Below are 41423 nucleotides of genomic sequence, written 5' to 3' on the forward strand. Positions count from 1 at the left end.
CCCGGTCTCCTCCACCAGGCGGACGGTCTCGTCGAGATCGCCGGGAGTCGCGGCGTCGTAGGGAACCGCGGGCGGCAGCGGACCACACAGGTCCACCGCGATGATATCGGCGCCCTCGGCCGCCAGCCGGACGGCGTGGGCCCGGCCCTGACCGCGCGCCGCGCCGGTGACGAAAGCTACTCTGCCGGACAGTCGACCGCTCACTTGCCGCTCTCCTGTCGTCGCGAACACATCCGACTATTGTGTGCCGCCCGGGCCGCGTCGTGCACGCACCGGGATGTGAGCGGGGTGGGTCGGTGTGGGCGTGCGCGGCGCCCGCGGGCTACTCCGACAGCGCTTTGAGGGCCAGTTCGGCCAGCTCCGGCCGACAGATGAGCAGATCGGGGAGATAGGGATCGGGGCGGTTGTAGATCAGCGGGCTTCCGTCCAGGCGGGAGACGTGCAACCCGGCCGCGGCCGCCACCGCGACCGGTGCGCAGGAATCCCATTCGTACTGGCCGCCCGAATGGGCGTAGATATCGGCGATGCCCCGGACCACCGCCATCGCCTTGGCGCCGGCCGAGCCCATCGGGACCTCGGTCGCCTCCAGGCGGGCCACCATTCGCCGGACCTCGAAGGACGGCCGGTTGCGTGACAGCGCCACCCGCACGGTCCCGGGCGGCGGGGGCGGCGGGAGGATCGGCGGCCGGCCGGTATGCAGTAGCAGGCCCTCGGCCGGGAGCGCGACCGCTCCCGCGGCGGGCTTTCCGTCCACCGCGAGCGCCACGTGCACCGCCCAGTCCGCACGTGCGGGTTCACCGTACTCCCGGGTCCCGTCGAGGGGGTCGACGATCCACACCCGGGACCGCCGAACGCGGTCGCCGTCGTCGGGCGATTCCTCCGAGAGCACCGCGTCCGCCGGGCGTTCGGCGGCCAGCCGCCCGAGCAGGAAGTTATCGGACCGCCGGTCGCCGACAGCGCCCCCGAGGTCCCGGATGCCGAGCAGTAGTTCCCCGGCTTCGCCGGCCAATGTCGCGGCGAGTGTGTGGTCGTCCATGCGGATCCTTCCCGGCGAGCGGTGCCGCCCAGATCCATATACCACGACGCGACCGGTGCATTCGTCCCGCGGTTCCGCGGACCGGACCGGCGGAACACCGACCCGGACGGGCCGGCGCGGCAGGTCAGTAGGCGATGAACAGGATCTCGTCGCGCGAGTAATCGTGGCCGGGATGGTTCTCGGTGAGATGCTTACGCACCACATCGACCAGTTCGTCCTCGGTGGCGCCGGTCAGATGCTCGCCACAGGGGCAGTTGAGCCGTGTCTTCACAGAAATTCCTTTCTTCGCGTTCAACGAACGGGAACAGCGTACGTCTCCGGTGGCCGGGACGACGGCTTTCGGAGGCTGCCGCGACCGTAGCCGGGACCCCGGCGCGCGGGACACCGGACCGGGTCCGCCGCCAGGGATTCCGTGCTGTTCGGCTCGGGCGGCCGCCCACCGTGTCATGCCGGCAAGGCGGCCCGGGCCACGGCGCACCCCACTGCCCGGTCGGCAAAGGTGGAAAGCATGGCGACGCCGGTGATCATCGGCGCCGCACGGACCAGCGATCGGACGATCCTTCGATGGCGTCCTCCGCGCCGGTGGTGGCCGGGGTGGCGCGGTGATTCTCGAGCTCTGATCAGGCGCGCCGCACCGGCATCCGTCTGATGCCGTGGACGAAATCGCTGTGGACGTATTCCGGTTCGCCGAGCACCACGTCGGGGATCCGGGAGAGCAGCTCATGGAAGAGCAGTCGCAGTTGCATCCTGGCCAGCCACGCACCCAGGCAGAAGTGGGCTCCGCCGCCGCCGAAACCGGAATGCGGATTGGGATCGCGGGTGAGGTCGAAGATATGGGGCGCGTCGAGTGCGGCCTCGTCGCGATTCGCCGAACAGTAGAAGAGCACCAGTTTCTCGCCCGCCCGCACCCGGGTGCCCGCGACCTCGGTATCGGTCACCGCGTGGCGGGCGAAATGAACGACCGGGGTCGCCCAGCGGATGAACTCCTCGACCGCGCCGCCGAGCCGGGACGCCGGATCTTCGAGCAGCCATTCGCGCTGCGCCGGATGGTCGATCAACGCCTTGAAGCCGTGGGAGGTGGTCTGTTTCAGGGTGTCGTTTCCCGCGGAAGCGAGCAGGACCATGAACGCACCGATCTCTTCGTCGGTGAGACGGTGACCGTCCACCTCCGCGGTCACGATCGCGGACATCAGGTCGTCGCGGGGTGCGCGGCGGCGGCGTGCGGCGAGTTCTGTTGCGGTGCCATGCAGAACGGTGAACTGGGACATGAAGAAACCGGCCCGTTCCTCGAGGCTCGCGTATTCCTCGTCGCTGGAGCCGAACATCGCCTCGGCCGCGTACGCGACGGTTTCCCGGTCGGCACGGTCGATGCCGATCATGTCCGACACAGTACGCATGGGCAGTTTGCGCGAGAGGCTGTCCACGAGGTCCACCGGTTCCTCGCCGCGCAGGTCGGCGAGGAACTCGTCGACGATCTCGGCGGCGTTGGCGCGGATCTGGATTTCGATGCGGCGCACCTGTTTCGGGGTGAACGCGGCGCTGATGAGGCGCCGGTACCGCGTGTGCCGGGGCGGGTCCATGGTGAGGAAGAAACTGGTCGGCCGCTGCAACTCCACCGGCATCGGGTCCATGCTGATACCCAGGCTCGAGGTGAACAGGTCCGGGTGCCGGCTGATGTAGGCGATATCGTGCTGCCGGGTCACCGCCCAGAAGCCGGGTTCGGAATGCGGGAATACCGCGGGTGCCGGTGCGTGCCAGGTGAGTCCGGGTTCGGTGCGCAACTGGGCGAAGACCTCGTCGCGGGCGGCGAAGTCACGAGCCCAGAACGCCGGTCCGGAGATATCGAGCCGGTGGAAGCGGCGGGTTGTGGCCGGGGCGCTGTCGGCAGGTTTCATGAGCGGCTCCGGGCTCGGCAGACCATGGGTACCGCACGCGGTGCAGGCCGGGGACGAGCGCGCGCCGGTAGGAATACTGTAGTGCGCGGCCTGGTTCCCGGCGGCTGCTTCCGGTGAATCGGGTGGCGCTCGGCGTGCTCGCTGCCGGAAGTCGCGGAGCGGCGTCGGCACGTCCCGATACGTCGAACACTTCCGTGCCGGTCTCCCGAGATCTGCCCTGCCGCACGGAGACGGTGTCCGAGTCTCCGACAGGACCGGACAAGACCGAGAATTTCTGCGTACGGAAGCGAAAACTTATCGATTCGAGACATTCGTCGAGGAATCTGTTCTCCGAACGATGAATCCGCCGCACCGTGGTCGTCACGAGCGTCGAGCCCTTCGTGCCCATATCGTGCCGCACCACAACCGGACAGAGAGAAACCGATGACAGACACGCCCTTCCGTGCACCGGTCGGAGCCCGCCCGCCCGTCGGGGTCGACACCTCTCGGGCCAGTATCGCCCGGGTGCACGACGCCAGTCTCGGTGGTAAGGACAACTTCGAAGTCGATCGCCGAGCACTCGACTCGGTGCTGGAGGTCGCGCCGGGGATAGCGGAGGTGTCCCGGCGGAACCGGGCCTGGATGCGCCGGGTGGTTCGGTATCTCGCGGGAATCGTGGGGGTGGATCAGTTCCTGGACGCGGGTGCCGGGCTGCCGACCGTGGGAAATACCCATGAGATCGCCCAGTTGGTGACTCCGCGGGCTCGGGTCGTGTACCTGGACAATGACCCGATGTGTGTCGTGCACGGCCGGGTGCTGCTGGAGACCAACGAGGACACGGTATACCTCCACGGCGACCTGACCGATCCCGATGTCCTGGGGCATAATTCGGCGGTGTGGCGCTATCTCGACCGCGCGCGGCCGGTGGCCGTCCTCTTCGGTTCGGTGCTACATCACATCGAGGACGCGGCGAATCCGGCGGGGATCGTCGCGGGGTGTGTGGAGGCGCTGAGCCCGGGCTCTTTCGTGGCGATCACGCACTACTGGGATCCGGCCGACGGTTCGCCCGCGCACGAATTGGCCCGGGCGGTGGAGCGGCGCTTCCTGGAGCGCGGGCTGGGGACCGGCTGGTACCGGAGCCGGGAGGAGATCGTTTCCTATTTCGACGGACTCGAACTCGTCGATCCCGGGGTGGTTCCGGTCGACCAGTGGTGGCCCGCGGGGCCGGTGCGGGCGCCGCAGACCGTCGAGGAACGGCTGCTGCTGGGCGGTGTCGGGCGTAAGAGCGAGCGTCCGGTGGCTCCGCCCGGCGACAGGTGAGACGTGGACCCGGTTGATTACGGATGCCGTGAGCTCTTCGAACGAACCGTGGACAGTGGCCGACGCACCCCGGTCAGCGGGAGGTGCGGGGTCGGATCAACCCCTCCTGCATCGTGGTCGCGCACAGCCGACCCGCCCGGTCCAGGATCTCACCGTGCGCGAGCCCACGACCACCACCCGCCCAGCGTCCGTACTGATCGTGCAGGAACCAGTCGTCGACCCGCAGGGGTGCGTGGAACCAGATCGAATGGTTGATCGTGGCCACCTGGAGTTCTCGGTCGCGCAGGGCCTCGCCGTGCGGTCCGGTCGTCGCCGAGAGCAACAGCAGATCACTCAGATACATCAGGCACGCGGCCTGCTCCAGACCTGTATCGGGCACCGGCGCCCGGGTGCGCAGCCATACCCGCTGCCGCGGTCCGGAGGCGGCGCCGCGCATGGCGTGCGCGCGGGCGGGTGGATCGGGGAACCGGGCGTCCACCCCGAGCGCGTCGAGGAAAGTGGTGGTCCAGCGCATGGCGTCGCGGTCCTCGGCGAAGATCTCCGCCGGATCGGGCACCTCGTCGGGGCCGGGAGTGTCGAGTGCGGCGACCTGATGGGCCAAACCGTCCTCGGGGCGATGGAACGAGGCGAGCATCGTGAAGATCACGCGACCGTTCTGGGTCGCCTCGACCCGCCGGGTGGAGAAGGAGCCGCCGTCCCGCACCGGCTCCACCACGAACTCGGTGGGCACGGTGGTGTCGCCCGGAAGCAGGAAATAGGTCTGCGCGGAATGGATGGGCCGGTCCACCGGGGCGGTAAACCCTGCCGCCAGCACCGCCTGACCGGCGACTTCGCCGCCGTAGCTGCGGCGTGCGGGCCCGTCGTGGGTGCGGCCACGGAAGCGGTGGTCCCCGACGCGTTCGAGAGCGAGCCGGTCGGCCACCGATTCCGCGGGCCGCACGCTCTCCAGGGTCATGGCCACCTCCGTGGGGAACGATACGGCCGTGTGCCGCGATTTCGGACAAGGTCGGATCCCATTATGGTGCCGGTGTCCGGCGCGGCGGGGCGCCGGACACCGGCACGGTTCCGGAGCGCGGGCCGGCCGTGCCCCGGTTCGTGGCGATTCACTTGGGCGCGAAGCGCATTCCGGCGTCCAGCCGCAGGCATTGGCCGTTGAGCATGCCGTTCTCGACAATGGCTGCGGCCAGCTTCGCGTACTCCTCCGGGCGGCCCATCCGCTTGGGGAAAGCATTGCCGGCGACCAGCGGGGTGACCATCTCCTCCGGCACTCCGGCGAGGATGCCGGTATCGAAGAGCGACGGCGCGATGGCCAGCACCCGGACACCGACCGAGCCGAGGTCGCGTGCCATGGTCAACGCCATTCCGGCGATACCGGCCTTGGCGGCGGTGTAGGCGACCTGCCCGATCTGGCCCTCGAAGGCGGCGATGGAGGCGGTATTGATGATGACGCCGCGTTCGCCGTCGGCATCGGGTTCGCCCTGGCTCATATGCCAGGCCTGCAACCGGTTGAGATTGAAGGTGGCGATCAGGTTCAGATTGATGATCTGGGTGAACGATTCCAGATCGTGCGGCCCTGTCTTGGACAGAGTGCGTTTGGCGATCCCGCCGCCGGCGGTGTTGACGGCGATATCGAGGCCGCCCAGCTCGGCCACCGCGTCGGCCAGTACGGTTTCGATTCCCGCATGGTCGGTGACATCGGCCTCGAAGAAGGAACCACCGAGATCGGCCGCGACCTTGTTGCCCTCACTCGCGGTCCGGTCGATGATCACGACCTCGGCCCCGCGCGCGGCCAGGAGTTCGGCGCTGGCCCGTCCCATCCCGGAGGCGCCGCCGACGACGACTGCACGTGTTCCCTGAATCTCCATGGTCCCTGTCTTTCTCGGTGTGATGCCCGGTCGTCGCACGCCGAACGTATACCGGCCTACGTTATAGCGGCGGGGCGCGGCCGGGCCACGGTTTTCGTAGAAGTGTCGGTGATAGTGCCGGTCGGGCGCTCGGGGCAGACCGAGCCGGTCCACCGCGACGGATCCCGCATCAGTCCGACAGTCATTCGGGCCGGCCGGATCCGCGCGGCACCAGGACTGTGCGGTAGAGCCCCGGGGTCTGCGACATCCAGACCTGCTCGTCACGCCCTGATAGTGGCCCATCGGGATATCGGCGGCGAAGGTATCGGCACCACCGGATCGGCGCTGCGGAAGGTGATCGTGCCGCGGTCTCGCTGCTGTGTACCGATACCGGCGAGCAGTTCGCCGAGCTCGGCGTGCGAATCGAAGGTGTCGTCGGTGGCGGATGCGGCCAGCGCCACGGTCAGGCGGTCGGTGAATGTCATCGGTATGCCCCAGCGAGTCGAGCAGTGGCGGCGAGAGGGTATCGGTTTTCGCGCGCAGGTACTCACGGTCTTGACAACCTGGTCGACGCGGTTGTTGGCCGAGCCGCCGGTGCGTCGGGGAAATTGGCCAGGCGAATCGGCTGCTCGGCGTAGTGGTCAGCCGTCCTCGACGACACAACGAGCCAGCCGTAACCGGCCCCACTCCGACGATGGGGGCATTACGGTGGACCACGAAGACCTCCGATGGATGGGTGCGTTCCTGGACAGCTCGCACTTCACTCGGAGGTCTTCGCCTTTGTCAGCTCGACACGCCGTCACCAACGTCCATGGTCAGTACATCTAGCCCGCCGGGTGAGGGCGGATGTCGTCAGATCGGGGTGGTGTTGTTCAGTCGGTGGCGGGGTCGAGAAGTTCGAAGACGGGGTGCCGCTCGGCCTCGGCGACGAAGTGTTCGACGGGATCATCGCGGGTAGCCGCGAAGTACTTTCGTGTCGCGGACGCGATCTGGATGTAGCGCTGCAGCACGGGCCCGGCTTCGACGTCGGAGACCTCGCGGAGGAGGTAGTCGCTGCCGGTTCGGCGCCGGACAAGCCGCACCCGCCCGGCGGCTCGGGCATTGTGGACCCAGCCGACCGCGCCGTACGGAGCGACAAGCCATCGCCGGTCGTCGTGCTCGACGATCAGCACCGGATTGTGTCGCAGCAGGCCGGTGCGTCGACCGCGGGTGGTGAGTACGTAGGAGTGCGGCACCACACCGGCCCGGGTCAGGGCGGTCATCACGGTGTTCTCGATCCGGTGCAGCCGACCCGGAGTGTACTGCCGGGCGGGACTCGATTCAGCAGAATTGGACATGGACATCTTCACTGCGCACGACTCCCAGCCTAGCCGAACCGGCCACAATGCGTGCGTGGCGATCTCGCCGATCCTAGGTGCCGACCTGGAGGTTCTGCGCGGCGAGTCCGACGGTCGCCGGTCCGGAGGCGACCAGCATCCGCTGAAACGCCTTCTGCTCCCGTATACCCCGCGCTTCGGCACGTGCCCGCGCGCCCGGGCTGATCCGGGCGGCCGCGCTGCGGAAGAGATTGACCGGCAACCGCAGCATCGGATACCACGGGGGCATATACGGCCACAGTCCGAGCTTGCGCATGGCGGCGGGGCCCAGGTACATGGTGGCGATCGAAAGGTGCTGTGCGCGGGCGATTCTGCCGCGCAGCCACGGCAGGTTGGGGTAGTTCCAGGTGAGCGGGTCGTTCGCCATCGGCAGCGCGAGCCGGCGGGTGGTCTCGTCCGGGTTGGTGATGGCGGTCATGCAGTGGTAGAGGATCCGCACACTGTCGCGGAATCCGGTGGGTAGCCATTCGTCGGCGACGCCCATGAGCCACCCCACGTAGCGCGCGAGATGAGCGGCCGCTTCCCGGTCCGCCCGCGACGGCAGGATGCCCATCGCCATCCCGCCGATGAACGGTGCGATAAGGGCGCCGACCAGCGTGGCCGCCATATCCGTCTGATTGATCGGTAGTCCCCAGGCGTCGCCGTCCCAGTCCGGCATGGCGCCCACGTGCCGGCGGACCAGTGAATGGACGAAGCGGACGTGCAGGGTCGAACGGTAGCCGGGACCGAACGTCTCCATTCCGTTCTGGACGTCCAGCGCCCACTGCATGGTTTCGGCGAACCGCTGCGCGGGACCCTTCTCCAGGGCTCCGGTGCGCAGCAGGGTCTTGTTGAAGCCCGAGGCGAGATAGCCGCCGAGGAAGGAGACATCCCGTGCCAGGTACAGCCCGTCGAATCCGCCGCGGCGCAGGACCTGTTCGCCGCGGCGCAGCGCCTGCTCGTCCAACCAGGGTGGGGGTGTCTCCACGGCGGTGAAGAATTCGCGCAGCGGGGCGGGGGCGTCCGGCACCGAATCGATACCGGCGCGCAGGGCCTGTTCGAACAGCGGCCGGGTGGCGCCCATCCCCGTTGTGATCATCCAGTCGACCAGCGAATCCATCGGTTCGTCCCCGACCAGCAGGGAGGTGCCCATGGCGTCCCACTGCTCGGCGTCGGGCGCGCCGATACCCATCAGCAGGGCGAACGGTCGCAGTCCTGGGACCCGGACCGGAGCGGCGGGGTGTCGGGTGGGAATCGCGGCACCCGTGTTGTCGGAACCCATGAAACGAATGTATGGACTGTGTTACATTGTGTCAATCATGGGATTCGCAAGGCCCGGGAGAAGCAGATGAACGATGCCCGTCGATAGTCGTGATCGGAGGCGGGCTCGCCGGCCTGGCCGCCGCGGTATGGCTGGCCGAGGCTGGGAAACAGGTGACTCTGCTCGATCGGCTATCCGACCATCGATCTGGACATGCTGTACATCACCGGCGCCGAGCGGGCCTTCGCTCGATACGGTGTCGATGTCTGGTTCCGGGCGGTGGCCCGCCGGATCCTGGTCGCCGACGGTCTGGTGTGCCGCCGCGGCCGATCGTCACCGCTGAGTACGGGGAATCCGGTCGCGCGGCGATCCGCACGGCGGTCGCGCCGCCGGTCGGGAACCGGTTCGGGGCCGGTACGGACGCGCCGGTACGCCCGGCCGGGCCGGCATTGCGCCGACCTCGGAGCCGGGGCCGCGGTGCCTAGGATCGACGAGTAATACGGGGCCGACAAGGAGCTACGACCGTGGTGAAGATTTCCCGGACCACTCAGGTGTCCGACAGTATCGTGGTGGACATCGATCCGGCGACTGCCTACGACGCGGTGACCGATGTGACGCAGATGGGCAGGTGGAGTCCGGAGAACACCGGGGCCGTGGTCCCGGAGCCGGGCCGGCCCGTCTACCCCGGAATGGAGTTCATCGGCGCGAATCGGCGCGGCGCCATGCGCTGGCACACCGGATGCACGGTGGTGGTCGCCGAGCGGCCGGGCCGCTTCGTCTTCGAGGTCCGTCGGTGGGGAGTGTGGAAGCCGTTGCTGCCGGTGGCTGTGGCCACCTGGGAGTACCGGTTCGAAGAAGTGGCCGGCGGCACCCGGATCACCGAGACCTGGTACGACGACCGCGCCGGCTGGCCGGATACGCCCGCCCTGTGGTTCGACCGGATCGCCACCGGGAAGCGAGGCTTCGCCGAATTCCAGAAGGGCAATATCCGGCGGACCCTGGAACGGATGAAGGCCGAACTCGAGACCGGCCGCGAATTCTGAACCCGCCTCACCTGCGAGGAACGGGGCCACAGGGTTGCCGTAATCCAGCTCCGATCAGTGCGTTGATAAGCCCGATCGTTATCAGGACGCAGGGTTCGGCCGAGCATCCGATTGGTTATTGACGCTGGTCCGGACAGATGTCTACTTTTGCCCTTGTCCGCGGAGGATCTCACGGGCGCTCTGCTTGTCGGCTGTCCCGGCCGTCGCGTTCCGGGACGGGGCACGGCGCGGTGGTCTGCCGCGCCGGGACGCCGCGGCCGCCGGTTTGCCGGTGTCCGAGATCCCGATGCCCATCGATTGGGATTTCGCCCTCGCCGAGACCCGCGGGGAGATGAAGGCCGCATCCAGTTCGGCCCGGTCCACCCGGATCGGGTTGTGCGGATCGCTCCGCGGCGAGTAGAACGGGTTCTAGTCCAGAGCTCCCGTAGAGACCGTGCCCCTCGACCGGAATGAGAACCGTGCCTGTAGCGCTGACCGCCGACCAGGCGGCACTGGCCGAAACCGTGACCGGATTCGCCGACCGCCGCGCCGGTCGCGGATACCTCCGCGAGAACACCGAACGCCTGAAAGCGGGTGTCCGGCCAGATTTCTGGCCCGACCTGGTGGCACTCGGCCTGGCCGGCGTTCATCTGCCGGAATCGATCGGCGGCCAGGGCGGCACCCTCGACGATCTGGCGGTGGTGCTCGCCGAGTCCGGGCGGGCGCTGCTGCCGGGTCCGCTGCTGCCCACCGTGGTCGCGAGCGCGGTCCTCGCCGCCGCGGCGGGGGAGGACCGCGTCGAGGTCCTGCTGCGGAAGTTCGCCGCCGGGGCGACCGGCGCGGTAGTCGCGCCCGAGCACGCGATTACGATGGCGGGCGGCTCCGGCGATGCCGTACTGCTGAACGGCGCGACCGGGCCGGTGCTGGGTGCCGCCTCGGCCGAACTGTTCGTGGTGGCCGCGGCGTCCGGGACGGAGATCCGATGGTTCGTCGTCGACCGGACGGCCGTGGGACTCGAGGTCGAGGTGCAAGACGGAGCCGACCTGGGCCGCGATATCGGGAGTATCCGGTTCACCTCGGTCGCCGTCGAGGCGCCGGTCGCACTCGATACCGAGCGGGCCGTCGCGGTCGCCGTGGCACTATCGGCCGTGGAGGCCGCGGGGGTGATCCGCTGGTGTTCGGACACCGCCACCGCCTATGTCACCTCGCGTACCCAGTTCGGCCGGCCGATCGGCGCCTTCCAGGCGGTACAGCACCGCACCGCGCAACTACGGATCACCAGCGAACTCGCCACCGCGGCGGCCTGGGACGCGATTCGCGGCCTGGACGACGACGCAGGACAGCGGACGCACGCGGTCGCCGGGGCGGCGCTCAGCACTCTCGGCAACGCGGTACACGCGGCCGTGGAATGTCTCGGCCTACACGGCGCGATCGGGTTCACCTGGGAGCACGATCTGCATCTCTACTGGCGGCGGGCCATCGCGCTGGCCGCGCTGGCCGGACCGGTGGAATCGTGGGAGCGGCGGCTGGGCGAGGCGGCCCTGCACGGTCCGCGTACCTTCACCGTGCCCCTGCCCGAGACGGATTCGTCTTTTCGGGAACAGGTTTCGGAGATCCTGGACCGGGCAGCGGAACTGGACAACCCGGGTCCGTCGAAAATCGGCGACAGCGATGCGGTGAACCCCGGCCCGCGCCGGACGCTGCTGGCCGACAAAGGCCTGGTTTCGCCGCCGATGCCGCGGCCCTACGGGATCGAGGCCGGGCCCCTCGAACAGCTGATCCTGCAGGACGAGTACGACCGCCACGGGATCGCCCAGCCCTCCATGGGAATCGGGCAGTGGGTGGTACCAATCGTGCTGCACCGAGGCACACCCGAACAACTGGACCGGTTGGCGGCTCCCGCGCTGCGCGGCGAAGAGATCTGGTGCCAGCTGTTCAGCGAACCGGAGGCCGGATCCGACGTCGCCTCCCTGAGCCTACGGGCCACCCGGGTCGAGGGCGGATGGGAGCTGAACGGGCAGAAGATCTGGACCACGCTGGCCCATCGTGCCGACTGGGGGTTGCTGCTGGGCCGCACCGACCCGGACGCCGAACGGCACCGCGGGCTCACCATGTTCCTGGTCGATATGCACGGCACCGGGGTGACGGTCCGCCCGATCACCCAGTCCAGCGGCGATGCCGAGTTCAACGAGGTCTTCTTCGACAACGCCTTCGTGCCCGATTCGATGGTCCTGGGCGAGCCGGGGCAGGGCTGGACGCTGACCCTGGAGACGCTGGCGCAGGAACGGCTTTTCATCGGCGGTGTCCGCGATCCCGGCCACAACAAGCGGATCAGGGAGATCATCGAGCGCGAGGAGTACGCCGGCAGCCGGGACGACGCGCTGCGCACGCTCGGTCGTATCAGTGCGCGGGGCGCGGCAGTCTCGGCGTTGAATCTGCGCGAGACGATCCGGCGGCTGGACGGTCAGCCGATCGGCCCCGCGACGAGTGTCGCCAAAGCGGCGGCTTCCATGCTGCACACCGACGCCGCGGCGGCTGCCCTCAACCTGATCGGCCCGGCCGGAGCCCTCGGTGAAGCGGTCTCCGAACCGGTGCATCACGAACTGGATATTCCCACCTGGATCATCGGCGGCGGGACGCTGGAGATCCAGCTCAACACCATCGCGACGCTGGTGCTCGGGTTACCTCGCAAATAACGCGCGGACCGCCCGGCCCGGTGTGCCCGGGACCCCGGATCGACCCATAACCGAGGGCGGGCACCCCTGTTACCCCGTCGGTAGCGTGACCGAGCGACTACCCGCGATCCTGCGCGCCGGCCTGCGCCTACCCGTTATCGCCGCTCCCATGTTCATCGTGTCCGGTTCCGAACTGGTCCTCGCCCAGTCGAAGGCGGGGACCGTCGGCTCTTTCCCGGCGCTCATAACGCGTAGTACCGACAAGCTGCGGAAATGGCTCACCCGGATCGCGGGTGAGTTGGCCCCGACGCCGGGGGCGGCACCGCCCTGGGGTTCCTGAACTCCGGTGCGGCCAAGGCGTGGCGCGATATCTGGGGCGCGGGGCACGGTATCGGCGCAGTGACCGAGATCGGTCCCACCGCGGCCGTGGTCGACCGGCTCGCCGCGGAGTACGACCGGGCGCGGGCGCCGCGCTGGGCTGATCGACCTCAGCTCAGCGGGTGCGCGCGGAAGAAGTCCCAGATGAGCGCGGTGGCGCTGATGGACTCGGTGTCGGTGTCGGTGCCGGCCAGGGCCGCTGGGAAGATGTCCGATGGGGTGCCGAACCAGAGGTGACCGCCTCCGATCACCGACCACAGCTGGACCTCGGCCCCCGCCGGGCACGGATAAGCCGATAGGACCACATTGCCGGTGACCTGCTGCTCGACCGGCTCGGCCGCACATCCGTTGCGCCGGGCCCAGGCGGCGGCACTCTCCGGAATCGAATGCGGGCCAGGGCCTTCCACTTCCGGTCCCCGATGCGCGGGATCGGCCGAACCGGATCCGTCCGGCGACGGGAGCAGTCGCGCGTTGGGGCCGGTGCCGCCCTCGTAGGCGACGATGGGGTCCGCGGTGCCGTGCAGGTGATCACCGGGACCGGCCGGGCGGGTGTGCACCAGTCGAAATCGGTCAGCTCCGCCACCGGGGTGATGGCGGCGAGCCGATCGGCCAGCTGGCAGCCCAGTGACGAGGTGGTGAAACCGCCCATGGACAGCCCGGTGGCGTAGATCCGCCGGGTGTCCACGCACAGTGTGGATTCCACCTCGGTGAGCAGATCCGCCAGATAGCCGATATCGGCCGACCCGGGTCCGAAGTCCCAGCGGGGCACGCCGGGCCGCAGTAGTTGCGGGGTGAGGGTGACGAAGCCGTGGGTGCGTCCATAGGCGCCGAACTCGGTGCTTGCCGTGATTCTGGATTCACACAGTTCGGGCCCTGGACGTGCCCGCGGCGCGCCCTCCGGCCGGCGCGGGCGCGACGCGCATCGCGCCTCGTGTTTCAGCTGTTCGCGCGGGCCAGCAGCGCGTCGAGTTCCTCGGCCGTCATCAGCCCGCCGAGGTTCAGGGCGATCCGCCCGATCGGGATGGAACCGATCATTCGCGCCATATCCACCCCCGGATCGGTACCCGCCGAACTCCCGGGTTCACCGATGAGTGGCCGGAGTTTCGCGTCGAGTTCCGGTCCGGCCACTGGGTTCGCCATGACCTCGGCGAGGGTCGATTCCCGGGTGAGTGGTACCCGGATCTCGTCGCCGTCGACCCGGACGGTCGCGCGCACCGGCAGATCCCGGCTGGAACGACCGATGGACAGCAGGTATTCGCCACCTTCCACGGTCCAGCGACCGGCGGGCTCGTGCCAGCGGGCGAGTTCCCGCCGGGGTATCCGGACAGTGACCTTCTGCGCCGCAGCGGGTTCCAGCTCCACCGTCGCGAAACCGGCGAGTTCCCGCGGCGGGCGCAGTATCGACGAGGTCACCGGGCTCGTATAGACCTGGACGACTTCCCGGCCCGCGCGGGCGCCGGTGTTGGTCACTCGCACCGTCACCGTGACTCCATCCGCATCGGCTATCGCATGCGGTTCGGCGTAGGCGAAAGTGGTGTAGGTCAGTCCGTGTCCGAACGGGAAACTCACCTCGAGTTCGCGGCGGTCGTACCAGCGGTAACCGACGAAGATCCCTTCTCCGTAGCGGACATGGCCCTGTTCGCCCGGGAAATTGTCGTAGGCGGGCACATCGGCGAGCCGCAGTGGGATCGTCTCGGTCAACCGGCCCGTCGGTGCGGTGATGCCGAACAGCAGGTCGGCGACCGCGCCACCGGCCGCCTGGCCCAGTAGTGCCGCGTCCAGGATCGCGTCCGCGTCCGCGACGACGGGCGCCAGCCGCAGGACACCGCCGTGCGCCAGGACCACGACGACTCGGTCCTGCACCGCGCGGACGGCGTGCAGTAGCTCGAGCTGGTCCGCGGGCAGTTCGATATGCTCGCGATCGAAACCCTCGGATTCCTGTGCGGCCGTGAGCCCCAGGAAAAGTACGGCGACATCGCCCCGGGCAGCCGCCTCGACGGCCTCCGCGCGCAGATCCGTGGCCGCGGAATCGGACCCGGTATCGAAGCCGCGTGCGTAGGTGACCAGCGCCGATCCGGCGTGGGCGCGGATCTCGTCCAGCGCGATATCGACCCGGGTGGCGGTGACATGAGACGACCCGCCGCCCTGGTAGCGCGGTACGGTCGCGAATTCGCCCAGCACCGCGATATGCCCGCCGGGGGACAGGGGTAGCAGGTCGTGCTCGTTCTTCAACAGCACCGCGCAGCGGCTCGCGACGGTACGGGCGAGAGCATGGTGCTCGTCGGCATTCCACTCGGTCGCCGGATCGGCATGGCCGGCAGCACGGACGGCCAGGGCCGCAATACGACGCGCGGACGCTTCCAGGACCCGGGGGTCCAGCGAGCCGTCGGCGACCGCGGCGGCCACGCGCCGGTCACCGGCCGCGTCGGCGCCGGGCATTGTCAGATCCAGTCCGGCGGCGACCGCGGCGACCCGGTCGTCGACCGCGCCCCAGTCGCTCACCACCGCCCCCGTGAACCCCCACTCCTCGCGCAGGACTTCGGTGAGCAGCCAGTGGTTCTGCGCCGCGTACACGCCGTTGATCTTGTTGTAGGAGCACATCACCGTCCAGGGGGCGGCCTCCCGCACCACGTGCCCGAACGCGTGCAGATAGATCTCGCGCAGCGGGCGCGGATCGACATCCGAACTCGAGGTCATCCGTTCGTGTTCGGTATTGTTCGCCGCGAAGTGCTTCAGTGATGCGCCCACACCCTGCCGCTGGAGTCCGCGGACCCAGCCGCCGGCCAGCGCGGCGGTCAGCCGGGGATCCTCGGAGTAGTACTCGAAGTTGCGGCCGCAGCGCGGATCCCGCTTGATGTTGATCCCGGGCCCCAGCACGATGTGCACACCCGCGGCCCGGGCCTCCTGGCCGATCGCCGCCCCCACCAGGGCCGCCAGCTCCGGATCCCAGCTCTGCCCCAGCCCCACCGCGGGCGGAAAACAGGTGGCCGGAATGCTCGGGCCGATTCCGAGCGCGTCACCGGCGTGGTCCGGCTTCTGGTAGCGCAGGCCGTGCGGGCCGTCGGAGAGAGTGATCGACGGGATATCGCCGATCGGCTCGGTCGACCAGAAGTCGCGGCCACTGCCCAGCCGGGCACGCTGCTCGACCGACAGCGGGGTGACGAGGTCGTCCGGGGTGGACGCGATCGGGTCCGGCATACGACTCCTCCTGGCGGTTCGGCACTGCTGTCGAACCTAGCCGCTGGGAGTGGTGCGGTGGTGGATACGACCAGAGCGTTGCGGGGCAGGCGTCGCCGGTACCGGTGGCCGGGTCAGGAACCGACCGGGCCGTAGTCCAGGTGCAGCACGCCGTTGGCGTACACGTCGTGGCCTTTCAGCGCGAACTTCGTGGCATCGACCCCGTCGGTGAACAGTTTCTCTCCTTTGCCCAAGGCGATCGGATACACGAACAGATGCAGATCGTCGACCAGGCCGTCGGCGAGCAACGCCCGGACCAGGGTGCCGCTACCACTGATGTAGATGATTCCGTCGATCTCGTCCTTCAGCGTGCGGATCCGGTCGGGATCGTAGGCGCCCAGGGGGACGCTGTTGGCCCATTCGACCTGCGGCTCTTGTGCGCCCACGACGTACTTGACGGTGTCGTTGAAGAACGGGGCGCCCGGATCGTCGTCCACGGTGCGGGTGGACCACGCCGGTGCGAACATCTCGAAAGTGTTGCGACCGAGCAGGATCGCCTTCGCCGCGTCGGTGATCGCGGCGAGGGTTTCGCCCATCTGCGGATCGAACCCGAACTCGAAGGTGAACGACGGGTCCTCGTACGATCCGTCGAGGGAGACGAACTCGTGCACGGCGATGGTTCCCATGATGATGTCCTTCCTGACAGCGGCTCGGTGTGTGCCAGCGCTCTGCGGTGAGCCGCCGGGGTTGTCGGTCTCGTTCGGGTAGACGGGACAGCACAGGCTTTCTCATCGGCACCCGCCGATCTCGCTCCGGTGCGCATTCTCGGCAGCGGGAGGATGATGCCGGGTCGCGGGACGGATTCCTGTTCGGTGAAGATAATGCTGGGGACTTCTCACCAGCGGGGATGTTCGGCGGCGCGCCGATGGAACTCTGTTGAGAAAGTGGTGGTGTACTGGGCGCGGGACGGAGGGCGATGGTCGTCGCAAAGAGCTGGACACTCCGTCGTCCGTGGAACGCTCCGCTCCTGAATCCCTATATCGACTACGCCGAGAAGGTTCTCAAGAAACTACAGAACGCCCTGGGTGACCGTACCGCGACGAGCCTCACCGCCCAGCAGTTCGCCCGACTGGCCGGCGAGCGTCCCGGCGACAGCGAGCTCGGGGACAAATACGAGCTGTTGGATAAGCAGGTCGCGGCCTACATAGAGGACTGGAACACCCTCGACAACCAGATCGCCGAACTCGCCGCCCTGGCCGCCGACGATGCCAACGGCGTCACCGGCTACTTCGAGGACCTGCGCACCGCGATCGTCGAGATCACCGACAGCGTCCCGGACAACCCCACCACCCGGCAGCAGTTCGACGCGGTGGTCGCGATCGACAACGCCATCGGCGCCACCGTCCGCAAGGTGCAGTCCGCCCACAACGAACTGGAGAACAAATCCCTGCAGGTGCCGCAGGACCGGTCGGGAGGTACCACCGCGTCGCCGGGACGTAGTGGCTCCCCGATGAGCCCGCTGATGGGCGGCGGGTCCTCGGGTGGTGGTGCCTCCGGCCCGGGCGACGATTCCGGCTCCGGCGGCGAGATCACCGGTACCTCCGGCAGACCGACCAAGATGCCGACCGGTGATCTGGCGCAGTGGATCGATCAGGCCATCGAGATACTCCAGCAGAACGGATACAACGTCACGGACTCCGACGCTGCCATCATCGCGACGATGATCGAGAAGGAGTCCAGCGGCAATCCGAACGCGATCAACCTCTGGGACAGCAATGCGGAAGCGGGCACACCGTCCAAGGGGCTGATGCAGACCATCGATCCGACTTTCAATGCTCATGCCCTGCCCGGCCACACCGATATCTGGAATCCGGTCGACAACATCTGCGCGGGCACCGCCTACGCTATCGACCGGTACGGTTCGCTCGAGAATGTCCCCGGGATCGTCAATATGTCCCACGGCGCCGGTTACGTCGGATACTGACCGTAATTCACCGGGGGTGAGGGGATCCCGATCACCGGTGTCATTCGGAAGTCGACGACCACGCTGAAGAGCGTCGATATCCCCGCGGGTAGCGATAAGGGCACATTCACCATGGAGATGTCCGGAGGTGATGGGCACCTCGACCACGACCGACATGGCCCACGGCCTGGCCGAGGGGACGGTGGCTGGAAGGTCTGCGGCATTCTCGATCCGGGTATCGACATGGACGATTCGGGCTTCGGTCTGGGCGGCCGTTAGGATCCCGGCTCGCTACTCTCGGCGGCGCGGGGCGGTTCCACGCCGCCGAGTTACGCGGTGGCCCGTCTTCGTGGACCTGCCGTCTACCGGGGCGGCGACGGTCGCACCGCACCACGGGACGGCGTATATGAATGAAAGGCTGCGGCGCACCCCGCAGCGCCGCAGCCATGCATTCCCACACGCTGGGTCGGTCCCGAGCGGCTGTTGTGCGGTTCGTTGCCGTCGGCGGGAGATCCGGGCCGACGGTGACCGGCGATATCCGCGGTGAGGCGGCGACGCTCTCGCTCGGTGCCGAGTTCGTCGTCCACGGACCGGGATCGCGGCCCGGTGGATCCGCGGTCACCTGTGTTCGACGGCGACACAACAACGGTGCCGGCCGCGCGAAGGCGACCGGCACCGTTCTGTGTCTTCGACCCTACGGCCTCCGGCAGCCGCGATAAGAGGGGCGGATGCGACAGGAAACGCTCTGTTTGCGACACCGCGCAGGTGATCGGAGTGCGCGCCCGCTCAAAATTTCTCCGGTGATAGGGACCGTCCGGTTTTCGATCGAGCTGTCCAAACCGTATCCTCCGGGCGTGGACGTCGGAATTCTCGTGGTGGACGGTGTGGCCGATCTCGGTCTGGGCGCACTGCTCGGTACGTTCGGTACGGCCAACGCACTGCGCAAGGAGTTGCGGAATCCGCCGCCTCCTTGGAATATTCGCACGGTGTCGCAGGGCTCCTCGGTGCGTTCGGGGAGCGGAAATCTGGTGCCGACCACCCCGCTGGGGGAGATCCCGGCGCGGCTGGACACGCTGGCGGTGGCGGCGGTGGACATTCTCGAACCCGAGCCCTTGGTGGAGCTGGTCACCGATGCGGAACACACACGGGTCCTGGAGCACATCCGGGGGGCGCGGGCGGAGGGAGTGCATCTGGCCGCCGCCTGCACCGCGACCTTCTTCCTGGCCGAATCCGGGGTGCTCGACGACTCCCCGGCGACGACCAGCTGGTGGCTGGGCGCCTGTTTCCGCGGGCGCTATCCCCGGGTTCAGCTGGACGAGAGCTGCATCGTCTGTCACGGGGACGGGATCACCACCGCGGGTGCCTCGCTCTCACATATGGATATGGCGCTGTCGCTGATCTACCGGACCAGTCCGGAGCTCGCGGAACGCGCCATGCGATACCTCGCCGTGGGGCCGCGGGCCAGTCAGACGCCCTACGCGATACCCGAAGTGATGGCCCGCGGTAGTTCGCTGATCGCCGGCTACGAACGCTGGGTGCGCGACCATCTCTCGGAACAGTTCCTGATCGCCACCGCCGCGCGTGAACTCGGTGTCACCGAACGCAGCCTGCAACGCGCGACCCGCGCCGCGCTCGGGATGTCACCGAAGGATTTCGCCGACGATATCCGGCTCGACCGGGCGACTCACCTGCTACGCTCCGGCGGTCTCACCGTGGGCGCGGTCGCGCGCGAGGTCGGATACGTCAATGCCAGCGCGTTGCGTGCCCTCGCCCGCCGCCGGCGCGGCCAGTCCCTGGCCGAGATCCGCGCCCACCGCCTCCCCTGGTAGGTGCGGTCTGTCCGGTTCCGGTGGCGGCGAACGAGGTGATCCCTACACTGTCCGCATGTCTGTTCGACGGCTGACCGCCGCCTTCCTGCTCGGTGCTGCCGCGTCGCTGGGGATTTCGGCCTGCACCGCGACGGGACCGGGAGCGCGGAGCGAATGCGACGTCAGCGGCTGCACCGTGAGGTTCGAGCGGGGGGTACAGGCGAAGATCAGCGTGCTCGGTGTGGATACCGAACTCACCTCCGTACAGGGCGATCTCGTCACCCTGTCGGTGGCGGGCCGGCCGGTCACCGTGCCCATGGGAGAGTCCGGTTCGGTGCAGGGCCTGAACCTGGCGGTGCAGGAGATCACCCAGGACACGGTCGTGGTGCGGCTCGCCACCGGCCTGTGAGCTCTCCCCCGTCGTGTGAGATCAGCGGGGCTCGGGCGCCCGCCGCTCCGCCCAGTGGGGTTCGGCGCGACCGTACCCCGGCGCCGGGAACGGGTAGTCCGGGTATTCGGCCAGGGCCGGCGCCGCACTGACGACCTGTCCATGGGTGACGGTGCTCCCTGGACCGGGTACCGCCGGCGCCGCATGGTCGGGTGTGCGGCCTCGTTCCGAGAGCAACCAGGTCGCGGTGCGGGCCAGCGACACCCGCACATCCCGGCCGCGGCCGTCGCTCGCACGGGCGGCGAGCGCGTCGACGATACCGGCCGCGAGCAGGTAGCCGGAGGCGTGGTCGAGTGCCTGCGCGGGGAGCGCCCCGGGCACTGCGGACGCCCCCTCGATCACGGCGATTCCGGTGGCGGCCTGCACGATGCTGTCGAACCCACGCCGGCCCGCCCACGGCCCGGTGAACCCCCAGGCACTCACCCGGGCGTGTACGAGCCCCGGCCGTCCGGCGAGACCGAGCCTTTCCAGCGCGCCCGGGCGGTACCCGGTCACCAGAACGTCGGCCGAGTCCAGCAGCGACTCCCAGGCCGCGGAGCCCGACCGCAGGTCCAGCAGGGTCGAGTGTTTGCCCTGGCAGGTGTCGGTGTACTGCCAGGAGATCTCCGGCAGGCCCGGCGGGTCGGCCCGCAAGACTTCGGCCCCCAGCAGCGCCAGCGCCCGGGTGGCCACCGGCCCGGCGATCACCCGGGTCAGATCCAGTACTCGTACGCCTTGTAGTGGCTGATACGGAGTCCCCGGTAGCGGCGGCGTATACCGGCGCCGGTCACCGCGTTCCACCAGCGCGACCAGCGGACCGGCCCCGGCGGCAGCGGCCTGCGGTCCGGCCCGCCACTGTGCTTCGTCGCGTACCCGGACCACGATGGCGCCCCGAGCCGCGGCCAGCTCTTCCAGATCGGCGGCACGGATCATGGCCATCTGGGCCTCGGCGAGTTCCCGCGGCGCGTCGGTGGGGAGTTCGAGGGCCGACAGCAGCCGGGCGCGGTGATGCGGATAGTTGGCGTGGGTGCGTACCCAGCCGTCGAATGTGGGAAAGAAACCGGACAGGTCGGCGAACCCCTCGACGGGGGCACCGGCGATCCGCAGCAGCCGGTCACTGGCGAAGGACGCCGCGATACGTTCGGGATTCAGTCGGTGCCGGATCGGCGTGGTCGCGGTGGCCTGCCGGTACCGATCGGCGGCCGCGACGAACGCCTGGACCGATCCCGCGGCCAGCCCCCACACCGGCAGGGTGGCAGCGAGATACTGCCCGGGGTCGGGCCAGTTCACCGGGTCCGACTCACCGACATCTGCCCCGTCTTCGTAATCACGGACCAGCCGTGCGCCCACGTCCACCGCACCGAGGGTAGTGGGCCGTGGGCACGGTGAAGGCCCGGTCATCCGATGGCACAGCGATTTTCATCACACCGTCACCGGCGGGCACGGATCAGCCGGCTACCCGCGCGTTCGGACCGTGCGGATGATGGGCGCGCCACCACAGCCCGGCCCACGACACCAGGACACAGGCCGCCACCAGCAGTTGCACCTCGGCGAGCATGCTCTCCGGGTAGATCACCCCGGTCAGGTAGTGGTCGATGAACCCCTCCGGCGGCAATCCCGAGACCCCGGCGCGGTGCCGGGCCCAATTCTCCGCGTAGGTGAGCGGGCAGTCGTAGCCGACCAGCACCGTGCCGAAACCCCAGGCCGCGGCGGCCCCGTGCAACCAGATCGTGCGCGGGAACCGCCACGCCAGGAAGCCACCCGCCACCACGTAGCCGATGAACAGCAGATGCAAGGCGGCGACCATATCCGCGATCAGCCGATACCACACCCTTCCAGGGTATGTCCTCGGATGGGTTACGGCATCGGGTTCACCACGGGGAAGGCCGGTAGTCCTTCAGGAAACAGCCGTAGAGGTCCTCACCGGCTTCGCCGCGCACGATCGGGTCGTAGACCCGGGCCGCGCCGTCCACCAGGTCGAGCGGGGCGTGGAAACCCTCGTCGGCCAGCCTGATCTTCGTGTAGTGCGGTCGTTCGTCGGTGATCCAGCCGGTGTCCACCGCGGTCATCAGGATACCGTCGGTTTCGAGCATCTCTTTCGCGCTGGTCCGGGTCAGCATGTTCAGCGCCGCCTTGGCCATATTGGTGTGCGGATGCCCCGGCCCCTTGTAGCCGCGGGAGAACTGACCCTCCATCGCCGAGACGTTCACCACGTACTTCCGGCGGGCGGACGCCGCGGCCAGCGCGGGCCGCAACCGGGAGACCAGGATGAATGGGGCGACCGAATTGCACAGCTGGACCTCCAGCAGTTCGGTGGGGTCCACTTCGCCCACTGTGTGCACCCAGCTGTTGCTGTGGGCGAGGTCGGGTACCAGGCCGCCGGCATCGATCGCCACCCCGCGGGCGATGCGGTCAGGGGTGGCCGACCCCGCCACCAGCGCGAGTTCGGCCACATCGGCGCCGGACAGGGTGGGGGCCAGCGAGGCGGTCAGCGCGGTCGGATGGGCGCGGGTGGTCTGTCCGAAGGTCACCTTCTCGGGCAAACGGCCGGCGGGCAGCGGCCCGTCTTCGGCGGCGGCCAGGGCACTGTAGGCACCGGGGGAGCGGCGTACGGTCTGCGCGGCATTGTTGATCAGGACATCGAGCGGTCCCTGAGCCGCGACATCGTCGGCGAGGGCCACCACCTGGGCGGGATCCCGCAGGTCGATACCGACGATGCGCAGCCGGTGCAGCCAGTCGGCGCTGTCGGCCTGGGCGGCGAAGCGGCGGATCGCGTCGTTGGGAAAGCGGGTGGTGATGGTCGTGTGCGCGCCGTCGCGCAGCAGCCGCAGCGCGATGTACATGCCGATCTTGGCGCGTCCGCCGGTGAGTAGCGCGCGACGGCCGGTCAGATCGGTGCGGGCCTCGCGGCGGTCGTGGCTCATGGCCGCGCAGTCCGGGCACAGCTGGTGGTAGAACGCGTCGACGCGGGTGTACTTCTCCTTGCAGATGTAGCAGCCGCGGGGGCGCAGGAGGGTGCCGGCCGACGCACCGGTGGTACTGGAGCTGATCGGGATACCGGCGGTCTCGTCATCGATGCGGTTCGGTGAACCGGTGGCGGTGGCGGCGACCACCGCGCGGTCCGCCGCGAGTTTCGCCTGCCGGGCGGCGAGGCGGCGCTGTCGTTTGAGCTCCTTGAACATCCGGCCGACCGCGCGCTGCACGGTGGCCGAATCCGGATGGCCGGGATCCAGCTGTCCTGCCTGGTCGAGAACGCGCAAACAGGTGGCGAGGTCTTTCGGGTCGATACTGGGCGCGGCCATCGGTGCGGAAGAAGTCCTTCGTGAGCTGGGAAAGCGTGCGCACCATTGTGGCAAAACGGTCGTGGTGAGACCGGAGCCGGGCCGCCGCGACCGTCCGGGCACCTGCTCCGGAGGCGTCGTCAGCCATGGGAACGCGCCTCGTTGACATCGCGCCAATAGTGCGGAAAAGTCGTTGACGATCCGGTGCGTCGGCGCCGGGCCGGTTGATCACGAACAGAGGACGCGGATATGGCACGCCCCGCATGGAGCGACGACGAAGTCGAGGCGGTACGAGAACTCGCGCGTAACTACTTCGAGAAGGAAGTGGTCCCGCACGAGGAGAAGTTCATCGAGCAGGGCCATCCGGACAAGGCGCTCTACCGGCGCGCCGGGGAACTCGGCCTGCTGTGCCCGGCGGTCCCGGAGGAGTTCGGTGGTGGGGGCGGCAGCTTCGCCCACGAGGCGGCGATCATCGAGGAACAGGTGCGCGCCGGTGACGGAGCCCTCGGTATCCCGGTGCACAGCTCGATCATCGCGCCCTATCTGGCCGAATTCGGTTCCGAGGAGTTGAAGAAGCGGATACTGCCCAAGGCGAGCAGTGGCGAGATGGTGCTGTCCATCGGGATGACCGAGCCGGGCACCGGATCGGACCTGCAAGCGATCAAGACCCGGGCCGTCCGCGAAGGCGACGAGTACGTGATCACCGGGTCGAAAATCTTCATCTCCAACGGCTGGCTCTGCGACGGCATCATCATCGCCGCGAAAACCGATCCGGAGAAGGGCGCCGCCGGAGTCTCGCTGCTCTTCGCCGAGGTCGGCGACGACACCCCCGGCTTCACCCGCGGTCGCATCCTGTCCAAGATCGGTGGCAAGGGCCAGGACACCGCCGAGCTCTTCTTCGACGGACTGCGGGTGCCCGCAGTCAACCTGCTCGGCGGTGCCGAGGGGCAGGGTTTCTACCAGATGATGCAGCTGCTGGCCCAGGAACGGCTGGTCACCGCCATCATGGCGGTGACGATGATGGAACGCGCCGTCGAACTGACCGTCGAATACACCAAGGGCCGCGAGGCCTTCGGCAAACCGCTGTTCGCCATGCAGAACACCAAGTTCGAACTGGCCGAATGCGCGACCATCGCCCGGACCAACCGGGTCTTCCTCGATGACTGCATCACCCGGCACCTGCGCGGGGAACTCGATATCCAGTCGGCCGCCATGTCGAAGTACTGGTCCACCGATCAGCTCGGTGTCGTCGTGGACCGTTGCCTGCAACTCTTCGGCGGCTACGGCTATATGACCGAATACCCGATCTCCCAGCTGTACACGGGCGCCCGGGTGCTGCGTATCCTCGCCGGCAGCAACGAAGTGATGAAGGATCTCATCGCGCGTGGGCTCTGACCTCGAACCTCCATTCGCCCCCGTCGCCGACCTGCCCGCCGGCCCCGGCTCGTCCGCGGCCGGCGGGCACGGCACCGACGACCAGCCGCGGCGCCGCCGGCTCGAACCGGATGAACGCCGCGCCCAGATCCTCGCCCAAGCCATCGAGATGTTCGGCGAACGTCCGTACGCGGCGGTGTCCACGGCCGAACTGGCGCAGCGTGCCGGGGTGGCCCGCGGCCTGATCAACCACTACTTCGGCAACAAACGTGACCTCTACCTCGCGGTGGTCCGCCGGATGGTGACCTTGCCCCGCGCCGACGAGTTGGCCGTACCCACGGGCACCACCCGGGAACGGGTCGAGGCCAGCGTGCACTGGTTGCTCGACACGATCTCCGAGCACGGCAGCACCTGGGTCAAGGTGACCAGCCACGAGGGAGTCGGCGACGACCCGGAGGTACAGCAGATTCTCGACGCGGCCGACGACGCGGCCGCACAGCGGCTGCTGGCGATGATCGGTCTCGCCGACGGTGCGGGTTCGGCGGAGCCGCGACGCGCGATGGTCCGCGCCTACGGTGGCCTGGTCAAGGTGGCCGGCCGGGAGTGGCTGACCCGCGGGACCATGACCCGCGACCAGGTCCACGCGCTGCTGGTCGACATGCTGAGCACTTTGGTCACCGAATCGCTGCCGCGGGTGCGCCGCGGGCACTGAGTCACTATGGCCCGGCGCAGCGGACCGGCCGGGTGTTTCGGGGTGGTGGCCAGCACTGCTTCGGCCAGGGGGATTTACCGGAACAGCGGCCGGTCGCGGCTTATTCTTTCCGATACCGGGCGCGGTCCACTGCTCCAGGATTGTGCCTACGGCGGCTCGAAGGGATCGGTCATGGCATATACACAGCGCTGGGCGGGTGAGCGCTGGCCGGAAGTTCCGCCGGACCGGGACGAGGAACCACCGCGCACCGGCCGGCGGCGCGACGACGACTGGTCCGAAGAGCCGCCCCAACCCGGCGAACGCCCGATCGTCAATCCTTACGCGATCGTCGCGCTGGTGGCCGCGCTCATTCTGGTCTTCCCGGTGGCGATCGTTTTCGGGCTGATCGCGTTCGGGCATCCCCGCGGCCGTTTCATGGCCTGTACCGCGCTACTGCTCGGTATCGGCGAGGTGGCGCTGCTGGCGGCGTTGGTCCTCGCACCGGGAGATACGCCCGGTGGTGTGTTCTCTCGGGTAGGCGACGCGGTGGGGGAGGTCACCGGCGGACAGCGGACGGCCGAGTCCCCGGCCGCGGCCGCCTCCGGTACCTCCGAGAGCACCCGGACCTCGTCTCCCGGCCGCAGCGCCACGGCCGAACCCTCGACGCCGGCGAGCGGGGTCGCCTCGGCCCCGCCGGCCGCCGAGGCCGGTACCGCCTGCCCCGAACCGGCCCTGCTCGGTGTCGCCGCCGACGGCGGCACCCTGCTGTGCCTCACCGATCCGGCGTCGGTCACCGGCTATCAGTGGTCGGGCCCCTACCGGGTGGCCGAGACCGTCCGTGCCGAAGACGCGAGCTGTCCGGGCACCGCCACCGCACGTACCGCCGCGGGATACGCCCTGGTGTGTGAGAACGGGATCTGGACCCGCTGGAGCTCCTGAACCGCCGCCGGCCGGTCCGCTCAGCTCTCGGTCGCCGGCTTGCGGGCCCGGCTGGGCTGCACCCGCGGCGGTTCGTTCGGCATCTTCGGGTACTGCGGCGGCCATGGCGCGTCCATGAGACCGGAGGCGAGATCGCGTTCGGACATCCGCAGCAGCGGCTCGATACTCTGCGGTGCGCGGTACTCCCAGGGATCGCCGTGCTCGGCGAGACGCGCCGGTACCGTCGCGATGGTCAGATCCTCGGGGACCACGGTATCGAGTTCATCCCAGGCCAGCGGGGTGGATACCTGCGCGCCGACCTTGGGCCGTACGCACCAGGCACCGAACACGGTCTTGTGCGGAGCGTTCTGGTTGTAGTCGACGAAAACTCGCCGGCCGCGTTCCTCTTTCCACCAGTGCGCGGTGATGTCGTCGGGGTGGCGGCGTTCCAGCTCCCGCGCGAGGGCCACGGCCGCGGCGCGGACCTCGTACCCGTCCCAGTGCGGTTCGAGCGCGATATAGAGATGCAGGCCGCGCGATCCGGAGGTCTTCACCCAGGTTTCGATACCGAGCTCGTCACACAGTTCCCGGGTCCGCAGGGCCGCGGTCCGTAGTTCGCCGAAACCGATACCGGGGGAGGGATCGAGATCGATGCGGAGCTGATCGGCGATCCGCAGATCCGGCACGGTATTGGGCCAGACGTGGAAGCCGAGACAGCCCTGGTTCACCGCCCACAGCACATGCGCCAGATCGTGCGCCACCAGCGCGTCGCTGGTGGTCCCGTTCGGGGTGGCGACCTCCACGGTGTGCAACCAGTCGGGGGCGGACTTCGGCACCCGCTTCTGGAACCAGGACTTACCGGACGCGCCGTCCGGGTAGCGTTCCAGCAGCAGCGGCCGCCCGCCGTTGACCCGGAAGAACGGTTCGGCGACGCTCTCGTAGTAGCGCACCAGATCCAATTTGGTTTCGCCGCGGCGGGAGAAATACACCTTGCCGGGGTTGGTGATGGTGAGTATCCGGCCGGCGGCCTCGATCTCCACCGATTCGCTCATTTCGCCACCGCCGTCCCGAAGATCTCGCGCAACTCCGCCGGTGCGGCCTCTTCGAGCTGGGCGTAGGTGCACGACTCGGGGGTGCGGTCGGCGCGGAACCGGACCAGCCGCCCACCGTGCCGGAACCGGCCGGACTGGAGATGCTCGTACCTGACCTCGGCCACCAGTTCGGCGCGCAGCGCCTCCCACGACAGATCCTTGCCGCCGCTCCAGCGACTCACCCCGCCGGGCATGGAGCCGCCGGACCCGGCCTGGGCCGCCACATCGGCCCATTCCCGCCACGGATGGCCGACCAGGGCGTTCTCCCGGTACGGGGCGAGTTCACCGATCAACTCGGTGCGCCGCGCGGCGGTGAAACTGCTCGCCACTCCCACATGGTGCAGCCGGCCCTCGGCGTCGTACAGGCCGAGTAGCAGCGAACCCACCCCCTGACCGTCCTTGTGCCAGCGGAAACCCGCCACCACACAGTCGGCGGTGCGCTCGTGCTTGACCTTGAGCATCACCCGCTTGTTCTGCTGATACGGCTGGTCATCGGCTTTGACCATCACCCCGTCGAAGCCCGCGCCCTCGAATCGGGTGAACCAGTCGCGGGCCACGGCCGGGTCCCCGGTGAGCGGGGTCAGCTGCACCCGGCCGGGCTCGGATCGCAGGATGGTTTCGAGCAGGCGGCGGCGTTCGGCGAACGGCGCCTCGGTCAGATCGCGGTCGCCGAGGGCAAGGAGATCGAAGGCCACGAAACTCGCCGGCGTCTCCACGGATAGTTTGGTCACCCGCGACGCCGCCGGATGCAGCCGCTGCTGCAGGACATCGAAATCGAGACCGTCATCGGTGACCACGACGATCTCCCCGTCCACGACGCACCGATCCGGGAGCGCGGCGCGCAGCAGTTCGGCAACTTCGGGAAAGTACCTGGTGAGAGGTCGATCGTTACGGGACCCCAGCTCCACTTCCGCACCGTCGCGGAACACCACGCAGCGGAACCCGTCCCATTTGGGTTCATAGCTCAGCCCCGGCCCCGGTGGTATGTCGGGGGCGGTTTTGGCCAGCATGGGCCGGACGGGTGGCATCACCGGTAGATCCACACGATCCTCCTCGGGTCGATCCTCACCCGTATCGACGCCGCGGCCGACGCCGAATCATCGCCCCCGATGATAGGAGTTCGAACCGACAGATCGCCGGATCCGGCCGTCAGCCGTCGATCCAGCCCTGGTCGACCGCGAAATCGGTGAGCCGCTCCCGGATGGCGACGATCTCCCCGGCGGTCAGCGCCGGGGAGGCGTCCAGGAGAAGTTCGGTGACCAGCCGGGTGTGTTCCTCGGCGGTCAACCGGGCACCGTCGCCGACCGGTTTGGGCCGTATGTGCTGTCCGCGCGGGGACCGGAGATTGATCGCCTTGGGGCCTCGATCGCCCTCGGTGACGTCGAATTCGAACACCCGACCCTGCCGGAGTTCGTCCTCGTCCAGGCCGATATCGTTGACATGGACGAACACGTCGGGTCCGCCGTCCTCGGGCCGGATGAAACCGAAACCCCGCGATCCGTCGAACGACACCAATTTCCCGCTGGCCACCACACCGCTCCTCGCCGCAGTTCTGCCGGTTACTCTATATCCGGTTTTTCCTCATCGGTGGTCGAAAGCGCCTTTTGTAGCGAGTTGAACACGGTGAGGCCCTGCCCGACCATGCCGTTGAGCAGTTCGCCCACCCCGTCGGGCCCGTTCAGAACGGTCAGGTTCGCGTTGGACAGCCCGCGCGCCGCCTGCTCCACGATGAGGGGCAACTGTTCGATGAGCATCTGGTCGAGCGCGATGCGATTGTTGGAGGCCGCCGCCTCGGCCTGGATCCGGGTGCGGTCGGCCTCGGCCTCGGCGAGGATCCGCACCCGCTCGGCCTCGGCCTGCGCCGGTTTCACCACCTCGGCCTGCAACTGCTGTTCCCGCAGTTCGGCTTCCTTACGGGCCTGGGCGGCCTGGGCGCCGAGTACTTCCTGCTGGGCGAGCGCGGCGGCGAGTGGTCCGGCCGCAGCGGCCTCGGCCTCCGCCTTGTCGATATCGCGTTGGTAACCGGCCTTGAGGATCGCCGTCTCCCGCGCGTATTCGGCCTGTTTGCGCAGAGATTCCTGTTCGGCCTCGGCGGAGCGCTGCGCGGCCTGCGATTCGGCGATCTGGGCGTCCCGGTGGACAGCGGCGTTGTGCGGAGCGGCGAGGGCGGAGATATAGCCGAGGTTGCCGTCGTCGATGGACTGGATCTGGAACGAGTCGACCCACAGGCCGATATTGCTCATCTCCACCTTCGACGCGACGAGGACCTCGTCGGCCAGCCGCTGGCGCTCCCGGATGATCTCCTCCACCGTCATGGAGCCGACGATGGACCGCAGATGACCGGAGAAGATCCGGCCGGTCAGCACCGACATCTCCTGCTCCTGTTCGGAGAGGAAACGCTGGGCCGCGTTCACGATCGAGGCGGTGTCGTTGGCGACCTTGAAGGCGATGACCGCTCGTACCTGCAGCACGATGGCCTGTTTGGTGACACAGCGTTCGCTGATCTCGGCCTCGAACATCGCCAGCGACAGATAACGCACCTTCCGGAAGAACGGCATCACCCACGTACCGCGTCCGATGATCACCCGGAAGGGTGTGGCATCGCGGCTCTTGGCGCCGCTGACCAGCATCGCCTCGTCGGGATCGGGTACGTGATAACCCAGCACGTCTGACTCCTCGCGTCGTGTTGCTACGGCGCCGGGTCCGGTATGAGAGGTATCCAGGGCACCACGTCGGCGATTCGACCGGAATCGACAGCGACGACCAGCACGGTGCTTCCGGCCGGGATCGCCTCGGCGGCACGCGCGATATACCCTTCGGTCCCCCCACGTACGGCCACCAGGACCTCACCCAGCGTCCCGGGGCCTCGGATCGGCGAAATCAGCTTACCGGTCGACCCGACGACTTCGTCGTGCATTTCTTGCGTACCTCCTTGCCCGGCGGTGATTTTCCGAGATCGTTCCCCCGCCGCATCCCGGTCTACCGATAGAGCCGGCGGTAGGCGCTCAGCATGGCGACGAGGTGCTCGACGATCTCCGCGCGGGTGGCACGCAACGACCCGTTCAGCCAGGCGGAGAACATTCCCGCGTTCCCGCTGGCCATGGTGACGGCCGCGAGGCGGCGGCGGACCGGATCGTCGATCCGGTGGAAGAGGTGGTCCTGGATGAGCCGGGTGAAGGCGGGCATGACGGCGATGGTGGTCTGGCCGAGGCCGGTGCTGGAGTACGGCTCCACCAGGAACAGACGTGATTTACGGGGGTCCTCGAGCACTTTGTCCACCAGCGCCTCGGACAGGGCCCGGTCCCGCGAGGCGTCGTCGGCGACCGCGAAGGCGGTCATCGGTTCGAGGAAGTCGTCGGCGATCTGCCGGTACAGGACATCGAGCAGTTCATCCCGGCCGGCGAAACTCTCGTAGAAATACCGATCGGTGAGATTGGCTCGGCGGCACACCGCTCGCATGGTGACACCGGCGGCGCCGGATTCACCGATCAGATCCAGTGCGGCCTCGAGCAGTGCGCTGCGCCGTGCCGACTTCCGCTCGGAAAGCGTGGTGCCACCCCAGATCCGGGGTCCGCTGTCGTCCGATCGCTGATCTGAATGCACCCGTTCACAGTAGTGGGCAGGTGCCGTCGGCCGCGCCGGGTGGTCACGGCGCCGCACCGTATGTGACGCGGGTCAGCTCCGGGGGTCCTGGTGCGGCGGCCGGGCCACGAGCACCGCCTGGCCGGCGGCGAGGTCGATCCGGTCGCGCGGTGGCCCACCGTCGGATTCCTCATCGCGCAACATGGTCTGCGCCGCGCGATGGTCCAGCTGGTCGCGTTTGCTTCCGTACCAGAAGGCGGTGAGCTCCTCCACTCCCGCGGCCGCGAGGCGGGTGGAGGTGCGCTCGCCGGTCGAGTGTCCTGTCTCGGGGAAGCGGGTGTACACCCACCGCAGTGCGGCGACGGCGCCCAGCAGGAACACGGCTATGGGCGCGCCGAGGAAGAGGACATCCACGATTTTCAGAGTAGCGCCCCGACGGTGGTGATCGCGTTTTCCCGCTCCCCGAGCCGGGCCCGGCAACCGCCGGGCGATTAGGCTGAAGCGCGTGGTCGTGCTCGCAGTGTTGCTGTTCGCCGTGGCCGCCGCGACGACCGGTTATGTCGTCGCGGGCGATGCCACGACCGAGGTGGACTGCCCGCTGCGCGAGTGGGTACTGACCCTGCGCACCGATCCACTGACCACGGCCGCCACGGTGATCACCCATCTCGGAGGGGCGGTGGCCATGTGGACGCTGGCGCTGCTGGCCTGTGCCGTGCTGCTGCGGCGCGGCGCGTACGGGGACCTCTTGCTGGTGGCCGGGGTGGGCGCGGCCTCCGCGGTGCTGGTGCCCGTATCGAAGCAACTGATCGGCCGGTCGCGGCCGCCGGTGTCCGGGCAGCTGGTAGAGGTGAGCAATCAGTCCTTCCCCTCAGGGCACAGTGTCGGTTCGGCCGCGGCGGTGGGCGTACTCGCCGCACTGTTCTGCCTGCGGACCGCGCATCGCGTCGCCGGGGTGATCGTCGCGGTCACGGCGGCCGTCTTCGTACTGCTGGTCGGACTTTCGCGGATTTATCTCGGCGTACACTGGCCCACGGATGTACTCGCCGGCTGGGCGCTCGGTGGTCTGCTGGTCGCCGTCGGGGTGGCCGTGCGGACCCGGGCCGAGGGCACGGCAGCGGGTGCGGACAGTTCCGCGACAGCCGCCGGTTCCGGAAGCGCGGACCCCGCCGCCTGGAACACTCACCGCTGACCGGGTCGTTCAGCCGCCGCGTTCCAGCTCCAGGCCCGCGGCCCGCCAGCCTGCGAGACCACCGCCCAGACTGTAGGCGGTGTGGCCGGTCCGGCGTGCGGTCGCCGCGAACCGGCGGGAGATATCGCCGGTGGGACAGGTGAAGATCACCGGTTCGGCCCGCGAGAACGGTGTTCCGTGCGCGAACAGGTCGGTGAGCCGGTCGTCGGGAATATTGATCGCGCCCGGGATATGGGCCACCCGGTATGCCATGGCGCCCCGGGTGTCGACGATCACCGGGCGCGCGGTGCGCAGTAGTTCGGCCAATTCGGTGGGGGTGAGCTCTGGTACGGCGGCGATTTCGGCGGGTTCCGGTGGACGTGGGCCGGCGTCGCGGCCGAACAGTTCCGGCCGGCGCTGCTCGATATAGGACAGGTACGGCTCGAGCCGATCACAGACGATGATCACCCCGACGGTGCGCGTGCCGCCGCGGTCGCCGCGTCCAAGGACCTCGCGCGCGGCCGCGTAGGCGGCGCCGCTGGTGGGTCCGGCCAGGACCCCGTATCCGGTGGCGAGTTCGAGCGTGGCCTCGATCGCGGGGCCCGATCGCACGGTCCGGATCTCGTCGTAGAAATCGGGCTGGAACAGGCCCACCTCCCACATCTCCCGTTCCGACCGGATCCCGGGAATGAAGTCCTCGCGTTCGGAGACCACCGCGACCGTCCGCAACTCCGGATGGAACTTTCGCAGGTAGCTCCCTGCCCCGCGGCTCGACCCGGTGGTGCCCAGCCCGCCGAACAGATAGTCGATCCGCTCGATCCCGGCGGCCGTGAGATCTTCGTGGATCTCTCGGCCGGTGCCGTCGTGATGGGCGGCGATATTCTTCTCGCTGGTGTACTGGGACAGATGCCGGAATCGGTCGGGCTCCGCGGTCATGGCCGCGTCGATCGCCGAGTACACATCATTGGGCGTGGTGGGGTCCGGGCATTCGGACAGGCCGGGAAGCTCGACGATTTCGGTGCCGAGCAACCGGAGCAGATCGCGCACCTCACCGACCTTGATCCGATTGGTCATGGCCCGCAACCCGATACCGTGGATCGCACCGAGGATGCGCAGCGCTTTTGCGGTGTTGCCGCTGGACGCCTCGATCAGCGTCCGCCGCTGCGCGCGCAGCGTATCGAGTTCGTCGCGCAGCATCGCCCAGGCGACGCGGTCCTTGACCGAACCGAATGGATTGTGCGATTCGAGTTTGGCGTACAGGTCCACCCCGTCGAGGCCGTGTACGGCCGGGTCCAGGCGGAGCAGGGGGGTGTCACCGATCAGCTCGGTGATGTGCTGGTGGATCGTCACGGAACCTCGGGTGCGTCGGAGTCGGCGGCGGGGAAGGACGGTGGCCGGTAGTCGGCGTCGGATGTCGCCAGGAAGCGCCCGCCGTGGCCGACCACCGCCACTTTCTCGGCCGGGGGGTGCATGGCGGCCGTGGCCGCCGACAGGTCCATGTGATATCCCGCCGTATTCGGGAAGACGATCAGGTCGCCCGGCCGCGGCAGCCACGGCAGCCAGACCGTATGCGTGGTGACGAGATCTCTTTCGAGGCAGAGCCGTCCCGCCAGGAAGACACCGGCCGGGTTTCCGGCCGGTTCGACCCCGTCACCGGGCAGCAGCAGTGGATCGGCCATCACTTCCTGATCGGCCGGTGTCACCGTGTCGCGGCTGATGTCCAGGTGGACGAGCACACTGTCGTCGGAGGCCACTTTCACGAATTCGACCCGGGCCACGGTGATCCCGGCGTGGTCGGCGAGTGCTTTACCGGGTTCCAGCCAGATGTCGAGGAGATTGTCGGCGGCGACCCGGGCGATACTGCGGCCGCCGTGCCGGGTGAGTGGGGCGGCCAGGAAACCGGCCAGCATCTCGGCGGCGGTCACGGTGTTGGCGTATTTGTGGAATACCGGCGTCCCGCGCACCGCGCCCCCGTCGACCTGATAGCCGAAGGTATTGCTGCCCCAGCTCATCGCGGCGCCGTGGCCGGCGAGCGCGTCCCGCAACCGGTGTACGTAATCGTCGAACCGGGCGCCGTCGGCGGTGAACACCTGGCGCAGTCCGCCGCCGATATCGAGCACCGACGGCGCGAGTCCGGCCGAGTACGCCTGTTCGAGTAGCGCGAGACAGGTATCGGCGGCGCGTACCCGCTCGGCGGTATCGCCGGTATCCAGATGAAATGCCGTGCCGCGGAAAAGGAGTCGGTCCCGGTGTCGCGCGAGCACCTCGAGCGCCCCCGCCATCCGCGGCACCGGGATCCCGAAGCGGCTCACCTGCGAACCCGTGAATCCGCTGACCCGGAGCAGGACCGGGACCGGTACGGACGGGTCGGCGAGGTCGGCGAGCGTGCCCAGCTCCCATTCGTTGTCGACGTTCACGGTGGCCCCGGTGCGCACCAGTTCCCGGAGGAACGCTTCGCCCTTGGGCCCGGTCACCTCGATCCGGCAGGCGTCGAATCCGGCCGTGAGCGCCGATTCCAGTTCGCCTGCCGAAGCCACGTCCACACCGATCCCGTGCGCCGCGGCGGTGCGTACGAAGGCCCGGGACCGGTTCACTTTGTGTGCGTAACAGATGCGGTAGCCGGTCTGTGCCTCGTCGAGTACCGCGGTGAGCCGATCGATATTGCGCGCGAACACCTGTGGGAACAGCAGATGAACCGGTGTCCCGAAGCGGCGAAGTACCTCGTCGAACGCGCGACGATCGGCGAGGAACGCCGCGACGAGCGGATCCCAGTACGCCGGTAGGGCGGGTGGTGCGGTGGGCTCGGTGGGTTCCGGGCGGTCGGGTCGCAACCGCACGGTCATCCGAGGTTTCCCGGGCGCAGTGAGTCGGGTCGCTCGCCCACCGGGTTGTAGCCGCCGTCGCGCAAGGCCTCGAAGGCGCGGGCCCGGTTGCGCGGGCTGCGGAACTCCGCCACGACCCGTTTACTGTCGAGGTCGATGTCCACGACCCCGATGCCCATCGATTCCAGTACCCCGCCTATGGTGCGGACACAGTGCTTACAGGTCATATCGGGGACATAGAAGATCCGGTCCTCCTCCGCCGCCGGGCCGGTGCCCAGATCCTCCCGGGCCGGCACCGCCACCGGTTCGCAGTGCCGGGCGAGGTCGTCGAATACCTCGACGAAGCGGTGCACCACCTCGGCCAGCACGCTGAAGTTCGCGCCGCCCTCGCGGTGTACGACCGCGGCCGGGCAGGAGGGCTGCTCCCCGCGTGGTAGCAGTGCGTACTGCCGGGAGATGAGATCCAGATCGTCGTGATACCGGGCGATCGCCGCGGGTACGGTCAGCCCCTCCTCGGTGGTCGCCCGGTCCATCACCCGGTGTGCGTCGGCGATGGTCGCGTCCTTCATCGCCCGCAGCGTGGCGACCGATTCGGCGGTGTACCGCACCGAGCCGCCGGGTTCGGTGCGCAGGCTCACCGGAATCATGCCTCGTCGATACGTCGATGCCTGCAGTTCCCAGAACCACCGGGTGGCGACCGCGGTGAAGATACCGGAGTCCTGCAGTCCGCGCGCGAATTCGCCGGGTGTCGGGTAGGGCGTCTGCCGCGCGATGAGTGCGTGCTGGGCCAGCGCCCGGCCCGCGGACTCCACCCCCACCCGGAAGATATCGATGGGTTCGTGATCGGTGGTGGTGCCGGCCAGCACCGAGTGCGCCGCCGCGTCCAGACGTGATATCCGGTCGGCGAGACCGGAGTTGTCCTCGATCGCGCGCCAGAGCGCGAGTACGGCCTCCCGGGTGGCGATCGGCACGAGCGGGCCGGGCCCGTCGTCCCGGTAGAAGCCGGTATTGGGTACTCCGGCGCTGTCGATCCAGGTCATCCGGTGGGTGGCGGAGGTGACCGCGTCGGCGGGGCAGGGTCGCATGAACCGTTCCAGGTACAGCCGTTGCGAGACAGTGAGATGACTGCCGGGTTCGGGGCGCAGTTCGGTCGCGGTGTACTCGAACCGGACCGTTCCCGCCGGCCGGTGGTCGGCGAACAGTCCCGGCCGGGCGAGCTCGGCCAGGATCCGCGCGGTGGCCCGCCGGTCGTACCGGGCGGCGGTATCGGTGGATGCGCTGATCTCTGTGCTCATGGCAGCTCCTCGGCGAGGGTCCGGACGCAGTCGACGAAACGGTCGATATCGTCGAGGCAGGTGTAGACATGAGTGCTGACCCGCACGGATTCGGGGTCGCCCCCGGTTTCGGGCACGCAGTGGGCGCCGGTGCGGACGAGGAAGCCGTATTCGGCGAGGACGAAGCCCAGGTCGGCCGCCGATATCCCGGTCAAGGTGAACGAGACGATGCCGTATCCACTGTCGTCCCGGGCGTGCGCGGGCCCCGGCAGGAACGTCAGTCCGGGCACCGCCCGCAACCCATCGATCAACCGCCGGGTCAGCGCCCGGTTGTGCGCCGCGATGGCGGGCATACCGTATGTCTCGAGAACCTCCAGCGCGGTGCCCAGCGAAAGGATGCCCGGAATATTGGCGGTACCGCCCTCGAGCAGGCCCGGCATGACGCCGGCGTCGAACCCCGCGGTGGTCAGTACCGCGTCGGTACCGCCGCCGGGCAGGAACGGCCGCAACTGCGCATGGGTCCGCTGCCGGCAGTACAGGATTCCGGTGCCCGGCGCCGCGAACATCTTGTGTGCCGCGAAGGCCGCGAAATCGGCCCCGAGCGCGGTGACGTCCACCGGGACGTGACCGCCACTCTGGCTGCAGTCGAAACACAGGTGTACCCGTGGGGGAATCCGCTCGCGCAGTTCGGTGAGGGTGGTGCGGGCGCCGAACACATGATGCAGGTGCGTCACGGTGAGCAGCCGGGTACGCGGGCTCAGTTTCGCGGCGATATCGGCGGTATCGGCCTGCCCCGCCGCGGTGACCCGGTAGGGCACGAGTTCGATCCGGCGGCCGAAGCGTGCGAGGGTGTCCCGCAGCAGGAACCAGGGCGAGACATTGGCCGCGTGGTCGCGTGGGCTGTAGAGGATCTCGTCCCCGTCCATGAGCGCGGTGAGACCCCAGGACAGTGCGACGGCATTGAGCGCCGCGGTCGCGCCGCCGGTGAAGACGATCTCGTCGGGCCGGGCGGCGCCCACGAAGTGCGCGGTCGCGGCCCGGACCGCGGTGATGCGCTGGGTGAGCGCCGTGGACCAGGGGTAGGTGCCGCGCGCGGCATTGGCGGTAGCGGTCGAATGGTAGTCGAGGACGGTGTCGATCACCGCCCGCGGTTTCTGCGTCGTGGCGGCACTGTCCAGGTAGGTCTCCCGGCTGCCGGCCACGGCCGGAAAGGACGCGCGGACCTCCGGCGGGAGCAGCCCGGTGGCCGTCGGCACCGGTGCCGCCGCCCTGTCCGACATGGGCGGCCGATCCGCTCGGCGCGGGGGTGATCCCATGTGATCGTTCCTTCCGCCGCTCCAGCCGGACTGCGAACAACGATACTCATTATCGGAAATTTCGCCCAGTGCGCTTGGTGCGCAGATGGTTTCGTCGGCGTAGCGCGGCGGGTGGCGAGGTCCCCGAAGATGTCGGTGGCCGGCGTTATGGTGCGGTATGCCACTCACATTCGACGAACGTCAGGCGTTTCTGGCCGAGCCGCATATCGGCGCGCTTTCGGTATCGGCGGGCCCGGAGCGGGGGCCCCTCACCGTGCCCATCTGGTATCAGTACGAGCCGGGTGGTGATCTCTGGGTGCTCACCGGCCCGGAATCGGAGAAAATGCGCCGGATCCGGGCTGCGGGACGATTCAGCCTGCTGGCCGAGCGCGTCGAGCCGACCGTCCGCTACGTCAGTGTGGAGGGCCCGGTCACCGGGGTCGAACCGCTGACCGATGAACGGCATCGCGAAATGGTGGCGCGCTATCTGCCGCCCGAGCGAGTGGAGGAGTACCTGGCCTTCGCCGCGGCCGAACTGGGTGAGCACGTGATCGTGTCCATGCGCCCGCAGCGATGGTTGTCCGCCGATCTCGGCTGAGCGATCAATAGCCGCCCTGCAGATACTCGACGAGCTGCTCGCGTTCGGTGGCGAGTTCGGAGATGGCGCTCTTGACCACGTCACCGATGCTCACGATGCCGGCCAGTTCACCACCGGAAACCACCGGCAGGTGCCGGACCCGGTGCTCGGTCATGACCCGGCGCAGCCCCTCGACGTGATCCTCGGGGGCGCAGACCCGGACCTCCGTGGACATGATCCGCGAGACCGGGGAATCCAGTAGAGCCGCGCCGTGCCGATTCAGGGCGCGGACGATATCGCGTTCGGAGACGATTCCGGCGATCCGGCGGCCGTCGGGAGAGACGACCACGGCTCCGATATTGTGTTCGGCCAGCAGGGCGAGCAGCGCGCGGATATCCAGATCCGGACGCGCGGTCATGACGGCGCTGCCCTTGTTGCGCAGTATCTCGGCGATTCGCATGGTCACCATCCACTCGAGCGCGGGATTCCAGAATCCCGCGCTCGAGGCCCGGGCGCCAGCACGAATCGGCATCGACCGCATTATTCGAAGTTGTGGGGTGGGGGGAGCCGTCGATCGGTTACTCGTCGTCGAGGCCCGCGGAGAGATAGGCGGCGGCGGCCAGCCACTGGCGGCATTGCGGGCCGTGCACATCGTGGATGTGCAGGATCTCGCGCGCCTGCCGATAGGTGAGTACCGGCGGTTCGGAATTGCAGTCGGTACCGGCTTCGGGGACCGCGTAGCGGCGTAGCGGTTCCGGATGGTGCCCGAGCGAATGACCGCCGCCTGCGCTGCCCACGGCGTTCCGATGGGGACTTCGGAATGGTTGGATCATTCGGTTGCCCCTCACATGCGACGTTGCGGGGCGACACCTCCGGTCGGCGGATCAGCCGAGGAAAATGCTGTGTATCGCCCCTCCTGTGCGCCTGAGTCTAAGCCGCCGTCGCTTACAAATGCAAGTACATCTGCAAACAACAGATCAATTCGCACCGACCCTGTTGCCGCGGTTCTCCTGACCATCGACGGTGTGGCACTGCGCCTTCCGCGAGGCGGTCACGGTCCGCTCCGAGCCGGGCGGTGGCGGTTCCGGGGTGTCCGGTCCACGGCGCCGTACGCGGAGATCGCCGGCCGGGATTCGTCGCCGGGGTGTCCGGGCGCCACCGGTCGATCGGGACGACGCCCGGTTCCACCAGTGTCAACCCGTCGAGTAAGGCCCAGATCTCCGGGCGGATAGGGCACCGCCTCCGGTATCGGTGTAGTTCCGGCACAGCGCCACGTACGCCTCACTGTCGTCGATACCGTCCCACAGGACCGGATAGCGGCCGGATGAGGTGGCCTCGAGCGCGGTGTACACGATCCGCCGCATCTCCGCGAAGGAGTCCGCGTGGCCGAGCGTGCCCATGAACATCACCGCTCCGCGGCCGGGAACCGCACCGCCCGGATGCGGAACTGCCGCGGCCGGCCGGTCATGGTTGTGATCTCCGGATCGACCGCGATCCCCGCGTCACCGGCGATGCGATCGACCTCGTAGTAGTCCTTGCCGCCCATCCGGTGGTTCCAGATGCGGGCGGAATGCGGAATATCGGTCCGGATCGTGGGGCGGTGTTCTTCGGACATGGCGGACTCCTGGGCGGTCATGGTCGGAACGCGCCGGCGCGGATACCGGCGGTGGGCCCGCCGGCTGGTGAAACCGATGTCCACTGCGACAGTACAAGACTCGCCACTGTCGATACCGGTGGTCGGCGTGTGCGGGAACGGTTCGCCACCTTGATGGCCGGAGCCCAAATGATCACCGCGGAACGGTTCGGGAGGGCTACGGTGACTCCCTCTGCGAACAGTTCGCGGGCGAGGTCATGGGTGGCTACCGGGGTCGCGCACGGGCACCGGAGGCCTGTGGACGCGGTGTGGCGAACTTCGTGCTATCGTCCTGATGTCGGTGCAGATGCAAGAACACCTGCGTTTGCATCTGTAAGGACCGACGGTATGCGACAGTGGCGTCAGCGACCATGAGCAAGGAGTGGGTCCTATGTCGGAAGTAACGAACCAGGTGATCGGAGCCTGGCGGAAGAGCACCTTCAGCAACCCGAGCGGGAACTGTGTCGAGTTCGCCGAGGCGGCCAACAATTTGGTGGCCATGCGTAATTCGCGCTTCCCCGACGGCGGGGTGATCTTCTACACGCGGCCGGAGATCGAGGCTTTCCTTCAGGGCGCCAAGGCCGGAGAGTTCGACGATCTGGCGGGTTGAGAGGTAACATGGGCCGTCGGCGTGGTGTGCCCGATCCGATCAGCGGCGCACCGTGGGTTAACCCGAAATCGGAGACGACTCCATGATCGCAGAGCCCGAGAACCGTGGTGGTGCGCAATCCGCCGAGGCGGAACGTGGCCCCACGGTTCTACGTATCGCTCTGGGCGGCCAGTTACGAAAACTGCGCGAGAGCAAGAAGATCACCCGAGAAGCCGCGGGTGATGCCATCCGCGGCTCCCATGCGAAGATCAGCCGGCTCGAGCTGGGCCGGACGAGTTTCAAAGAGCGGGATATCCGGGATCTGCTGACGCTGTACGGCGTCGACGATCCGGAAGAGCGGGAGAGCTTTCTCGAACTCGCGCGTAAAGCGAACGAACCAGGATGGTGGCACCGCTACGGTGATCTGCTGCCACCCTGGTTCGGCACGTATCTGGGTCTGGAGCAGGCCGCCAGCAAGATCCGTACCTACGAATCGCATCTGGTGCCCGGTCTGCTGCAGACGCCGGATTACGCCCGGGCCGTGGTAACGCTCGGTTACGAGGATTCCGATACCGATCGCCGGGTGGCATTCCGTCAGCGCCGGCAGGAAATACTGCATCGCGCCGACCCGCCGGTCATCTGGGCGGTACTCGACGAAGCGGCACTGCACCGCCCGGTCGGTGGGCGTGATGTGCATCGGGCGCAGATGGAGCATCTGCTGGATCTGACCCGGCTGCCCAATGTGACGATCCAGGTGGTCCCGTTCTCCGCGGGCGAACATGCCGCTGCGGGAAGCTCCTTCACCATCCTTCGTTTCGCCGAGACCGAGCTGCCGGATATCGTCTATCTCGAACAGCTGACCAGCGCACTGTATCTGGACCGGCGTGAGGATTTGGCGCTGTATCTGTCGGTGATGGACCGGTTGAGCGTGCAGGCGGCACCACCGGAAGAGTCACGCAGGATTGTCGCGGACTATACGAAAGGCCTG

The 41423-nt window shown here is 68.5% G+C and carries 47 protein-coding genes (1 of these 47 cut by a window edge); 16 read left to right on the top strand and 31 right to left on the bottom strand.

Features of this window, described 5'->3' with window-relative positions; all coding sequences use genetic code 11:
* The 4 genes from NGR01S_RS02085 to NGR01S_RS02095 form a co-directional block, all read right to left on the bottom strand.
* Positions 1–204, bottom strand: the 5' portion of a protein-coding gene (locus NGR01S_RS02085; RefSeq protein WP_063034439.1) for a mycofactocin-coupled SDR family oxidoreductase. 618 nt of this gene lie to the left of the window's left edge; the window shows 204 of its 822 coding nt (coding positions 1–204); its start codon is at positions 202–204; its stop codon lies off the left edge, out of view.
* Positions 205–322: 118 nt separating this feature from the next.
* Positions 323–1036, bottom strand: coding sequence for a 3'(2'),5'-bisphosphate nucleotidase CysQ (locus NGR01S_RS02090; RefSeq protein ID WP_063034440.1), 714 nt, complete (start codon positions 1034–1036; stop codon positions 323–325).
* Positions 1037–1160: 124 nt separating this feature from the next.
* The gene (locus NGR01S_RS29860) at positions 1161–1307 is read right to left on the bottom strand and encodes a DUF1059 domain-containing protein (RefSeq protein ID WP_063814553.1); all 147 of its coding nucleotides are present in this window, start codon (positions 1305–1307) and stop codon (positions 1161–1163) included.
* A gap of 349 nt (positions 1308–1656) precedes the next feature.
* The gene (locus NGR01S_RS02095; RefSeq protein ID WP_063034441.1) at positions 1657–2931 is read right to left on the bottom strand and encodes a cytochrome P450; all 1275 of its coding nucleotides are present in this window, start codon (positions 2929–2931) and stop codon (positions 1657–1659) included.
* A gap of 423 nt (positions 2932–3354) precedes the next feature.
* On the opposite strand from NGR01S_RS02095, the gene NGR01S_RS02100 reads away from it, so the two are divergent.
* Positions 3355–4230 (top strand): SAM-dependent methyltransferase, encoded by an 876-nt coding sequence (locus NGR01S_RS02100; RefSeq protein ID WP_063034442.1) that lies wholly within the window; start codon positions 3355–3357, stop codon positions 4228–4230.
* Between the two features lie 73 nt (positions 4231–4303).
* On the opposite strand, the gene NGR01S_RS02105 is transcribed toward NGR01S_RS02100, so the two are convergent.
* The 5 genes from NGR01S_RS02105 to NGR01S_RS02125 all read right to left on the bottom strand — a co-directional run bounded on the left by NGR01S_RS02105 (position 4304) and on the right by NGR01S_RS02125 (position 8711).
* The gene (locus tag NGR01S_RS02105; RefSeq protein ID WP_063034500.1) at positions 4304–5185 is read right to left on the bottom strand and encodes an acyl-CoA thioesterase; all 882 of its coding nucleotides are present in this window, start codon (positions 5183–5185) and stop codon (positions 4304–4306) included.
* 148 nt (positions 5186–5333) lie between these two features.
* The gene (locus NGR01S_RS02110; RefSeq protein WP_063034443.1) at positions 5334–6095 is read right to left on the bottom strand and encodes an SDR family NAD(P)-dependent oxidoreductase; all 762 of its coding nucleotides are present in this window, start codon (positions 6093–6095) and stop codon (positions 5334–5336) included.
* Between the two features lie 260 nt (positions 6096–6355).
* The gene (locus tag NGR01S_RS02115) at positions 6356–6559 is read right to left on the bottom strand and encodes a hypothetical protein (RefSeq protein ID WP_063034444.1); all 204 of its coding nucleotides are present in this window, start codon (positions 6557–6559) and stop codon (positions 6356–6358) included.
* A gap of 387 nt (positions 6560–6946) precedes the next feature.
* Positions 6947–7411: a nitroreductase family deazaflavin-dependent oxidoreductase gene (locus NGR01S_RS02120; RefSeq protein ID WP_063034445.1), complete on the bottom strand. Its 465-nt coding sequence runs from the start codon at positions 7409–7411 to the stop codon at positions 6947–6949.
* Positions 7412–7484: 73 nt separating this feature from the next.
* Positions 7485–8711, bottom strand: coding sequence for an oxygenase MpaB family protein (locus NGR01S_RS02125; RefSeq protein WP_063034446.1), 1227 nt, complete (start codon positions 8709–8711; stop codon positions 7485–7487).
* Between the two features lie 11 nt (positions 8712–8722).
* On the opposite strand from NGR01S_RS02125, the gene NGR01S_RS32780 reads away from it, so the two are divergent.
* The 5 genes from NGR01S_RS32780 (at position 8723) to NGR01S_RS32155 (ending at position 12727) form a co-directional block, all read left to right on the top strand.
* Positions 8723–9175 (top strand): FAD-dependent oxidoreductase, encoded by a 453-nt coding sequence (locus NGR01S_RS32780; RefSeq protein ID WP_281179690.1) that lies wholly within the window; start codon positions 8723–8725, stop codon positions 9173–9175.
* A gap of 39 nt (positions 9176–9214) precedes the next feature.
* Complete coding sequence (locus tag NGR01S_RS02135) at positions 9215–9733, top strand: SRPBCC family protein (RefSeq protein WP_307718752.1); 519 nt, start codon at positions 9215–9217, stop codon at positions 9731–9733.
* Positions 9734–9917: 184 nt separating this feature from the next.
* Positions 9918–10133, top strand: a complete 216-nt coding sequence (locus NGR01S_RS02140) for a hypothetical protein (protein WP_063034448.1) — start codon at positions 9918–9920, stop codon at positions 10131–10133.
* Between the two features lie 49 nt (positions 10134–10182).
* Positions 10183–12408 carry an acyl-CoA dehydrogenase family protein gene (locus NGR01S_RS02145; protein ID WP_063034449.1) on the top strand — a complete coding sequence of 742 codons (2226 nt, stop codon included), beginning with the start codon at positions 10183–10185 and terminating at the stop codon, positions 12406–12408.
* An 85-nt stretch (positions 12409–12493) separates the two neighbouring features.
* On the top strand, positions 12494–12727 hold the full coding sequence (locus NGR01S_RS32155; protein ID WP_063034450.1) for a hypothetical protein: 234 nt from the start codon (positions 12494–12496) through the stop codon (positions 12725–12727).
* 148 nt (positions 12728–12875) lie between these two features.
* On the opposite strand, the gene NGR01S_RS02155 is transcribed toward NGR01S_RS32155, so the two are convergent.
* The 3 genes from NGR01S_RS02155 to NGR01S_RS02165 form a co-directional block, all read right to left on the bottom strand.
* A complete protein-coding gene (locus tag NGR01S_RS02155; RefSeq protein ID WP_063034451.1) occupies positions 12876–13322 on the bottom strand; it encodes an alpha/beta hydrolase family protein in 447 nt (148 codons plus the stop codon).
* 379 nt (positions 13323–13701) lie between these two features.
* Positions 13702–15963, bottom strand: coding sequence for a glycoside hydrolase family 3 C-terminal domain-containing protein (locus NGR01S_RS02160; RefSeq protein ID WP_063034452.1), 2262 nt, complete (start codon positions 15961–15963; stop codon positions 13702–13704).
* A gap of 113 nt (positions 15964–16076) precedes the next feature.
* Positions 16077–16628 (bottom strand): dihydrofolate reductase family protein, encoded by a 552-nt coding sequence (locus NGR01S_RS02165; protein ID WP_063034453.1) that lies wholly within the window; start codon positions 16626–16628, stop codon positions 16077–16079.
* Between the two features lie 290 nt (positions 16629–16918).
* Between NGR01S_RS02165 and NGR01S_RS32160 the strand changes: the two genes are divergently transcribed.
* The 3 genes from NGR01S_RS32160 (at position 16919) to NGR01S_RS02185 (ending at position 20122) form a co-directional block, all read left to right on the top strand.
* On the top strand, positions 16919–17926 hold the full coding sequence (locus NGR01S_RS32160; RefSeq protein ID WP_063034454.1) for a transglycosylase SLT domain-containing protein: 1008 nt from the start codon (positions 16919–16921) through the stop codon (positions 17924–17926).
* 833 nt (positions 17927–18759) lie between these two features.
* Positions 18760–19734, top strand: coding sequence for a GlxA family transcriptional regulator (locus tag NGR01S_RS02180; protein ID WP_063034502.1), 975 nt, complete (start codon positions 18760–18762; stop codon positions 19732–19734).
* A 55-nt stretch (positions 19735–19789) separates the two neighbouring features.
* The gene (locus NGR01S_RS02185) at positions 19790–20122 is read left to right on the top strand and encodes a hypothetical protein (protein ID WP_063034456.1); all 333 of its coding nucleotides are present in this window, start codon (positions 19790–19792) and stop codon (positions 20120–20122) included.
* 21 nt (positions 20123–20143) lie between these two features.
* Here the strand turns inward: NGR01S_RS02185 and NGR01S_RS02190 are convergent, their stop codons facing one another.
* The 3 genes from NGR01S_RS02190 to NGR01S_RS02200 all read right to left on the bottom strand — a co-directional run bounded on the left by NGR01S_RS02190 (position 20144) and on the right by NGR01S_RS02200 (position 23442).
* On the bottom strand, positions 20144–21496 hold the full coding sequence (locus NGR01S_RS02190) for a CoA transferase (protein ID WP_373861377.1): 1353 nt from the start codon (positions 21494–21496) through the stop codon (positions 20144–20146).
* A 91-nt stretch (positions 21497–21587) separates the two neighbouring features.
* Entirely contained in the window at positions 21588–21971 is a 384-nt protein-coding gene (locus NGR01S_RS02195; protein ID WP_063034457.1) for a DUF2784 domain-containing protein, read from the bottom strand.
* Between the two features lie 40 nt (positions 21972–22011).
* The gene (locus NGR01S_RS02200) at positions 22012–23442 is read right to left on the bottom strand and encodes an SDR family NAD(P)-dependent oxidoreductase (RefSeq protein WP_063034458.1); all 1431 of its coding nucleotides are present in this window, start codon (positions 23440–23442) and stop codon (positions 22012–22014) included.
* A 228-nt stretch (positions 23443–23670) separates the two neighbouring features.
* Here NGR01S_RS02200 and NGR01S_RS02205 point away from each other — a divergent pair, with 228 nt between their 5' ends.
* The 3 genes from NGR01S_RS02205 to NGR01S_RS02215 all read left to right on the top strand — a co-directional run bounded on the left by NGR01S_RS02205 (position 23671) and on the right by NGR01S_RS02215 (position 26425).
* Entirely contained in the window at positions 23671–24816 is a 1146-nt protein-coding gene (locus NGR01S_RS02205) for an acyl-CoA dehydrogenase family protein (protein ID WP_063034459.1), read from the top strand.
* Positions 24817–24847: 31 nt separating this feature from the next.
* Positions 24848–25507, top strand: a complete 660-nt coding sequence (locus NGR01S_RS02210; protein ID WP_063034504.1) for a TetR/AcrR family transcriptional regulator — start codon at positions 24848–24850, stop codon at positions 25505–25507.
* A gap of 171 nt (positions 25508–25678) precedes the next feature.
* Positions 25679–26425 (top strand): RodZ family helix-turn-helix domain-containing protein, encoded by a 747-nt coding sequence (locus NGR01S_RS02215; RefSeq protein WP_063034460.1) that lies wholly within the window; start codon positions 25679–25681, stop codon positions 26423–26425.
* Between the two features lie 20 nt (positions 26426–26445).
* On the opposite strand, the gene ligD is transcribed toward NGR01S_RS02215, so the two are convergent.
* The 7 genes from ligD to NGR01S_RS02250 form a co-directional block, all read right to left on the bottom strand.
* Positions 26446–27456, bottom strand: coding sequence for a non-homologous end-joining DNA ligase (gene ligD / locus NGR01S_RS02220; RefSeq protein WP_063034461.1), 1011 nt, complete (start codon positions 27454–27456; stop codon positions 26446–26448).
* Positions 27453–28538: an ATP-dependent DNA ligase gene (locus NGR01S_RS02225; RefSeq protein ID WP_218020694.1), complete on the bottom strand. Its 1086-nt coding sequence runs from the start codon at positions 28536–28538 to the stop codon at positions 27453–27455. Before NGR01S_RS02225 ends, ligD begins: the two co-directional genes overlap by 4 nt.
* 106 nt (positions 28539–28644) lie before the next feature.
* A complete protein-coding gene (locus NGR01S_RS02230) occupies positions 28645–29028 on the bottom strand; it encodes a cold shock domain-containing protein (protein WP_063034462.1) in 384 nt (127 codons plus the stop codon).
* Positions 29029–29054: 26 nt separating this feature from the next.
* Positions 29055–30161 (bottom strand): SPFH domain-containing protein, encoded by a 1107-nt coding sequence (locus NGR01S_RS02235; protein ID WP_063034463.1) that lies wholly within the window; start codon positions 30159–30161, stop codon positions 29055–29057.
* Positions 30162–30184: 23 nt separating this feature from the next.
* Entirely contained in the window at positions 30185–30412 is a 228-nt protein-coding gene (locus NGR01S_RS02240; RefSeq protein ID WP_063034464.1) for an NfeD C-terminal domain-containing protein, read from the bottom strand.
* Between the two features lie 62 nt (positions 30413–30474).
* Positions 30475–31098: a TetR/AcrR family transcriptional regulator gene (locus NGR01S_RS02245; RefSeq protein ID WP_063034465.1), complete on the bottom strand. Its 624-nt coding sequence runs from the start codon at positions 31096–31098 to the stop codon at positions 30475–30477.
* A 72-nt stretch (positions 31099–31170) separates the two neighbouring features.
* Positions 31171–31491: a DUF6191 domain-containing protein gene (locus NGR01S_RS02250; RefSeq protein ID WP_063034466.1), complete on the bottom strand. Its 321-nt coding sequence runs from the start codon at positions 31489–31491 to the stop codon at positions 31171–31173.
* 91 nt (positions 31492–31582) lie between these two features.
* Between NGR01S_RS02250 and NGR01S_RS02255 the strand changes: the two genes are divergently transcribed.
* On the top strand, positions 31583–32266 hold the full coding sequence (locus tag NGR01S_RS02255; protein WP_063034467.1) for a phosphatase PAP2 family protein: 684 nt from the start codon (positions 31583–31585) through the stop codon (positions 32264–32266).
* 9 nt (positions 32267–32275) lie between these two features.
* Here the strand turns inward: NGR01S_RS02255 and NGR01S_RS02260 are convergent, their stop codons facing one another.
* Genes NGR01S_RS02260 through NGR01S_RS02275 form a run of 4 tightly spaced genes read right to left on the bottom strand, consistent with a single transcriptional unit; the run spans position 32276 to position 37621 of the window.
* A complete protein-coding gene (locus tag NGR01S_RS02260; protein WP_157107078.1) occupies positions 32276–33595 on the bottom strand; it encodes a pyridoxal-phosphate dependent enzyme in 1320 nt (439 codons plus the stop codon).
* Positions 33592–35088, bottom strand: coding sequence for a type III PLP-dependent enzyme domain-containing protein (locus NGR01S_RS02265; protein WP_063034468.1), 1497 nt, complete (start codon positions 35086–35088; stop codon positions 33592–33594). The genes NGR01S_RS02260 and NGR01S_RS02265 overlap by 4 nt, the downstream gene beginning before the upstream one ends.
* A complete protein-coding gene (locus NGR01S_RS02270) occupies positions 35085–36362 on the bottom strand; it encodes a heavy-metal-associated domain-containing protein (protein ID WP_063034469.1) in 1278 nt (425 codons plus the stop codon). Before NGR01S_RS02270 ends, NGR01S_RS02265 begins: the two co-directional genes overlap by 4 nt.
* Positions 36359–37621 (bottom strand): aminotransferase class V-fold PLP-dependent enzyme, encoded by a 1263-nt coding sequence (locus NGR01S_RS02275; protein ID WP_063034470.1) that lies wholly within the window; start codon positions 37619–37621, stop codon positions 36359–36361. Before NGR01S_RS02275 ends, NGR01S_RS02270 begins: the two co-directional genes overlap by 4 nt.
* Before the next feature lie 193 nt (positions 37622–37814).
* Between NGR01S_RS02275 and NGR01S_RS02280 the strand changes: the two genes are divergently transcribed.
* A complete protein-coding gene (locus NGR01S_RS02280; RefSeq protein ID WP_063034471.1) occupies positions 37815–38234 on the top strand; it encodes a pyridoxamine 5'-phosphate oxidase family protein in 420 nt (139 codons plus the stop codon).
* 4 nt (positions 38235–38238) lie between these two features.
* On the opposite strand, the gene NGR01S_RS02285 is transcribed toward NGR01S_RS02280, so the two are convergent.
* From NGR01S_RS02285 to NGR01S_RS32175, 5 genes are all read right to left on the bottom strand, one after another.
* The gene (locus NGR01S_RS02285; RefSeq protein WP_063034507.1) at positions 38239–38673 is read right to left on the bottom strand and encodes a CBS domain-containing protein; all 435 of its coding nucleotides are present in this window, start codon (positions 38671–38673) and stop codon (positions 38239–38241) included.
* Between the two features lie 118 nt (positions 38674–38791).
* The gene (locus NGR01S_RS02290; RefSeq protein ID WP_245664386.1) at positions 38792–39010 is read right to left on the bottom strand and encodes a hypothetical protein; all 219 of its coding nucleotides are present in this window, start codon (positions 39008–39010) and stop codon (positions 38792–38794) included.
* A gap of 148 nt (positions 39011–39158) precedes the next feature.
* Positions 39159–39479, bottom strand: a complete 321-nt coding sequence (locus tag NGR01S_RS32165) for an SAM-dependent methyltransferase (protein WP_307718753.1) — start codon at positions 39477–39479, stop codon at positions 39159–39161.
* The gene (locus tag NGR01S_RS32170; RefSeq protein ID WP_063034473.1) at positions 39407–39619 is read right to left on the bottom strand and encodes a hypothetical protein; all 213 of its coding nucleotides are present in this window, start codon (positions 39617–39619) and stop codon (positions 39407–39409) included. The genes NGR01S_RS32165 and NGR01S_RS32170 overlap by 73 nt, the downstream gene beginning before the upstream one ends.
* Entirely contained in the window at positions 39619–39828 is a 210-nt protein-coding gene (locus NGR01S_RS32175; protein WP_245664387.1) for an SAM-dependent methyltransferase, read from the bottom strand. The genes NGR01S_RS32170 and NGR01S_RS32175 overlap by 1 nt, the downstream gene beginning before the upstream one ends.
* 409 nt (positions 39829–40237) lie before the next feature.
* Between NGR01S_RS32175 and NGR01S_RS02305 the strand changes: the two genes are divergently transcribed.
* Together NGR01S_RS02305 and NGR01S_RS02310 are read left to right on the top strand one after the other, a co-directional pair.
* On the top strand, positions 40238–40456 hold the full coding sequence (locus tag NGR01S_RS02305; protein ID WP_030519885.1) for a DUF397 domain-containing protein: 219 nt from the start codon (positions 40238–40240) through the stop codon (positions 40454–40456).
* 82 nt (positions 40457–40538) lie between these two features.
* On the top strand, positions 40539–41423 hold an 885-nt coding region (locus NGR01S_RS02310; protein WP_063034475.1), incomplete at its 3' end, for a Sco1979 family transcriptional regulator.

Origin of the sequence: Nocardia grenadensis NBRC 108939 (assembly GCF_001613445.1) — a bacterium.
GTDB classification, from domain to species: Bacteria; Actinomycetota; Actinomycetes; order Mycobacteriales; family Mycobacteriaceae; genus Nocardia; species Nocardia grenadensis.

Coding starts and splice junctions, on each gene's coding strand:
- NGR01S_RS02090 (WP_063034440.1), bottom strand. CDS start 1,036: ATGGACGACCACACACTCGCCGCGACATTGGCCGGCGAAGCCGGGGAA.
- NGR01S_RS02095 (WP_063034441.1), bottom strand. CDS start 2,931: ATGAAACCTGCCGACAGCGCCCCGGCCACAACCCGCCGCTTCCACCGG.
- NGR01S_RS02100 (WP_063034442.1), top strand. CDS start 3,355: ATGACAGACACGCCCTTCCGTGCACCGGTCGGAGCCCGCCCGCCCGTC.
- NGR01S_RS02105 (WP_063034500.1), bottom strand. CDS start 5,185: ATGACCCTGGAGAGCGTGCGGCCCGCGGAATCGGTGGCCGACCGGCTC.
- NGR01S_RS02110 (WP_063034443.1), bottom strand. CDS start 6,095: ATGGAGATTCAGGGAACACGTGCAGTCGTCGTCGGCGGCGCCTCCGGG.
- NGR01S_RS02115 (WP_063034444.1), bottom strand. CDS start 6,559: ATGACATTCACCGACCGCCTGACCGTGGCGCTGGCCGCATCCGCCACC.
- NGR01S_RS02120 (WP_063034445.1), bottom strand. CDS start 7,411: ATGTCCAATTCTGCTGAATCGAGTCCCGCCCGGCAGTACACTCCGGGT.
- NGR01S_RS02125 (WP_063034446.1), bottom strand. CDS start 8,711: ATGGGTTCCGACAACACGGGTGCCGCGATTCCCACCCGACACCCCGCC.
- NGR01S_RS32780 (WP_281179690.1), top strand. CDS start 8,723: ATGGACTGTGTTACATTGTGTCAATCATGGGATTCGCAAGGCCCGGGA.
- NGR01S_RS02145 (WP_063034449.1), top strand. CDS start 10,183: ATGAGAACCGTGCCTGTAGCGCTGACCGCCGACCAGGCGGCACTGGCC.
- NGR01S_RS02160 (WP_063034452.1), bottom strand. CDS start 15,963: ATGCCGGACCCGATCGCGTCCACCCCGGACGACCTCGTCACCCCGCTG.
- NGR01S_RS02165 (WP_063034453.1), bottom strand. CDS start 16,628: ATGGGAACCATCGCCGTGCACGAGTTCGTCTCCCTCGACGGATCGTAC.
- NGR01S_RS32160 (WP_063034454.1), top strand. CDS start 16,919: ATGGTCGTCGCAAAGAGCTGGACACTCCGTCGTCCGTGGAACGCTCCG.
- NGR01S_RS02185 (WP_063034456.1), top strand. CDS start 19,790: ATGTCTGTTCGACGGCTGACCGCCGCCTTCCTGCTCGGTGCTGCCGCG.
- NGR01S_RS02200 (WP_063034458.1), bottom strand. CDS start 23,442: ATGGCCGCGCCCAGTATCGACCCGAAAGACCTCGCCACCTGTTTGCGC.
- NGR01S_RS02205 (WP_063034459.1), top strand. CDS start 23,671: ATGGCACGCCCCGCATGGAGCGACGACGAAGTCGAGGCGGTACGAGAA.
- NGR01S_RS02215 (WP_063034460.1), top strand. CDS start 25,679: ATGGCATATACACAGCGCTGGGCGGGTGAGCGCTGGCCGGAAGTTCCG.
- ligD (WP_063034461.1), bottom strand. CDS start 27,456: ATGAGCGAATCGGTGGAGATCGAGGCCGCCGGCCGGATACTCACCATC.
- NGR01S_RS02240 (WP_063034464.1), bottom strand. CDS start 30,412: ATGCACGACGAAGTCGTCGGGTCGACCGGTAAGCTGATTTCGCCGATC.
- NGR01S_RS02265 (WP_063034468.1), bottom strand. CDS start 35,088: ATGACCGTGCGGTTGCGACCCGACCGCCCGGAACCCACCGAGCCCACC.
- NGR01S_RS02270 (WP_063034469.1), bottom strand. CDS start 36,362: ATGAGCACAGAGATCAGCGCATCCACCGATACCGCCGCCCGGTACGAC.
- NGR01S_RS02275 (WP_063034470.1), bottom strand. CDS start 37,621: ATGTCGGACAGGGCGGCGGCACCGGTGCCGACGGCCACCGGGCTGCTC.
- NGR01S_RS02280 (WP_063034471.1), top strand. CDS start 37,815: ATGCCACTCACATTCGACGAACGTCAGGCGTTTCTGGCCGAGCCGCAT.
- NGR01S_RS02285 (WP_063034507.1), bottom strand. CDS start 38,673: ATGCGAATCGCCGAGATACTGCGCAACAAGGGCAGCGCCGTCATGACC.
- NGR01S_RS32170 (WP_063034473.1), bottom strand. CDS start 39,619: ATGTTCATGGGCACGCTCGGCCACGCGGACTCCTTCGCGGAGATGCGG.
- NGR01S_RS32175 (WP_245664387.1), bottom strand. CDS start 39,828: ATGTCCGAAGAACACCGCCCCACGATCCGGACCGATATTCCGCATTCC.
- NGR01S_RS02305 (WP_030519885.1), top strand. CDS start 40,238: ATGTCGGAAGTAACGAACCAGGTGATCGGAGCCTGGCGGAAGAGCACC.